The organism is Flavobacterium sp. J27 (assembly GCF_004303025.1).
In the GTDB taxonomy this organism is placed as follows: domain Bacteria; phylum Bacteroidota; class Bacteroidia; order Flavobacteriales; family Flavobacteriaceae; genus Flavobacterium.
The window spans coordinates 70,513-128,183 of sequence record NZ_PJQW01000011.1 but is presented as its reverse complement, the minus strand read 5'-3'; the positions used below and the strand labels follow the sequence as shown (position 1 = coordinate 128,183).

Genomic DNA, 57,671 nt, shown 5'->3' with positions numbered 1-57,671 from the left:
TCCAATTCTTGAACCAAAGGTGAAAGCAATAATAAACTTCCTAATCTATGATTCGGTCTACAAATTAAGATTCTTTTTACATCATCATTATTAATCAACGTGTTACCTATCTTATTTTTAAAACTACCTGTAAGAAATCTAACCACTTTCCTCTTTATATCATTGATACTTTTTTTGAGATTCATAATTATTATTTTTTTGTGAGTCTCTTAGAATTTTATCTGTTTCTCACACATTATCATATTATATCAGGTTGTTTTATACTATAAAAATTAAAGGTGGTTCTAGATATTTATGCAAAAATGTATTTATGCAAATAGCATTTATTTTATCTTAATAGTTACCAATACGCATTTTGACAACTTAAAACCACCTTTTTTAATAATTTTTAATTAATGGTATATGATGTAGTATCAAACTCTCCTAGTCTAAAATACCCTAATACTTCTTCGTTAGAATCATTAATATTCGTACAGTTCCCTTTTAACTGCACAGGAGTAGTTGGAAAAGGTCCGTTTTCATCACTTCCAGATTGTTGAATTAATATGTTTAAATAGTCATAATAACGTTTCGAAATACCATACACATTAATACCTACAGTTACTCCAGCAACATATTTGTCATTTTCGTTTTGAATAAAGTTTTCGTTGCCATCTGAAAATTCATCTTTGATAACAGCTAGAGCAGGTATTGGTAAATTAGATGGAGTAAATTCGCCTAAATAATAATTTTCAACAGCTACTGGATCGTCAAAAAATACTTGAAGTTGAATTTCGGTATCATCCCCTGAATTTTCAATAGCTTGCTCAACTCGATTAATTGTAGGCGCAGCAATTAACGTTTCGGTAGCAGTGTAAAATTTGTCGTTGTACAGAATTTCCAAAGTGTAGGATGCATTTAATTCTGGGACAAAATCAGTTGCAGTGTAACTACCATTATTCTGGTCAACAAACACAAATATTGACCCATCATTTTCTTTGGTAATTGTTACAGAAGCACCCGTTACCGGAACATTTGGATTGTTATCAAAAAAAGCAGTTGATTTTCTTAAATAAATAGTTTGTGTTTCTCCCAAAGTACCTTTTTCCCATTTAATAGATGCATCAACCACTAAGCGCGCACCTCCATTTGGGACATTAACATTTACAACATCGGTACAAGAGTTTAATAATCCAATTATGATTAGGAGTATCCCTAATTTCTTATATTTATTTATATTTTTCATTATTTTAAAATTTAAAGTTGTATGTTACAGAAGGAACTATACCAAATATGGATGTTCTAGTGGCTTCAGTTACGCCAGTTTCTTGATTTTGACCAAAAGAAATAGAAGCTGCATTTTTTCGGCCATAAACGTTGTATATACCGAATACCCATTCCCCTTGCCATTCTCTATTTTTATTTTTCCGAGGTGTTAAGGTTGCAGATAGGTCTAATCTATGATAGGCTGGTAATCGATCCGCATTCCTTTCAGAATAGGTGGCTACAGATAAACCATTGTATAAAAACTTCCCATTAGGATAAGTAACTGGTCGTCCAGTTTGGAATATCATATTAGCTCCAAATTGCCATTTTTCATTGAGTTTATAACTACCCGTAAATGAAAAATCATGAGTTCTATCCCAGTTAGAGTTATACCATTGCCCATTGTTGATCCCTAACCCACCGGCTCTACCTCCAGGAGTACGTTGTTGCGATTTAGATAATGTATATGATACCCAACCTGTAAAATCACCTTTATTTTTTCGTAATAAAAATTCTAATCCATAGGCTCTACCTTCACCAGTTAAAATTTCGGTTTCAATGGTGTTTTGAGCTATAAGTTCAGCTCCATTGATATAATCTACCCTATTGTCTATGGTTTTGAAATAAGTTTCTGCTTCAATAGAAAACATATTTTCCTTGAAATTTCTGAAATAACCTATAGCATATTGATTTGCCATTTGAGGCTTAATAAACTTACCACTAGGGGCCCAAACATCTAATGGTGTAGCTGAAGTAGTGTTAGAAATTAAATGTAAGTATTGAGCCATTCGATTATAACTGGCTTTAAAAGAAGATTTCTCGTTAAGCTGATAAGAAAGCGCAAATCGAGGTTCTAAATTATGGAATTTTGCTATGCTTTTTCCTTTACCATAATAAGTAGTAGAAATAGGTTCGGCACGCTCATAAATACCTAATTGTTCGTTATAAACTACTGGCAAATTATTAGCATAATTATTTAAGGTTTGCTCTCCTAGTCTATTAAAGTAACTGAAACGCAAGCCATATTGAGCAGTAATCTTATCAGAAATTTTGTGCTCTAAACTAGCGTACACACCAGTTTCTAAAGCAAATTTATCATCTAATTTTTTAGGATTAACACCTGAATTGGCATCTAAAGGTTTTAGACTTCCTGGATTAAAATTATAATATATAGCATTTACTCCAAAATCAAATTTTAATTTATCACTTGCATAATACCCTAAGTCATAGCGTATATTATAATTATTGATATCTGATTTCCAATCAATTCCTTCAACAGGAATTTCTAAATTATAATTATATCGACCATATATTAAAGATGCATTAGAGAATAATTTGTTATTAAAAATATGATTCCATCTCAAGTTTCCTGAGAGATTTCCATATGAATTAGAGAAAATTCCTCCAAGGTTAAAATTGTCATTACCAAAATAACCCGATAGATACAATTTGTTTTTCTCGTCAATTTCATAATTAGTTTTTAGATTTAAATCGTAAAATCCTGCTCTACTGCTTTCTTTGGCTAAGGCTAAAAATAGATTTGCATAAGAAGCTCTCCCAGCCATCAAAAAAGACCCTTTGTCTTTAAACATAGGCCCTTCTGCTGCAAAACGACTAGAAATAGCACCAATACCTCCAGTAAATTCAAAGTCTTTACTATTTCCGTCTTTTTGTCGTATATCTAATACCGATGAAGCTCGACCTCCAAATCGGGCTGGAATACCTCCCTTATATAATTTAATGTCCTTAATAGCATCGGCATTAAATACGGAGAAGAAACCAAACAAATGTGAGGCATTGTAAATAATTGCTTCATCTAAAAGAATTAGATTTTGGTCTTCAGCTCCACCACGTACATTGAAACCAGATGCTCCTTCTCCTGCGTTAGTAACACCTGGTAACAATTGAATGGATTTGATTAGATCGACCTCTCCTAAAACAACAGGTATCTTTTTGATTTCACTAGTTGTTAGTTTTGCAACACTCATTTGTGGTGTCTGAAGATTTACTTTTTTTGATTCTTCAATTGTGATGATTACTTCATCTAATTTGGCAGCATCCTCTTTGATCTCAATATTCAGTTTTTGATTAGAAGTAAGGGTTATAACTTTTTCTAAAGTTGTAAATCCTAAATAGGAAATGATTAAGGTATACTTTCCCTCCGGTGCTGTGATAGAATAAAAACCATATTCATTGGTCGTACTTCCTATGGAAGTACCTTTTAAAAGGACAGTTGCACCCAAGAGTGTTTCTCCATTAGCTGCATCTTTAACTACACCACTAATTGTATGTTTTGTTTGTGCGAAAAAGAATATGGGATACAACATCACCATTACAAATAAGGCCAATTTTTTCCTTGACCTAAAAGGTTTTAATTGCTTCGTTTTTGTCATAATTACAAGAAATTTTAATTAAGGTTTTTCATTTAACCAGGGTAAAATTAGACTTGTCTCCATAGCAATCAAAATGAAGTAGGTTTTGAATCCGCTTTCAGTACTTATACGTGTCTATTTAAAATTTAATTTATTGATTTTCAAAAACTTAAAGCACAAAAAACAACATAACATCAAAGGTTCTAAATGCGCTTATAGCACCTAGAAAACTGTTAATATCAGCATTTGTACACATTTTATTTTTAAAATTGTAAGAAGATATCTGTTTCAATTAAAAAAACTGTGCAACCCTAAAAAAAGCTGTTTTTAGATTAGGCTCTAGTAATTGAAGCTATTAATTTCAAATAGCCTTAACATGTTCCTACAATACTAGTATTTGATTATAGTAACTAAGAAAATAATACGATATCTCTCAAAAAATAGAAGTTTTTTAATTTCTAAGAGATTTTCTGGAAGTGGATTTGGAAGGTTATTCTTCTATAAAGAATTTAAATAAGTAAAGAGAAAAAGTAATGTTTAAATTACTGTAGATTGCGTTTTTTTAAAATCACTAGGAGTTACCCCATATATTTTTTTAAATGTTGTATTAAAAGAGGATTTAGATTTAAAACCAACTTCGTTAGCAATACCCATAATAGAATAATTCTTGAATTTATCATTTTTGAGACATGCTACAAATTCTTCGGCCCTATATTTGTTCATACAGTCCTGAAAATTGGACTTTAAGTACACATTCAACACTTCAGACAAATACTGCCTTGGAATACCCATTTTTTGAGCTACTTGGTTAACCGTTATGTTACTATTGGTAAAAAGTTTCTCTTTTTCCATGAGTCTTAAAAACTCTTTTTTATATAGTTCTGCTTTGGATTTACTAAGGCTTGACGTTTTATAAGCTTTAGTATCAGCCTTTGGCAGTATCGATTTTGGTGACACAACAAGCTTAAATAAAATCATATAGAGAAGTATTGCCGACAACCCAATAATTCCATAACTTTCTAAGAAAGAAAAATTATTATGACTTTTTGTTACAATAAATGAAGCTTCATCAATTAAGTTCAATAAGGCATAAGGCACTATAAAAAACAGCATCCATCTTTCCTTTTGGTTCTTGATGATATCATAAATGGTATACCCTAAATAAACTAATAATGTAACACCAGCAATAGTTTCTCCTATTATTAACCATATGTTCTCCACTAAGTCAATAATATCTTCAACGATTTGTAGTATAATAAAAAATAAATACGGAATAAAATAAAGAAAATCTCTAAGTTGAAATTTATCTTGTTTTGAATTGTGATACTTTATAAGTAAAAAAAACAATGTAATGATTAAAGGTGACTGGAAAAAATACCAATTAGCGTTAGAAAAAAACAAATTAAAATCATCATCACCTACAATATTTAAAAGTATAGCAATAATTGTTCCTAAAAGTAGTAAAAAATTTACCCGTTTATAACTTTCTTGTTTGACAAACAGAACGCTTAAAAGAAACAAGCCCTGGATAAGAGCGATTATTTGAATTATTTCTAACATAAATAAACAAACACTGTCATTGAGTTGGCTAAAATAATTTAAAAAAACGTAAATCGATTGAAAAAGCAATAAAAAACACCAAAATCTAACATTTCTTCACTAGACTAATCATCAATCAATTTTCTTGAATTAGTATTTATTTTTAGATAACGAAATTTTTGATAAATGATTATTCTTGCACACACCCTTTTTTATCATTTTAACTTTTCTTTGTCTTTTATTTATAACTATTTTGTTTTTCTAATGCACCTTATTGCTTGATTTTATTTCTGATTTTTGGGTAAAAGAGTATTTAATTGATAGTATATCTCACTAGAATTTACTAGTAAAAATTTCAATTTCACAAAAATTATAAATACTTCTCAATAATTCTGCCAGCAAAATTGGTAATTATTAAATACAAAGACTAAAAAAGTACCTAGCATAAATTTTATGTTATTGTTGCTTATAATCTACTCCCCGAATATGGTTAGGGTTGTTTCTCTTTCTATTTTTTACCTCTCAATATTCACTAGTACTAGTTGCTGTGGTATATAAATTAAAGCATCTTGCAATCCAAAAAGGAAAAAATTATATTTGATAGAAAATAATGCGAAACTAACTATCGTTTAGTCATCTTCATGTAATCGAAAATTTTAATTCTCTAAAATTATACTAATTTATTACATGCGATAAGCACAGACCTCAATTCTATTACTTTATTAATAAAATCCTTGAGGTCTATTTAACCCTAATTTTATTCAAGCTTATTTTTTTCGTTAGGTTTTATAATCATTCTAAACGATTGGTCTTTAAAAATGTAGTAGCCTATCCAATCGTAGAATGTTCGCACTCTGTTTTTAAAATTTACTAATCCCATAATGTGAACAAAAAGCCATATTAACCAAGCAATAAATCCGCTCCATGAAGACTTATGATTTGGAAAATCAAGTACGGCTTTATTTCTACCAATAATTGCCAACGACCCTTTATCGTTATATACAAACTTTTCCCATTTTTCATCCTGTCGAGCAAAGTTTTTAGCTAAGTTTTTGGCTTGTTGCAATGCAGGTTGTGCCAATTGTGGATGCCCATCAGGATATTGTCCATCTGTGGTTATGATAGCACTATCGCCCAACGCATATATATTGTTATACCCCATTACTAAGTTAAAACTATTTGTTTTTAAACGCCCTCCTTTACCATAACTTTCCAGATTGAATCCATCAAACGTTTTTGCTTTTACACCTGCTGCCCAAATGAGATTTTTGCTATAAATTTGGCTCCCATCGGATAAATAAACGGTATCGTCTTTAAAATCTTTTACTAGCGTATTTAACTTAATTTTTACCCCAAATTGAATTAGCTTTTTATATGTATATGATTGTGCTTTTTTAGTCATTACATTTAATACTGAATCTGTCCCATCAATTAAATAAATGTCTCCTAAATCGTTATTTACAAATTCGGGGTAATCTTTAAGAATTATTGATGCTTTCATTTCAGATAGTATTCCAGAAAGTTCAACTCCAGTAGGACCTGCTCCTGCAATTACAAAGCTTAAAAGTTTTTTTCGTTCTTCTGCTTCGCGTACTCTTGTTGCACGATCCAATCTTGTTAAAATTGTATTTCGCAGGGTCAGAGCGTCGCTTATGGTTTTCATTGGCAAGCTGTACTGTTCAATATTTTTATTGCCAAAAAAATTGCTTTCTGTTCCTGTTGCCATAATCAAAATATCGTAATGTAGCTCCCCATTTTTTAATATAATTTTATTTTGATTGGGCTCAACCCGTAACAATTCACCTAAACGGAAACGAGTATTTTTTTTATTCCGAAGAATTTTTCTGAACGGATAACTTATTGCTGAAGGCTCCATAAACCCAGTAGAAACTTGATATATTAGAGGCGGAAAAAAATTATAGTTGTTTACATCAACAAGAGTTATTTGAAATTTATCATTATTCCCTAAATAATTTATAAATTCTAACCCCGCAAAACCGCCACCCACTATAACAATATTAACTTTCATTAGTTTTTTATTTAATTAAAATATAGTAAAATTTACTTAAAGATAGGAAATTTTAAACTATATAACAACTCACAATTCTATTACTCAAGCTAGCCTTTTCACTATTTAATTTAAGTATATTAAAAGAAATTTATCGTTAAGACCGATGTTTTTTGTTTGAATTAGTTTTACTATTCTTTTTAAATACGCTTTATATAATTTCAATTGAAAAACTTGCTTTAGTAGTTCCCTTTCATAACTGTACACAATCTATTTTGAATTTGTTCTATATCTAGAACTTCTACTCTTACCCTAATGATTATACATTCTAGGTATCTTCCTATTTTCTTTCCATTAGAAGTTGCATTAATCAATCTAATGAATAATAGTAACTTCTCTATAGAAATTCTTCTTTTACGTAGATAACCATTGGAAGAAAAATTAGTTTTTTGCAGAAAGGAACAGTGAGTTAACGTTTTTTAAATGAATCATTGAGTATCTTACTAAAGATATTATAATGAATAAATTAAAACTTTAATGTTACTGTAGAAGCGGTAAAAAAGATATCTTTCCCATTACTAACACTTTTAATAAAATCTTCAGAATTAAACCATGTACCTTCAATTGTAAAATTTAAAAAATTACTAATATTATATTCAAACTGAACTCCTAGTTGACTACCTATCATCTTTGAATTTGAATCTGATTTCTGAAATAAGACGGAAGTATTTGGTTGATAAATACCGTCAAATATTGAGGCTCTCCAAAATACATCATAATCAACATTTATATTCATTTTATTATTAATTTGGGTCTCTAAATAAGGATGAATGTCAATTAAATTAGATGGTCCAATTAAGGCTGCTAAACCAAAATAAGCCCCTTTAGGAAAAAGTGGATTAAATGTTTCTATTACATTACTTGTGGCTCTATCGCCCGAGATATACTCTGTTTTAAACCCCAACTTTTGCTTCAAGTTAACAATGCTATAGCTCAAATTATTATCTAATGATATTGTCCAAGCCTTTATTTTATTATTATCTATTTTTCCAAACTGATATAAACTTTCAAAATTGTAATTCCACAAGGCATATTTACCATAAATTCTTGTACCAAGAGAACTTCTGTTTTCTTTTCCAATTACACCATTATATTCACTTTTGTTTTTTTCTAAATTAAAAAAATACAATTCAATATTGTCTAAAAATTTAACTTCTTTAAATATTATGTAATTCCCAAAAAGTTTAATTTCTGTACGCAACTTGTCATTAAAATTTCCAAATTTATTTTGCACTTGGCTTCCGTAAATTAAATCTACTGAAAAATTATTCTTTGTATAGTTTAATTTTAAAGCATCAAAACTTTGTCTACTATTAGGACCTTCTCTAACAGAAATTAATCTTTGTGAACCATATAACAATTCTTGACGGCCTATTCTTAAAAGGAATCTGTTGAAAGAAACATCTAAGAAAAGTTGATGCATTTCTAGAGGATTTTCTTCTAAAGGATTAGGATTTTTTCGACTAATTGAAGTACTACTTTGAATTTCATTGAACAATCTAAATGTTTTACCAAATTTTAAATTTGTATGAAATAAAGTACGATTTAGAAGAAATCCATTGTTATCTTTTAGAGTTTCATCCCAATTTTCATTATTGAAATATTGATATTGAATTCTATTTTCGCCTCCAAAAGAGAGATGAATTGAATTATTATTTGAAAGTTTAATCCATTTCAATTTATAATACAAACTATTATCTAAACTATCTAAAAATATTTTATCATTATATCTAAGAAAATTAAATTCAACTTTACTCTGAGCGAATAAAGCTGAATTTAAAAATATTAGTAGAAAAACTATACTCTTTTTCATGTTACTTATATCATTAATTTAAAATGAGTTTTCTATTTTAATCTAAAATCGATTGAATATTTTCCTGAACCTGCAAAAGCGATTAATAAAAAAGATACGGAATACATAAAAGGAACATCACTTTGCAATAATGAATCATGCCAATGCACAACAAAGTATCCTGAAAGAGTCACTATCAAAATAGGAATTGTAGAAATCCTTGTGTAAAACCCTGCAATAATAAAGAGTGGAAACACTAAATTAGAAGCAATTGCCAATATTTGATTTAAGTCTTCGGGAAAGAGAAAAGGATTTGGTACTTTTTCAGCCATATCTGTGCCTATTCCGATTTTTTTTAAACCATGAACAACAATTAATTGCACTGATACTACTATTCTAAAAAAAAGAATTATTACATCAAATGAAATTACTTGATCATTAAAATGATTTATTTTTTTTAAGATATTCATTATGTTTATTTTTGGTATCCACCATAAAAATTAACTGGAGACCAAGAAGGTATTGCTTTCTCAATCTGAGGATTTAAACTTGCATGCTCTTCAGCTGCATAAACAATAGTACCGCCTACAACCGTTAAAACGGAATACAAATCATTTATTTTCTTTTCTGGAATAGTAAAATAATCATTTGATAAAATTGAAAAATCTGCATACATTCCATTTTCTAAAGTTCCTTTTACATCTTCTTCTTTTGAAACCCATGCACTACCTTTGGTATACAAATACAAAGCTTCTTCACGTGTTAATAAATTATCATTTGCACTTAATTGAAAATCGCCAACCGTTTTTCCTGTTATCATCCAATAAAGCGCTGGCCAAGGATTATAACTCGCTACTCTAGTTCCATCCGTTCCTGCTCCAACAGGTAAACCCTTATCCATCATTTGTTTTATAGGTGGTGCATATTTTGCCTTTTCATCTCCATATCTTTCTACAAAATATTCACCAGCATATGCCATTCTAGCTTGAATTGCTATGCCTCCATTTAAAGCTTTAATTCTTTGTAATTCTTTTTCTTTTACTGTTTCAGCATGATCTATCAACCACCGATTTTCTACAAGTTTACCATTTGTTTCAGTATTAACTTCTTCAATTACATCAAGAATATTAGCTATTGTTTCTCCATAAGTTGCATGAATTCGGAATGGCCATCCATTATCTACGTGTAATCTTATTACCTTTTTTATATCACTTCTCCAAGTTGGTCTATCTTCTAACATAGGTTGGGGTGCTAAGAAGTTTTCAAAATCACCTGCACTCCATGCTAAAAATTCTCCTCCACCTTCTAATTCATAACCATGATCTAAATGTATTTCACCATTATGTCCAACATCATTTTTTTGCATCCACTCTTGAAATTCTTCATATTCTGCACCTTTATTTTGTGGAAATAAATAATACGAAAGTCGAATAGGCATTTTCCCTTTATTGGCAAGAACTTTTGTACCACTATAATCTTTTGGAAACTCATGACCCCCTCCGCCAGCATCAATACCGCTAGTAATACCAAATCTATTTAATTCTCGATAAAATTGTTTTGTTCCATTTACCATTTCCTCTTCCGTTAAAGGTGGTAAACTTCCAATTCTAGCATATAGAATAGTTGGATTGGGTTCTGCTAATAAAACACCTGTTAGTTTGCCATCTGGACCTTTTTCAAAAGAACTCCCTTCAGGTGCCTTCGTTTTTTCGTCGATTTTCAATTCTTTTAGACCAGCTTTATTTAACCAAGCACGACTGTATAGAAATAGTATATAAGTTGGAATATCACCAGTTGCCTCGTTAATTTCTTCAGGAGTAGGAAATCTTTTTTCTTCAAACTGAAAAGGGCTCCATCCGCCAATAACTCTAACCCATTGTCCTTTTGGTGTTCTTTGAGCTTGTTCCTTTAGCATTTGCAATGCTTGTTTTAAAGATTTTACCCCATCCCAACGCAATTCAGCATTATAAAAACGTCCACCTCTTGTTAAATGTAGGTGAGAATCGTTCAAACCAGGGATTACTGTTCTGCCTTTAGCATCTATGAGTTTTGTTTTTTGGCTTTTCAACTTCAAAATATCTTCATTAGATCCTGTAGCCAAAACTTTACCATTTTTTACAGCAATGGCTTCTGTAATTGTTCTATCATTATCCATAACTGCTACCTTAGCATTAGTAACAATTAGGTCTGCCGACTCAAAATCATTATTCTCTTCATTTTTGCAAGAAAATAATGTTATAGTAAAAACTAAGAATAGTATAAGCCTTTTCATTTATTAGATTATTTAAAAGTTCTCTGTCTTTATTGACAGAGAACTTAATTAAAAATTTTAGTGTTTTAACATGTCATGAGCATATTGAATACCAATACCATATGCACCTCCATACTTTTTAACTAAATTAGTTACTGCTACATAAGTTTCTCCTCTAGCCCAATCTCTTTGTAATTCTAAAAGATATTGAATAGAGGTTATAGGCTTAGCACCTGCTTGAACCATTCTTGTTACTGCTTGATCGTGTGCTTCCTTAGAAACATCTCCTGAAGCATCAGTAATTACATACACTTCATAACCTTCACTTATTGCTGATAAAACTGGACCTACTACACAAACACTTGTCCATAAACCACCTATAACAATTTTTTTATTTTTCCCTACTGCTTTTGTAATAGCCTTATGAGCATTTACATCTTCCCAAGTATTCATTGTTGTTCTATCTATATATGGACCAGGGTATACTTCAGAAATTTCTTGAAATACAGGCCCACTAAATTGTTTTTCTGCTACAGTAGTAACAACAGTCGGAACTTTAAAAATTTTAGAAGCTCCAGTAACAATAGCAACGTTATTTCTTAATTCATCGGTGGTTATACTTTTGGTGGCAAACGCCATCTGCCCTTCATGATCAATCAATACCAATGCATGATTAGTAGGGTTTAATAATTCTGGACTTGGTTTTTGTGCAAAGCTTGAAAATGAGCTAAATGCTACTACGAATGTTAAAATTACTTTTTTCATTTTTTTAAAATTTTAATATGATTATTGTTTAATTAATTGAACTTCAGAAACTAATTTAATTTCTTCACCCACAAGAACGCCTCCTGTTTCTAAAGCTGCATTCCATGTTAAATCAAATTCTTTTCTGTTTATTTTGCCTGATATAGAAAGTCCTGTTTTTGTATTGCCCCATGGATCTGTCATTAATCCACTGTAAGCAACTTCTAAAACAATATTTCTAGTAACATTTTTTATAGTTAGATCGCCATTTACATTGTATAAATTGTTATCTATTTTATTAATACTAGTTGATGTAAATGTCAATTTTGGATAATTTTCGACGTCAAAAAAATCATTGCTTTTTAAGTGATTATCTCTATCTTCATTATTTGTATCTATTGAATCAACATTGGCGCTGAAAACTATTTTAGAAGTTTCAAATAGATTGTCTTCATTTTCAATAGATGCTTGAAAATTGTTGAATTTTCCGGATACATTAGTAAACATCATGTGTTTTACTTTGAATCCAATTTCTGAATGTGTTGGATCTATTGCCCAAATTGATTTTGCCATTTTATATTTATATTTAAGATTTAATTTATTTTAATGTCATTGGTACTTCCATTAATAAAATTTCAGTATCATCTGTATTCGACAGAATATCTAATTGCTTTGTATTCCATATCCCTAGACCATCTCTTTTTTCTAATTTTTGGTTATTTATTGTTGCGCTTCCCTTAATTATAAAAGCATATACGCCATTTTCATCGCTATTCAATTTATATTTTACATTTTTATCTTTATCAAAGGTTCCTAGATTAAACCAAACATTTTGATGAATCCATACCCCTTCATCATTAGGGTTTGGAGATAAAATTTGCTGAAATTTATTTATCCTTTTTTTCTTGTCTAAGGTTATTTGATCATATCTTGGTTGTACGTTTCTTTTATTTGGATACACCCATATTTGCAGGAATTTCACAAGTTTATCTTCATTCTTATTGTATTCACTGTGCATAATTCCTGTACCAGCACTCATTACCTGTATATCTCCATTTTTTATTACTGTTGTATTACCCATGCTGTCTTTATGTTCCAAATCTCCTTCGAGAGGAATACTTATGATTTCCATATTATCATGTGGGTGAGTACCAAATCCCATTCCTGGATTAACTCTATCGTCATTTAAAACTCTTAGTACTCCAAAATGCATTCGTTCAGGATTATGATAATTTGCAAAACTAAATGTGTGTCTACTTTCTAACCATCCATGATTAGCTAATCCTCTACTCTCTGATTTGTGTAAAACTGTATTTTCCATAATATTTGAATTGGTGTTTGGTAAATGATTAAATCCAAGAATTTCTAATTCTCTAATCTCGTCAATATTATTTTTTATTAAATTTCCAAAAGCTGTAGTTGCGGCAAACATTCCTGTTCCAAGAAATCCTTTTTTTAAAAAATCTTTTCTATTCATCCTTTTTAGTTTTAATTGCATTTTCTTTTCGTTAACAAATTTCATCACATTTACAGACCTGTACATTGAACTAGTTCAAGAAAGAAAGAAAGAAAGAAAGAAAGAAATACAACATTTAGTATCTATTTGTTATACAAAGTTCTCTTTATAAACATTGACATGCATTGAACTAGTTCAAGAAAGAAGAAAGAAATTATTTTAAAATAGAACTGTAATAATTGAAAAGTTATTGATGAGAATCCGTTTTAATTATTTTAAAAAAATAACTAATAAAAAAACTCTCTGGATTAAATTACACAGAGAGTTTTTAAAAATAATTAAAAATAAACTAAACTTACTTTTTGGAAAGTCTGGTTCTAACCTTACTTAAGAACTCAGCTGAAATACCTAAATAGGAAGCAATGAGGTGTTGCGGTACTCTTTGCGGTATCGTGGGATAAATTTTTATAAATTCTAGATATTTTTCTTCTGCCGTTTTAGATACTGTATTAATCAATCTATTTTGGCCAGCGACCATACTTTTTTGCACTAATAACCTAAAAAATCTTTCCAGTTTAGGTACTTTCTTTAACAATTCTTCTTTTTTTGATGGGGTTAAAATAAATAATTGAGAATCGTCTAGAGTTTCAATAAATAACTTTGAAGCCTTTTGTTCATGGAATGAAGCTATATCACTAATCCACCAATCTTCTATAGCAAATTGTAAAATAAATTCATTTCCATGTTCATTGATATAATATTTTCTTACACATCCTTTGTTTATATATCCTTCGAAATTGCAAATATCGCCTTCCTTTAACAAATAGGATCTCTTTGAATATTCTTTAATTTCTAGATAGTCAATTAATATATTTTGTTCCTCCTTTGTTAAGTTTATCTTTTTACAAACATTTTCTAAAATTTGGGTATACATACTTTTAAAAATTACAAGTTAGGAAACTGAATTAACACCTCACTTTTAAGTAAACCACTGCCACCTCCGTAATGCTCTATTACTTTTATATTTGGATTATATGAATTGATAAACCTTTTAATTTCTTGTTCTTCTTTAATTTCAAGTCCACAACTTAGTAAAACTACGTTTACTTGTGTGCTTAAAACAGTTTTATAAAACTCATCCATATCATTTGCTGTTATAGCTTTACTGTTAAAGTTCGACTGAATAACTCGCTTTAAGACCTGAATTATTTCATCATTTTTACCTACAACCAAAAAACTTAATTTATTCATTTTTAACTATTTACACCTGCAAAAATAGTACAACTAAATAAAAAAAATCTTAACCTAGTTCAAGAAATTAAGTAGTTTATCTTTTTTAAGACTACAGAAATAATTATCCAATTAAATATAGTTAAAGCAAATAATACCTCCTAATTTAGGAATACAAAACACATACAATTTGTTTTTTAAAACCCAAAGCCAAGTCCAAAGGCAACACGAATACCATCTTTAGAGTTAAAAACACCTAAATTAAAAGATAACATATCCACAATGTTAATAAAAAAACCTCCTCCATAAGAATTGTGCCATTTATCTGACTCTTCATCATCTTGCCAAATTCTACCATAATCAAATCCTCCATAGATTCCAGTTTTAATTGGTAAGAATTGTGTTTTTATTCGATTAAAACTATACCTCAAATCTGTATTTTGGTAAAAGGAATTTCTACCTGTAAATCTTTGATTTCTAAAACCTCTCAATCCATCAATTCCTCCAATAGATGCCGCTTGATAAAATTCAAATCCATCACCGAAATTTAGATGTGATTTAAAATTTGTAGCGAATACTAAATTTCCAGAAGAATTTAACTTATAAGCAATCTTTAGATTAGGAATTAGGTATACAAAACTTTTATTACTGTCGTCTAAATTATTTTTATAGCCTAAATCTAAATCAAATTGTAAACCTATTGTGGGATAAGCTTTATTATCTGCATTTAAAAAAGAATAATTTAAATTGATTCCTCCAAATTTAACTTCATCAAAAACATAATTTGGTAATACATTAAATTCATCAATAAAGCGATTTTCAGTATTATGTATTTCAATAGATTCAAAGCTTATTCCTAATTTAATTTTACTTCCTCTTTTTGAATTCCAACCTAAAGATGGTTTTAAACTTAGTTCACGTACTTTCACCCTATTGTAGTCCAAACCGCTATCATCATCAGTATTTTTTGTTTCATTTCCATAACCAAAGAAATTCAAACTAAAATTAGGACTATGAAAATTGGCTTCGATATGTAAATTTAAATTTCCAATTGTGTTAGCAAATTCAGAATTGTATTTAAGTTCATATCCGTTTGTAGCAAAATAGTAAAATGCTCCAAACTGGTGTTTACTGGTAAATGGATTTCTTTCGAAACCATATGTTGTATAGGTATCAATGACTCCTAATTTAATACCATCATCAGGATTAAATCCTAACATTGGTAAAAACTGATTGATATTATTTTTTAATTTTCTGTAATCATATACATTAGTATCATAATCATCAGTCAGTTTTATTTTTGCGTTTTTGACCATATTCAAATTATTATCTTTTGATTTATAATCGAAAACAAAGACTTTTTTTCCGTTTTCAACATTGTATTCATCATTATTTTGACCACCGATAAGTCTAATTTTTATGTTTTTACTTTTTCCAACGACTTTAAAAGTATCATCATCATCTAAAGCATAAATCCATATTTCTTTTGTAGTTTTAGGATGGTATGTTCGATGATGAAATTCATCTTTTATCGTACCCTCTTTTTTTCTAAACATTTGCACTAATACTTCTCCATTTTCTTGACATTCAATTTTTATGAAATCATCTTTATTTGTAGCTGTTAAAACAGCATACTTGTTCACTAACTTTAAGTATCTATCAGCTATCTTTTTAAGATTACTCCTTCTTAATTTTAGAAGTTTTTTAATTTCTTCTATTGTGTTGTCATTTACTTCATTCGGTATATTCTTAAAAGCTTCATCAATAACCTCATCGGTAATGTTATTTTGAATAAATACAACTTGATCATCCCATACGGCTTGGTCTGAATCAGAAATAAATGCAACATCTAATGGAAATCCAGACATATTAAATCCTTTAACATCTTTAAGATCTGCTTCATACTTTCTAAACTTCCTTGCTGGAGGTATTAAACTCACAGCTGTACTAAAAACAAATCCATCAGACATTCTTGAAAAGGCTAAATCTCTATCTCGTGGTAATGGTTTATAAATGGTTTTCCCATTTTCTTTATATTCAATCCACCTCCATTGATCTTGATGTCTATCAGCATCTCCTATTAACATATCAAAGAGTCTGGCTTTTATGAATTCTTTTTCATCAATTATTTTAGATTCATCCTGATGTACTTCTTTCATCATATCGAAAGTACTAATTATTTTTCCTGTGAAATTTTTTGATGCCAATTCTGAATGACCATCTGATGGATGTTCTTCAAAAAGATATAGTTCGTCTCCAAACTCATCGTTAAAATTCACCAAAGCTTTTTGTTTTGGCACATAATATAATTTAGGATTCAAATGAGCTAAACTTATAGCGTTAGAAAGTACTGAAATAGTAAATGGCGCATAGGGATGTGAACCGGTAAAAACATCTTCTAAAAATTTTTCTGAGGTAGTTCCTTCAAATTGTCCTGCAACGTATTGATCTTTCAATATTGCAGATTGAATAAATTGAGAGGCTTGTTTTTTCATTGCTCTCAAAACATATCTTTTCCCAGTTTTATCTTCTAAATGTAGTGTTTTAGATTGTGTACCGCCACCTTTTCTTATAGGTTTTAGCCCTCCTTTAAGAGTGTCGAGGTCTACTATTTCTGTTTTTATTTCAGTACTATAATACTCTCTAAATCTATTTCCCCATAGAAACTTATAAAAATTAGTTTTTTTAGTTTCTTCTTGAGAATAAATTGACGTTACAATTGAATCTTCTGCTATTTTAAAATTTTCAATAATTTTAGAATCATCCGCTTTTTTAAATATTTCTTTTTTAAAGGAAACAATATTCTTTTCAGTATTAAAAAATTGAACTTCTACCTGTTTGTTTTTATGGACATTTAAAACGGCATATCCCTTAGCTCCTTCTCCATAATCCTCTTTATTTTTAACTTTTACAGCAGTAGCTTTAGTTGCTGAACCACTAATTATTTGTTTTAAATTATTTGACTCGATGTACTGCATATTATTTTCATGAGCAGAGATAAAAATTACTTTATCATTTTGCTGAGCAGCTGCAATTATGTTTTTTCTTAAATCATTATAAAACTCATTATATATATCATCATTAAAAATTCCAGTTGTGGTTCTTAAGATGTTTTTTATAGTTCCAATTATAGGAATGGGTTTGAAATGATCTTTAAAACTATAATTACCTCCGTGCGGTCCATTTGTAAACATAGGATGATGTAATGCTATTAAAGTAATTTTACCTTCAGCTTTTTTTATCTCGCTTCGAACTTCATCTAAAAAGTCGCTACGCGTTTTTATATCGCAATTATCGTTAATTGTAGGATGTTTATCCCAATTAGTAATGTACCAATAGGAATCAATAATAAGAAGAGTAATATCATCACTAATTTTTACTTTATCAATAGGACAACCATTTATTGGTTTAAAAGTATTTTTACCTATTTTTTTTTCAACTATTTTTTCTTGATTTTTTAATTCCTTTAACCCGCTATGCCAATCGTAATTACCTGGGATAAAAAGGACTTTCCCAGGAAAAGTATTGGCTATCTCTAATTGTTTGTTTAGTATCTCTTTTATATTCTCATCGTTTTCGTCTTGGTTTAAAGTATTTTTTTTAGGATAAATATTATCTCCTAAAAAAAGTAAAATATCATTTTTGTTAGCCTTTGAAAATTGCTCTTGCATTTTTAATAATGATTCAGGCACAGAGCCATTTCCTTCGAGTTTACAAGTATTTCCAATTAGAAAAAGATTAAATGCATCATCATTGATAGGTAAGGCTTTGGTATCTTCAAAATAGGATTGATTAGATTTAAATGTAGCACACCCATTGAAAAGGATTAAAAAAGTTAAAAATAATAGAAAGTATTTTTTTTCCATTCTGTTAAAAATTAGTTTTATAAATCTTCAATCGTAAATAATTTAACTTCCTTCTTTAGGTTTCGATTCATATCTATTCTTATAGCCTTTATTCCACTAACACCTTGTAATTCTTCTAATTCAAGAATTTCAACAGTATTACCAACATAGTTTTTAGACTGTAAAAACTCAAAATACTTTAAATATTCTTGTTCAATCGCACTACTTGAATAAACGACACATAGTTTGTTTGGCTGTGTTAATCTTTCATTTGTATTTTTAATATGAGCTTTATCTATTCTTTTTTTAATCATTTCATATCTAACATTGTAAGCTCCATCAACATCGAACCTTTTCTCATCCATTCTATAGCGAATAGTTATAGGTACATCATAAGCTAAGATTAAAGAGGCAACATCTAGTTTTATTAAAAAGTCTTTTTGCATTTTATAAAACATAGCCTCCATTTCGCAAGTAACCTGTAGTTGCCATAAGCGTAAATTGAATAAGGCCGATTCATGATATTTTAAATGCTTATTAATTGATGCCCCAATATAAATATTGTGTTCTACTCCATCTGTTTTAAATTTTTCAAAATAATGTGGAAATATTTCTTGAGCTAAATTTTGTTGTTTATCCAAAAATGTAGATAGTGCTTTATTTGTAGCATCTACTGTACAATCATATTCTTTTCGAGATTGATAAATGGTTTTTGACTCGATTTCTAGTTTATTTAGAAAATCACTTATATCTTTAGCATTAATTTCAATAGAGACTAAATGTTCCAAAAGAGGGAAAATTTGTTTTTCAAAGAACAAGTTAATTCTTTGTTCAGAATTAGTATGAAACTCTTCTTTTAATTCGTGGTGGTAGTTATCTATCTCAAAAATTAATTGCTCATAAAAAGGCAAATATGACTTATTTAATCTTGATTGAATTATTGCTCTACTGAGTAATAATTGTAAGGAAAGATCCTCGCGAATGGCTTCATTGCGAGCATTTGAAGAGCCTACAATATCTATTTGTCCATAAAGAGGTAAAACATCTTTAAAAACTATTTCTTCAAAAACGGGAACATCATTATGATTCCTTTCTTGTATGTATTTATTAGCTTCTTCCTCAAATCGCCATTGTACTGAAGGATGTATTGAGGTACACTCTTGTTGAATAACGGCACTTATTTCATTTCTATATTCAGCTATAGATCTTTCCGAATAACTAAGAATAAAAGGCATAATTACATCTAACTTAACCATATTAATTGCATTAAGTTGATTTGCTTTATTACTGGCTAGTTCTATGATAAACTCGAGTTTTTCATTTACTAAAATAGGAATTAAAGCAACACTTTTAATCTTTCTTTCAAGTAGTAAATCACTCAATCTGTTACCACCTGTTTGTTTATGATACAAATCAACATTTGAAATAATAACAACTTTATTTTCTTGAAAAAGTTCATTATTAATTTTATCACATCCATATTGAGAGATAGATAAACTTTCCTGAGGTAATAATGTTAACATCTCAAAATTAGAATCATATGGAGGAATTATTGTATCTTGATTTACATTATAAGTTCCTAATTGTAAATTTGGAAGATTAAAAATTTTTCTTATATCCTCTCTGATTAAATAAAGACTTTCTTTATTGGTTTCAATTAAATGAGATTTAAAATCATCAATTTGTTCATCTAATGTTGTATCTATTAAACTAATTAAACCAAATCCTTCTATAGTCCATGATTTTTCTGGGAAATATTTTCTCCAAATAGCAGTATCATTTGTATTTGACAATAGTTCAGTAAGAACTTCTTCTGTAATATCTAATGCATTTTCATTTGGATATATATCAAGAAAATCAGCATTAAATGTAACTCTATATCTTTTTTTAATCCCATTTTTATCAATAACAGATATCGTTTTAGGCCTGTCAAAGTCGACTTCATACTTGTAATAAACATTTAATATGATTGCATAAGCTAAAAGATCAATAACTCCTCCAATATCTTTATATAGATCATCAAAAATGTGATTATCAGAAACGGAGTTTTCAATAATTTTTTGCAATCGATTGCTACAATAAAAAATATCATTTGAATAAGGAAATACTGCTGCTTTAATTTCATTATCATTAAGAGCGGTAGGGAAAATAAAAGACATTAATTGATCAATTTCCTTTTTTTTCTTAAAAAACTCTTTAGAGTTAGTAAATCCATTGATAAGCTCGGGATTTTTTTCAAATAATTCTAAAGCTAGTTTTGCCTGAAAACGAACAACATGGTTGTCTGAATTCAATAGCACATCAAACTTTTCTTTAAGTAATCTTAAAGAAATAATTACTTGAAACAAATTAGAATCATAATATTTCATTTCTAAAATTATTTTGATATAATTAAATTATAACTAATAATGAATGCTAAAGCTGAAACAACAATACCAATCATAAAAACAGTATAAGTTATTCTTAATAATTTATATTTACGTTCTAAAACAAGACCTAAAAAATAGAAATCTTTTGTTAAAGAATTATACAATACATCTTCATTTTCTATAAGATAATTTATTCCCCATTCAAATTCATTCAAACTCATTTTACAAAAATTACCAAAAAACAAAATATTTGCTTGTTTGTTTGTTATCATTTCTTGAGTAACCCTTACATTTGAAACCTTTGGTCGAGTTGATAAAACTGATAATACAACTGAAGCAACACTAAATACCATTAAAATAAATGTTGGTAACACTAAAAAAGCATTTGATGGACTATCTAATTTAGGGATTAAATTAGATAAGGCAATTGAAATAATAATTGCATTTACAGAGAGAAGAATATTCGCCTTTGTATCAGCAATTGCACTAAGTTGAATATGATTTTTTAGTTGAACTCTAAACAATGTTTCAACACCTCTTCCCGTTTTTACCTGTTTCCTTTTGTTAGCTTTAGATTTTATTTCATCTATTTTTTGTTGAACTCTTTTTTTATTCTCTTCTTTTTTAAACTGCCAGTTTTTCTGTGCATAATCCGTAAAAAATAAATGATCTTCAAGAAATTTTTTATTTTGTTCTAACCAATCTAACGGATCAATTTCAACTCTTTTTTTAAAACTAATTTCTTTTCTTAATTTTTCAGAAACTTCAAAATATTCTTCAAACGAAACGTGCCCAGAGTCTGCATCTTTCATTATTTTTCCCAACAGATTATTAGGTGGACTACTTATTTTGGTAACACGAATTAACTCCTTTATTTTATCAAGCTGATATCTGCTTAATCCTTTTTCTTTTAAAAATTCTAATGCAATTCTAACACTTACATCTTCATGTCCTTCCGCTTTTTCTACATAACCAACATCATGAAACCAAGCTGCTATTAAAAGTAGTAAAAGTTCATCTTCAGTACATTCTTCTTCAATTGCCAAGATTTTAACTAATTCAACTACTGACTTAGTATGCACCAGATTATGGTAATAATTTTCTGCTGGTAGCTTTTTGTTAAAAAAATCTACTATGTATAATTCAACATCATTTAAAATCATGATTTGCATTTTTTATATAAAGATAATCGATTTGTTTTTTCTAAATAAAAACAAAAATGACATATTTAACTTATGAGTTTTCTTTAAATCATTTTTATAACCTAAATCAAATTATAAATTTATTAAGGGATTGGCTTTATTGTCAGTATTTATAAAATTGATGACTACAAATTGTAACTTTCGCAAAATAGATTTCTTGTAAAAGTAAAGATGACAAGATTTTCATTTGGATAGTTTTTTAATATTCAAGAATATAAATCTTTTTATTATGGTAATCCCAAACCGTTTTGTATTCCATAAGGAATCGATAGCCAATAGTCATTAGGTTTGGCTCAGTTATTCCTGCTTTATTTTTCTGGTTTTGAGTGTCTTCCAATGGAGAAGATTCTACTCCTTTCAATGTCATCTTAATTTTCCCGTCCATAATAATATCCTTTACAGTCAATAATGCTTCACCGTTACTTTCAACACCAGAACATCTCAAATAATCTTTGCTGACTAACTGATTAAAAGAAGTGTTGTCTAATTGTAAAAAACCATTCTGACCTGTATCAAACTCGCCTAACACTTCAATGTCATGTATTTTTAATTTAACAAGTGGGATATTTTCCAATGTCCTGATATCAAAATCAATAACGGCCAAAACCTCCTCATCTGCTAAAAAATCTTTAGAAACGTTGCGTTCAAGGGAATTTTTGTAAAAGGTAATTTTCCTTTTTAGATAGTCTATCTTAAAAAGATAATCCTTAAAAAATTTGTAACCTAAAAAACCAAGAAAATCGGGAGTTATGTGTTCCTGTATAAAATTGAAGTTACCGCTACTTATCTTCTCCAGATTTTTATACGTTAAGCCATTGGTAAACAAAATATTGCTAATTGAGTCATTTAGATAAATTTTAAAAGATTGCCCGCTTCCAGTGGTGCCATTACCTTTTAATTTTTTATCTGGAAGACTTAGTAAATTATCATTTAGAAAAATAGATGCTGCGAACCCTGTATCAAACATGAATTTACCTTTTTCACCATTAACTGTTGCGGAAATGAAAGGATAAGCATTGATGAGTGTGATAGGAAACTCTACAATATCACCCTTCATTTCTGCCGTTTTTTCAAAGACCTGAGCATTTCCAATTAATGTAGAATAATAGGATATTAATGTAATTGACAAGAAAAACAAATGGCAACGTGACATAATTGAAGTTTATTAAATTTATAGATATTACTGTTAAATGCTTTTTGAACCTAATTGATGCGAAACAGGCAATAACTCTTTGGTTGCTTTGGAAATAATTATTTATAAATTGAGAAAATGAACTTTAATTTTAGTATTAACTATAAATTTCACTAACGCTGAATTATATAATCATTATTTTACAAATCAAAAAGATAGTTTTTTTATGACAAATATGATTCTACCTCTATTTCACCTGTAATCATTCTTTCAATAGGACATTTAGAACCCATTTCCAAAAGCTTTTGTTTTTGTTCTTCATTTAGGTTACCAAAAAGTGTTATTTCTTTTTTAAAAGTGACTTGTTGCGTTGAAATATTTCTTTTAAAATTAATTTTAACTTCAACCTTATCTAAATTCCACTCTTTTTTATCTGCATACATTCTTATTGTCATTGAAGTACAAGCAGCCAGAGAGGATTCTAGAAGTTCTGTTGGCGTGAATCCAAAATTCCCTCCTCCCAACTCTTCTGGTTCATCAGATATAATAATATGGTTTTTAGCCTGTATTTCGGTTTTGTATTTTTGTTTTCCAATTGTAGCTATTGTTGTTTTCATCATTCTATTAATTTATCAATATTACTTTTTTAATCGAGGTTCTGGCAATGAAACTTTTACGGTTTCATTAGGTACGTTTGGAAATCTATTATTTTTCCAATCTTCTTTAGCTTTTTCAATTAGATTCTTATCTGTTGCAACAAAATTCCATTCAATAAACCGTTCTTCGGGAAATGCTTCTCCACCAAAAACATAAATTGTTGTGTTTTCTTCCATTTCAAAGGAACAAAGTGTACTTTCTTTAGCTACCAAAATTTGCTTTTGACCAAATCTATGTCCTTCAGATTGAACAGCACCCTCCAAAATATACAAAGCACTTTCACCATAAAGAAATTCTCCTATATTGATTGTTTTTGTTACAGGGGATTTAATTTCCATAAAATATAGAGGACTATAAACAGGTACTGGAGATTTTCTATTAAAGGCTTCACCGGCAATCAATTTAAAGTGTACATTATTATCTTCCCAAGTGGGTAAATCCTTTGCATCGATGTGTGTAAAAGAGGGTTCACATTCTTCAAATTCTTTAGGTAGTGCCACCCATATCTGCAATCCGTGAAGACTTTTTTCTTGATTTCTTAAATAATCGGGTGTCCTTTCTGTATGAACAACTCCTCTTCCAGCTGTCATCCAATTAACCTCTCCAGGCTTAATTTCTACAGAAGTACCCAAACTATCTCTGTGAAATATGTTACCTTCAAATAAAAAGGTAAGTGTCGACAAACCTATGTGAGGGTGCATATCTATGTCTACATTCTCATTTTTACCCATATTTACAGGTCCCATGTGATCTATGAAAATAAATGGTCCTACCATTCTTTTTTTGCGAAAAGGAAGCAACCTACCAACCATAAAATTTCCTATGTTAGTTGCTCTTTCTTCAATTATAATTGTTGTATTTGACATTATTTTTAAATTTTAATTTGTCTAACATTTCATTGGAAATATAATTAGAATAAATGCTAAATGAATTAATCAAAGTCTCTTTCAACCCATATTTTTCAGAAGTTATAGTATACCGAATTGTAGAACCATCAGCGCTGGAATTTTCATCTTCAATTCTAAAATAAGTATCAATTTCAAATTCATTATGAAAGATTCTATATGCTACATTTCTACATTCTAAACACTTTTGCTTAAGGTTAAAATCTTCAATATACCTTGTTTTTTAGGTTATTCAAAGCTTCCATTAGATTATCATATGATTCCTTTTTTAACTATTTTAAATTACTAAAGGTCGTCATAACCTTTAAATTTTTCGCTAACTATACGCTTCCATTCGGGATGTTTTTTTATATATGCAAAAACAAACGGACAAAACGGTAGTAAAACAGCATTGTTTTCATCTAAATAATGAAGTGTTTTTTCAATAATAGCATCAGCAGCTCCTTTTCCTTTTAATGCTGGTTCAACTTCAGTATGTACAAGTGCTATTTGATTGCCAAATTGCCCATAATTAATAATCGCATATTTTTCGTCAATTACAAGTTCAAATCGTTTTCTTTCTTCATTTTTAACCAAAGGGATATTTTCAAAAATTGGTTTCATCTATCTATTTTTTAGTTTATTTAATTTAAATAACCGTACCAGCAAATATAAGCTGATACAGTTACGTTTTAGTTTTATTTCAGGAACAAGGCTTCTTTTAATACTGCCGTAGCTTGAGTCAAAGCTTCCTGCACTCCGGGAATGTGTGATAGGGGATTCAACATACCGTAGTCGTGTATCATTCCGTTATAAACAGTAATTGTAACAGGTACTCCCGCTTCATCTAGTTTGCGTCCATAAGCAATTCCTTCATCATATAGAATATCATTTTCGGCAACCTGTATCAACGCTGGGGGCAATCCTTTTAATTCTTCCAGAGAGGCATTTACTGGAGAGACATATTTTTGCTTTCGGTCTTCAGGATTGGGAATATACATATCCCACATCCACTCCATGATCGGGGTTGTCAAAAATCTGTCTTGACCGTACTTTTTGTAAGAAGGTCGACTCGTATCTGAATCCACCAAAGGCCATAGCAAAAGCTGAAAAGCTAGTTTAGGGCCCTTATTCTCTTTGGCCATAAGTGCCACTACAGTAGACATGTTTCCTCCCACACTATTTCCAGCGACGGCTAATCTAGAACCGTCGACACCTATTTCATTTCCATTTTCAGCTACCCATTTGGTGGCTGCATATCCTTGGTTGATGGCCACGGGAAATTGAGCATCTGGTGTTGGCGTATAATCTGGAAAAACTGCGACAGCTCCACTACCAACAACCAAATCCCTAACCAATCGTTTGTGAGTTGGGTAATCACCTAGTACCCATCCTCCACCATGGAAGAACATAAACACAGGTAAATTACCCTTTGTTCCTTTAGGTTTCATTATATGAATAGTGATGGTTTGACCGTCTTGAGTTATCTCTCTTTCAGATTCTTCAATATCGCTATAGTCATAGGTTACTGATTTTTGTGCATCTACTAGAACTTGACGAGCCTCTTTTGGAGTTAATTTCTCTAATGGTGGTCCATCTCCACTATTTAATGCCTCCAAAAATAAACGAGTATTTTTTGAAATGTTCGGATCTTTTTCTCCCGGAATTGATTGTGCCATTATATTAGTATTTAAATTGATTAAAATAAATAGTATAACTACTATTGATTATTTATTTTTTTCATAGTTTTTGAATTAATAGTTTAAATTGAAAATTTTTTATATAGCTTTTTTTAAAAGACCTTTTAAGTATATCTGTATTTTTGTATCATAACTTAGGTAAAATTAATATGAAAAAGCAATGATAAGTGCTTCAAAAGAGTTTTTATTATCTGCTAATTTAAGAGCAAATTGAGACATAATACTTTACTGCAAACAAAATCCGTTCTTAATAACTTCTATTTATCAAACGACTATTTTACACTAAATTTTGTTAGTCTGTTTTTTGAGCAAGAAGACGAAATTTTGTATCAATCATGCTATCAAATTATTTGTTATTAAATGTTAATTTTTTTTCAAGAGTTCTATCAGGAATAATCCAAAAAAGAGAAACTAAAACATAAATACAAACTGCTATAATCGGGCTGATAAAACTCATTGAAATTCCAAGAATAAAAAAAATTATTGTAAAATATATTTTGGATTTAGTAGCATATCCTTTGTGGATAAGAGCTTCTGACGAGTGGTTTTTCCTTAAAGAATACACTAATAATTCCCAAGCAATACTCGACATTAGAAGAACAAAACCATACAAAGCAGTTGGTATTTCTTTAAAATGATTTTCTCCCATATATCCAGTAGAAAATGGCAAAAATGAAATCCAAAATAACAAGTGTAAATTACACCATAAAATCTTCCCATTTACAGCATTTGATGCCTGCATTAAATGATGATGGTTACTCCAATAGATACCTATATACACATAACTTAAAACATAAGTTGTAAAGGTGGGTAGAAGAGGTTTCAAACTTTCTATATTATTACCTTCAGGTATTTTAAGTTCAAGAACCATTATTGTAATAATTATTGCTAGTACGCCGTCACTAAATGCTTCTAATCTATTTGTTTTCATTGCTTTTTTCTTTATAACTCAGTGCGCCAGAAGGACAAGCATTAATTTGATTTTTCAGATCTTCTACTGTTGCATTTTCTGGTTTTATCCAAGGTTTGGCTTTGGGATCATATACAGATGGTAATGTTTTCACACAAATACCTGAATGTACACACTTTAGAGGTTGCCATAAGACTTTTAAATTGTCTTTGTTATATTCCTTTAAATTTTCCATGATTTTTTCTATTTAAGATTTTAATACATCTCTGATCTCTTCATTTTTTTTAAACATTGAAGACGCAAAAGGACATAGAGGAATAATCTTAATATTTTTCTCTCTTGCCATTTCTATAATTTTATAAAGCATACCTCTTCCTACTCCTTTACCATTATATTTTGGTTCAACTTCAGTATGATCGATGATTATTAATTCTTCTCCTGCAATCGAATAAGTCATCATACCAACTAACTTATTATTCTCTTTTGCTATCGAATATCCTTTAGATTCATCCTCTTTTAATTGAATTTCTATGTTATCCATTTTTAAAATTTTAATTTTCTCTATTTTACGAAACAAAACTTTATTTTGTTTATGTCATTATATATAAGGAAGTACTGAATTCCACTTACTCATTTTTAGTTTTACAATTCTTTGTTTAGCCTCAACTTTCCTATTGTTAAAAATGCATTTTTAGCAATACTGTTTTGTTTTACATTATTATTTTAATTTTGCTATTTCGGTTTTATAACTTTCTAAGGATATTGTTCCACTTGAAAATTTTAATTCTAATCGTTGTCTTTTTTCAGTGTTGGACAAAGGTTTGTTATAAATAATGTCTAATATTTCATTTTCAACATCAATAGGTTCCGAAACATCTTTTTTTTTATAAAAAGCCTGAAAATATCGAATACCAAAAATTCTTTGAGAAGATGCATCCATATGAATTCCATCAGGATTAGCGTTTAAACCCGAAGCCGTTACAAAATTGCAATTTGGAGTATTTTTAGCCATTTTTTCCAATTCTTCATTTACAATTGAATACGATTTAAAATACTCTCCATATATACCTTTTGTTAAATAATCTCCAAGTCCACCAACAATCAACGGGATGTTAGGAACCTCAAGTTCTTCTCTTAAAGTTTGAATAATGGTTGAAAATTTTTTACCATAATTTTTAGCGTTGGTAGGTTGACAATCATTTTCGCCTTGATGCCAAAGAATACCATGTAATTCACTTGTTTTTTGAGCGAGTTTTGACTGAAAAACAGCATTTTTGAAAAGAATTCCATCTACATTCCAGTCATCTAAACTTGTTCCTCCATCTGCACATGGAATCAAACCAATTTTATTTGTTCTGTTTTTTAGTCGCCAAGCGGCTGCGAAGGAAGAGGTTAGACCAACACCCGCATTTGGACGATCGTAATTTATTGGTTCAACCATCGTTTGCCATCTTCCATTTCGTAACATTTTTATATGTTCATCATAAATAAATGGTACCTCTTTCAAAAAACCACGTCCTGCCATATTTGATTGGCCTATCATTAAAAAAGAGTTTATCATTTTTACTTATTTTTTTAAAATTGGTTGCTTTAATTTTTCAGACTTATAAAAATTCCAATATCCAAATAGCGAAATACACTATACTGTGAAAAATTGCAGGTTAATTATCAACTTCACCGAATCGCTAACAACAATACTTCCAGTTTCAGTTACCGCATTCCAAGTAAGATTGAAATCTTTTCTATTAACACTTCCTGTTATCTCAAAACCAGCTTTTGTTTTCCCATAAGGATCTATTACTATACCGTTAAAATCCACATCTAATTCAATTTCTTTTGTGATATCCCTAATGGTCAAATCTCCTATTAATGTATTTCCATCAAATGTTTTAGATTTGAATTTCAACTCAGGATACTTTTCAACATTAAAAAAATCATCTGATTTTAAATGTCTGTCTCTGTCATTGTTTTTTGTATTAATAGAATCTGTCTTTGCTACAAAACTAAACTCTGCATTAATGAAACCTTCATTATTGGTTACAACCATTACATTAAAATCCTCGAAATAACCTGTTACATTGGAAATCATCATGTGTTTAACTTTAAAGCTTATTTCTGAATGTGTCATATCAATGTTCCACTTTGTCATTTTCGTTTTATTCATTTAAATGCTAATTTTAATTTTGTTTGACTATGTTTGTCATTTTACTATAGTTTAAACTTACTTTTTATATTATTTCTAAATTCATATCACATCTATAACAACATTAGTAAACAGTTCACTGAATTATAATCTAAAAAAAAGTAAGGTTCAAATGTATTTTCCTCAATGGATATAACTACTATTCGTTAGATATCCTTCATGTTTCCTATATTTACGAACTCTAATCCACATTAGACTATAACATATTGAGATAAAAGTTACCTAAAATCTACATTGGTTTCCTTATTGGCTTACAAATACTTTATTTTTTCATAACAACTTCCTAATAATTAGGAATATTTTTTAATAAAATGGTCTCCTTTATATTGCATTTGGTCGAAAGCAATAATCTCTGTACAAAAATTCACTGACAAATACCTAGAATAGAATAATTCGCTTTGTATTCCTCCATTTTTAATGTTCAGTTATAATGATTGTTTTATTAGAGGAATAACCTTTGTACCTATTAATTCAATAGCTCTCAATAATTGTTTGTGAGATAATCCAGCAATATCCATTTGAAAGTTAAAAAGATCAATCCCACCAAGTGCCTGGCTATGTTTTATTATTTTTTCAGCAACTCTTTCAGGTCCACCCACCACTATAGCTCCTTTTGGAGATGATAAAGTATCAAAATACTCACGAGTTACTGGTGGCCATCCTCTATCTTTACCTATTTTTGTCCATTGTTCTGCATAACCTGGATAATATTCAGAAACAGCTTGTACATCTGTATCTGCAACATAACCAGGAGAATGCAGTCCAACTTTTAATTCATTAGGCGAAAAACCAGCTTTTGCACCAGCTTCTCGATATAAGTCTACTAGAGGGCGAAAGCGTTCTGTTTGACCGCCAATTACCGCTATCATGAGTGGAAGTCCTAACCTTCCTGCACGTATAAAAGATTCTGGGGTGCCACCAACCCCAAGCCAAACTGGTATTTTTTTTTGAAGAGATCGTGGATAAACCGGCTGATTGTGCAATGCTGGTCTAAACTTACCTTCCCATGTAACAAATTCTTGTTCTCGAATTTGGAGAAATAGATTGAGTTTTTCAACAAATAGTTCATCATAGTCCTTTAAATCAAACCCGAAAAGAGGAAAGGCTTCAATTGATGATCCTCTTCCAACAATCAGTTCTGCCCTTCCCTTAGATATGAGATCAAGGGTTGCAAAATTTTGATAAACCCGCACAGGATCATCAGCACTTAATACTTTAACAGCGCTTCCTAAACGAATTTGTTTAGTCCTTGCTGCGGCTGCCGCAAGTATTACATCTGGGGCAGAATCTAAAAATCCTTCCTTATGGTGTTCACCTATACCAAAAAAATGAAGACCTGACTCGTCAGCCTTTACAATACGATTTAACAATTGCTCCATAGCATCAACACTTGTAATAACGTTATTTCCATACATTGCTGTCGCAAAACTGTCTATTCCAATTTTCATTTTTCTTAATTTGATTTATATTGACCAATTACTACTTTATTAATTAATAGTGATTTTTTTAAATTATCTAAATTATTGTAAAAAATTAGGCATTGCCTACCTTACTTTTTTTTTAACTTAGTAAAAAAATCATTTTCTACTTCTCGTCATCCTAAAGACATCTATCCAATATTTTTTTATCCTTTTAATTTTTTCATAGAAGACTAATAGTTCCCTTCATATTGTAAAAATTACCATCTGGCAATGTTGCATTACTAAAAATAATTCCGTTTTCGTGATCTTCCACGTGTGTTACAGTAGCTCCTGATGATTCTTTCCAAGCAATCATGTATACTTTTGGACGAATTTCAACAGATAGGATTTCAACTCTTTCTTTGTATCCTGTTTTTTGAAGCGAGCCACCTTCAATTACCGTAAAAATCATAGAAGTATCTGTTTCAAAGAAGAGTTCCGTTTTTAAAACCCCTACATCCATTATATATTTATTACCCGTTAGCATATTTTTCATTTTTATATTTTTTTCTGATTAAAAGACGTCATTAAATTACCTCCTACTGCTTTAGAAGGGGGTGTTTCTTCTTGCACAACATCCCAATGTTCGACGATTTTCCCTTCTTTAATTCTAAAAATATCAACGACAATAACAGGTACGGTTCCCCAGCCATTTACAAGACTATGGGTAATTACAATATCATTTTCCTCTACTATGATTCCAGGTTCCCATTTAAAGTTTACATCTAAAAGAGTCAACAACTTTTTAAGACCTTCATGACCATTAGCCATTGTTGGGTTATGCTGTATATAATCTTTTTGCCAATAGCGTTCTATGGCTGAACTATCTTTTTCGTGAAATAAGTCATTCATTGCTTTTAAAACAATTTCTTTATTTTTCATTTTTTTATTATTTAATAATTAATTTTTCCATATCTACCATTATAAAAATCACGGTAAGCTTCCACTATTTCTGCATGACTATTCATTACAAAAGGACCTTCTGCGACAATGGGCTCTGTATATCTTTCCCCTCCAAACAAAATGATGTTTATTGTCTCTTGAAGCTTATTTTTTATCATAATCTCTCCAGCAATTCTATCAAATTCGATAAATTCTCCAGCTTGATACTCAATATCATTGAGTAATGCACTCTTTGTAGGCATAAATGCAGCAACCTCTATGTCTTCATCTATAAAAATGGTAAACTCTTTTTCGGTTTCAAGCTCAATATGAAATAAAAACTGCTCTGAATAATTAGGGATTGCAGCATGCAGATTTTCATAGTTACCCAAGATTACCTTTATTCTTCCTGCATGGTTAGGCAAGTCCATTTTTGGCACTTCGCTACTTTGGACTGACATATAATTCGGTCTCTCGGCTTTGTTTTTAGAAGGAAGGTTTATCCAAAATTGAAAAGCATGTGTCTGTTGGGTTCTGGCCTGCGAGTCCACATTTAAAGTTTCATCATGTATAATTCCATTCCCAGCTTTCATCCATTGAATCCCACCTGAATGTACTTTGGCATAATTACCTATACTGTCAAAATGCTCGTTTTCACCTTCCAAGATGTAACTTAAGGTAGCTATTCCCCTATGTGGATGGGCACCAGTTCCACTGTTCATTACCTCTGGATGAAATTTTGGTACGATATGATCCAAAAAAACAAATGGACCGATGGCATCAGTATATCGATTTGGCAAGACGCGATAGATTGTCAAATCTCCAATATCGGCTCTTTGCCCTTTAGTTGAAAAGCTGGTTTTCTTTTTCATTTTTAAATGTTCATTTAATCCAGAAATACATATAGTGCTTTTATTTTGCTTTCCTCAAAAACAATAATGTCCATTCCTTTTTCTGTTGGAGGTTTCCCTGCTGGACCAACTCCCCAAATTAATCTCCCAATATCATTATTGATAATTGCCGGACTCAAAATACTAAAGACAAAATCTTCCGGCATTTGCTTTAATATTCCACTAATGCTATTATTAATAGCTTCGTGTCCTTTTATTTGATGGTTGACATGAAACAATCCGCTATTCTCCAGATAAAGACTTTCAATAACTTTTATTCTGGCTGTACTATCCCGCTCGCTCCATACCTGCTTCAAATTTTTTTCCATAATTGAAGCCAATGCTGTGTTTTTCATAATTATTTTAGTGATTAAAATAACCGTTCTTAACCTCATTAAGACCGGTTATTTAGATTGCTTATTGTTATTCGGAAACAGGAGTTGCTAAAAGTTGTAATTCCCAAGCCAAGGCAATACCACTTCCACCACCATGTTCCAGAATAACTTCGGATAATTTAGTAGCTGTTTCCATACGAGCCCAATCTCTCTGCCATTCCGCAGCTACAGCCATCCAATTGATTGGTACTATACCCGCTTGAACCATACGACGAATAGCCATGTCATGTGCTTCCTTGCTTACACTACCACAGGCATCGGTAACAACAAATACATCATAGTCTTCGCTAACTGCCTGAATTGCGGGCATGGCAACGCAAACTTCTGTCCACAGACCTGCTATAATTAATTGCTTACGACCACTTTCCTTTACGATGTCCGTAACATTTGGATCCTCCCATGTATTGATAAAGGTTCTATTGATTGGTTTTTGGTCTGGAAATACATCTTGGATACTTTTAAAAATATATCCACCGCGTTCCTCAATTACCGTGGTCAGGATAGTAGGTACGTTAAAAGCTTTAGCGGCTTTTGCAAGACCTACCGTATTATTGATAATCATTGTTGGTTCATGACTATTCAAATTAGTCATTTGATAAGGTTGGTGGTCAATAAGTACAACAATACTATTTTCAGGACGTAGCAGTCCTTCAAGTCCAATTTTTGGTGTTTTGTTCATGATTAAAAATTTAAATTAATATTTTTTGTTTCTAAAATGTTTAATAAATACGCCTTTTAAGTCATATTTCGGAAAATGGATATATAAACTTACCAGATACATACGCATCGGGTGATACAACAACTTGACACGAACTATCCATGAAAGTCTCGATGTTGTTATTTTTTATATTTTGGAACTGTACCTGCACAACTCTAGGTTGATTCCATTCACCATTTGTTCCGAAATGTATGTTTCCCATAACAGTTTCAAAATGATTATTTCTACAATAATTAGAAAGTTTTTCATCTTCTAAACTGCCAGTGTTATTAATAGCTTGTTCAAGAACCTGCATTTGTGCATAGGCTAGAGGAGCCACGTAGAAGCCAAGGGCATCGATATTCTCTTTAATAGCTTCATGTTGATATTTTTCAAGCATTTCGGAAATGCCATTAAAATTCATTTTTGGTACTGGAACCCAGTATTCATAATTGACAAAACCATTTAAAAGAGGTCCAAGTTGAGTCTTTACCAAAGCACTCTGCGGACCAATCATGGCTCCACCAACCATTTTGGGGCGATATGTACTTTTTTTGATGGTTTTTACAAGACCTATAGAATCATTCAAATAAGAACACAAGAATAATATATCGGCATTTACCTCTTGAATTCCACTAATAACAGTAGAAAAATCTGTGGTGGATAAAGGGTATGTTTGCTGATGGATTACACGGAGGTCATATTTCTTGCAGTTTTCAATTGCACCAATAATTGGATTTTTAGAAAACTCGGCTTCGGCTGAAAGCAAGGCAACGGTTTTTGGTTTAGGACTTTGCGAGACAGCAAGTTCAAAAAAACCTTCAGTAAGAGCCGTATTTGGGTTTGGGCCTGTTGGAATCATTGCAAAATAATGTGGGTAACGCAGATTACCATTAACTCCTAACCCCATGAGACCAATCAAGAATTTTTCCCGTTCAATTACCACAGGCAAAGCAGCTCCAATGGTATTTGTTCCATAACCACCAATAACCAAATCAACACGCTCGTCATCCAGTAAACTTCTGTATATAGCCTCAGTTTTTAAAGGATCTCCTTGGTCATCCTTACAAATCAACTCAACTTTACGACCAAGTAGTCCACCTTTCTTATTTACTTGATCTTCCCAAATTTTATGAGTTAATCTAGCAGATCTTGTATTATCTGCTACGGGTCCTGTAAGAGATAAGCTATATCCAATTCTAATTGGAGGTGTATTCATCATTTTTTATTTTATTAATTTTTGTTCAGGTTAAGATTTAAATTTTCATTAACAAACAGTAACAAATAGTCCATTTTAATGCCATTTTTTTAAAATACTGAAAAACAACACCTTAACACTTATTGCGATTTTTTTATTGTTCTTATATTTTATAAAATTCTATTATAATAGAATTTTACATTATCTTTATAACACTTTAAATTTATTAAAATGGATAAAAATATTACTGAATTACAGATAAAAGGCAAACTAATGGACATGTTGCCTTATGAAGTTGTCTGGATAAATAAGGATGCTAATTTTATATATGTAAATGATAAGTTTAGTAGTACAGTAGGCTACTCTAAAAAAGAATGCAGCAAATTGTCAGTCTTAGATATTAATATTACTGTAACACCTGAAAGTTGGAAAAAACATTGGCAAGAAGTAATGGAAAAAGGAAATATTAAGTTTAGAGCAGTTCACAAAACAAAAAAGGGAAAATTCTACGACGTAGAAGTATATGCTCAAAAATTCTCATATAATGGAAAAAATTATTTATGTGGTATAGTCAATGAATTGACAGAGTCTATTTTTCATAAAAATTTGATTGATAACACACATTCCATTGCTAATGTAGGAGGATGGGAACTGAACTTACAAGATGGCTCTATATTAGCAACCCCTTGTGCTTTAGCTATTCTAAACACTGAAGACGTTGAAGATTTGACTCCTCCTAAGGTTATCTATAAGTTTAAAAATAGTGATAGATTAAAATTTCTTCTTGGTCAAGTTATACGGAAAGGCATTTCATTTAATGAGCTACTAGAAAGCAATGATTCTCCTTCAAAATATATAAGAGTAGTTGGTAAACCGATTTTTAAAGGGGATAAAATTTATAAAATTCAAGGTGTATATCAAGATCTTACTGAAATAAAACAGAAAGAAAATGATGTAAATCTTTATAAAAACATTATTGATAATGCCCAAGATTTAATTTATGTATATAATGACAAAGGTGATTTACTTCATTATAGTAAATCATTAATTCAAAAACTAGGTTTTAGTAAAAAGGAGTTAGATCAAATGGGAATGTTTGATTTAGACAAATCTGTTACTCAAGAATTTTATCAATCTCATTTTGCAGAACTTAGAGAAAAGGGACTACATCGATTTGAATGGTTAGTTTCTAGAAAAGACGGTACTAAATTTCCTGTTGATATAACCGCTAGTCATTTAAGATATAACGATGAGGATTATAGTTGTGCTGTAGTAAGAGATATTACAACAAAAAAAATGCGTGATTTGGAATTATATGAAGCATTAGAAGAAATCAAGAACTTAAAGGATCGTTTGGAAAATGAAAATGAATATCTACAAGAAGAAATTAGCAATAAAATCAATTTAAACAATATTATTTGCAATAGCGAAGCTTATAAAAGTGTATTGATAAAGGTCGATCAAGTGGCTTCAACCGATACTACAGTATTGATTACAGGGGAATCTGGTACAGGGAAAGAATTATTAGCCAGTGCCATTCATAGTAATAGTAAAAGAAAAAACAGACCACTAATTAAAATTAATTGTGCCACTTTACCCAAAGAACTTATTGAAAGTGAACTATTTGGACATAAAAAAGGCGCTTTTACTGGAGCAATTGCACATAAGGTAGGCAAATTCACTCTTGCAGATGGCGGAACTATTTTCCTTGATGAAATAGGAGAACTACCTGTCGAACTTCAACCTAAACTTTTAAGAGTTTTACAAGAGGGTGAATATGATGAATTAGGAGGAACCAAAACAATCAAAGTTGACGTTAGAATTATTGCCGCAACAAATAGAAACTTAAAAGAAATGATTAATGAAGGTCTATTTAGAGAAGACTTATATTATCGATTAAATGTATTTCCAATTTACAATATTCCTTTACGAGTTAGAAAAGATGATATACCAATACTTGCCCAATTTTTTTTAGAAAAATATTCAGCAAAAGCCGGAAAATCATTTAAACGTTTATCAAGTAAAACCATTGATGCGCTTTTGAATTATAATTTTCCTGGTAATATTAGGGAATTGGAAAACTTGATAGAGAGAGCAGTTATTCTGGAAAACGGCCCTACTTTGAAGCCTGGAAACTGGATTCCAGAAAGTGAAATGCTCCCTTCAACAAGTGATTTTAAATCTTTCGACGCAAAACAAAGAGATTACATTATTGAAGTTTTAGATTTCACAAATTGGCGTGTGAGTGGTCCTAATGGGGCTGCAAAAATTCTACAAATGAAAGATAAAACATTGTTTGCTAAAATGAAACGTCTTAAAATTGAGAAACAAATTGGATTGAAATTATAAGAGATAATAACTCAAGCTAAAAATCAGTTATAGTGTTGCAACATCATTATCTTTACTTACTTTTAAAATAAAACACCTTGCAAACAAAAAAGGAAAGAAGTACATTTGAGAAAATAATAAAGCAAAACGAATTCTAAATATATCCATTTAAATTAGATTAACCAAAGCTTGTTAGGTATACATAATTTGCTTGCAATTTTGCACGATATAATCTCAAAATGACAAAACAAAAAGTAGAAAAATATTTAGGAGACAAAAAGAAATTTGCTATTCGATTTTTACCCATTAAAAATGATTCAGAATTTGCGTTTTGTCATTTAGTGCTTAATGGGGAAATCATTGGCGATCAAAATGAAAGCTGTTATCTGAACACTTGGAAAAACTCACTAAAGGAAATTAAAGAAAAAATTGTAAACAGTTCAAAAAAATTATTTCACAAAGAATTTGAGAACAGAAGTGATAGAGAAATATTTGAACTAATATGGAAAGCCAATCAATGTGAACAAGATTTCAATCCAAAATATAATTATTTACCTGTATTAGAAAATGAAATTTGGAGCAATTGTAATATAGGAATTGATGAAACTACGGATGCTTATTTAATTACAATGATAGAAAATAAAGGATTGATAAAATTTATTTGGGAAGGCTGGAGAGTACCATGTCCAGTAGATAAAATAGGAAAATTAAATTCCGTTTCAATTGAAAAAAAAATTGTTATCGAAACACTAGACCATTGCATTGTAGAAATAGAAAAGAAAAAACAATAAAAAATCAAATAATGTTTACAGTAGAACAAATCGAATCAGCTCACGAAAAAGTGAAATCTGGGCTTGATTTTCCAAAGTATATTCAAGAAATTAAGGCAATAGGAGTGTTAGCTTTTAAAACTTGGGTTTCTGATAGCCATACCGAATATTTTGGAAAGAATGGATTTCAAACTAAATCTAAACCAAAATATGATAACTTAAAAATAGCAGACTTATCTGACAAAAACAAATTTGAAGAATATTTAAAAATTCATCAAAAAGGAGAAACTGATTATTTTACATTTTGCAACCATTGTGCAGAAACTGGAATTGAAAAATGGAATGTGGATTTAGAGAAAATGACTTGCACTTACTATGATATTGCAGGAAATGAAATGGTAACAGAAATGGTACCAACCCCATAAAAATAGCAAACTACCTAATAAAGAGATTAAATAATTACTTCCTATTGTTAAATTTTCTAATTTTTATCAAATTAACAAGGACAAACAAAATCGTTTATTCTTGTTAATTGAAACTTAATTTACCAATTCAAATTTTATTTTCTGATTATTTACAATAATATAAAAATCTCCCGTCTCTAAATGCCTGTTCCCAAAACTATCTACATAACTTAAATCTCTAATTGGGTCAATATCAAAACGATAAATTACTTTTTTTCCTTTTTTAATTTCTTTCTTTTCAAAATATTTTAGTTCTTTCATAGGTCTTGAAATAGTTGCAAAGGGATCTTGAATAAACCATAAAACCGTTTCCTTTCCCTGTACTTCACCAGAATTTGTAACTTCAATTTCGGCAATTAATTTTTCGTTTTTTGTTATTTTATCTGCAGATAATTGTATCGGACTATAATCATAAGTAGTATAACTTAACCCATGACCAAACCAATATAAAGGATCTCGAGGAATATCTTGATAGTGTCCTAATTTTGGTCTAGCCGATTCTCTCATATTATAATAAATAGGAATTTGACCTGTGGCTTGCGGAAAAGTTATCGAAAGTTTTCCAGACGGATTATGCCTTCCTGACAAAATTCCTGCAACAGATGAACCTGCCTTTGTTCCGGGTTGCCAAATTTCAACAATCGCATCTGCCATTTCGTTTAATCGAATTAATTCTAATGGACGCCCACTAGATAACATTAGAATGATGGGTTTTCCTGCTTTTCGAAGTTCAGATACTAATTCCTCTTGAATTTTTGGCAACGCTATGGTTGAACGCGAACCATTTTCTCCGCTCCAATTTCTTTTTTCCCCTAAGAAAACTAAAACTGCATCTGACTTTTTTACAGCTTCAAGTGCAGCTTCGAAGCCACTTTTATCATTTCCATCAAAGTCACAACCTAAAGCATAATGCAACTTTACTTTATTTTTAAATTCTTTTTCTAAACCTTCATAAATAGTTTCTACGTCTTCTGGTTGTCCCATTCCTTCCCAAAACCCCATAATATGAACCGAATCTTTAACCATTGGCCCAATGATTGCTAAATCTTTATATTTTGATGTTATAGGCAAAGTTGCTGATTCATTTTTTAACAACACCATCGACTCTGCGGCTAATTCTTCCGCTACTTTTAAATAATTGGGTAATAAATAACGCTTTTTTTCAGTCACAACATCTACATAAGGATTCTCAAACAATCCCAACTTCATTTTAACACGTAAAATACGTCGAACTGCTTCGTCAATGGTTGCTATTGGTACTTTACCTTCAGCTACTAATTGCGGTAAATAATCCATATAGGCGTTATCCACCATATCCATTTCAACACCAGCAAGAAAAGCTTTCATACTAGCTTCTTTTAAATCTTTGGCTACACTTTGTTCTACTAAATTGCGCACAGAACCCCAATCTGAAATAACAAAACCATCGTGTTTCCATTTGTTTTTTAAGACTTCGGTTAAAGTATAATGATTCGCAGAAGCAGGCACACCAGAAATATCGTTAAAACCGCTCATAACTGTGGCTGCTCCAGCGTGTATTCCAGCTTCAAATGGAGGCATAAAAGTTTCCCATAAAGTTTGATTTGAAATATCACTATAATGATAATCTCTACCTCCTTCAGACAAACTGTAACCAATATAATGCTTTAAGCAAGCAGCAATCGTATACTTATCTGCCAAATTATTGCCTTGGTAACCTTGTACCGCAGCAACTGCAAAAGAAGCATTGGCAAAAGTATCTTCGCCATAACCTTCAGAAACACGCCCCCAACGCGCATCTCTAGCAACGTCTAGCATGGGAGAAAATGTCCAATCTAATCCAGACAACCAACTTTCTTTTGCCGTAATAGTACACGATTGTTTAACTAAATCGGTATTCCAAGAACAAGCTTGAGCTAATGGGATAGGAAAGACGGTTCTGTAACCATGAATTGCATCAAAACCAAAGATGATAGGAATTCCTAATCGAGACTCGGTCATTGCTTTTTTCTGAATTTGATTTCTAAATTCAGGGTTTGTACTTCTGTATAATAACGATCCTATTTCTGGTCGTACAGCTTTCATTTTTTCGCCAATATTATTTGGATTGGCATTTTTTCCATACGTCCATTGATTCAGCTGCATAATTTTTTCATCTAATGTCATCAAACTAATCAGATTATCTATGCGTTCTTCAATGGGTTTGTTTTTATCTTTATATAGCGGTTTTTTATTTTGAGATTGTAAAGTCAAAAGATGTAAAAAAACTAATGTGGTGGAAAAAAATATTTTTTTCATTTTTTGTAATTATAAAAAGAGAATTAAAAATTTAAATATCAACTTTGGGCATTTTTGGAACCAATAAATGGAATAAAAACCATGCTATTATATAGGACAACGCACAGAAAGAGAATAAAAAATAATAACCCGTTTCAATTTGCCCGATAGTGTTGTAATGATCTAATATGATTCCAGCTGATTTGGCTACAATTACAGCACCTATTGACCCCATCATTCCACCAATTCCAACAACGGAACCAATGGCTTTTTTAGGAAACATATCAGATACTGTTGTAAAAATATTAGCAGACCAAGCTTGATGCGCTGCCGTCACCAAACCTATTATGAAAATAGCAAACCAATAGTTAATTTTACCTAATTCTTGTGCGCCTAACATAGGTAATGCGAGTAAGGCAAAAAGTAATAAAGATTTTTTACGAGCTTTATAAATGGGCATTCCCGTTTTAATGAAATAGCCTGAAAGCCAACCTCCAAAAATACTTCCGAACATAGCCATCGTGTAAACAACAGCAATTGGTAATACCAAATCTAATTTAGTCATACCATATTCTTTATTTAAGAAAGAAGGCAACCAAAATAATAAGAACCACCAAACTGGATCAGAAAAGAATTTTAGTATTGAAAAAGCCCATGTTTGTTTGTATTGTAGTAGACTAAACCATTTTACTTTTTCATGCTCTTTAGCATTCGTTTCTGCATCATCATCACTGTGAATAAAGTCGTATTCTTCTTGAGAAAGTTTTTTGTGTTTACTGGGAATTTCATAAAAAGTAAACCAAAAAAACAACCAAATTAAACCAATGGCTCCAGTAATAATGAAAGCCCATTGCCAGCCTAAGGTAACTGCAATAAGCGGAACTGTTAAAGGTGCTATAATTGCCCCAATATTACTTCCTGAATTAAAAATTCCAGTAGCCAAAGCACGTTCTTTTTTGGGAAACCATTCTGCTACTGTTTTTATAGCTGATGGAAAATTTCCTGCTTCACTAATACCTAAAAAACCTCTGGCTAAACTAAAACCAAAGGTATTTTTGGCAAAAGCATGACCAATGGCTGCTAAACTCCAAATTAATAATGAGGCAGCATAACCGAGTTTGGTTCCAATGCGATCAATTAAAAAACCAGCACCTATTAGTCCAAAAGCATAGGCAACTTGAAAAGTAACTACAATATTAGCATAGTCTGATTCGGTCCATCCAAAAATAGGCTCTAAATAATCGTCTTTTAACAAGCTAATAACTTGTCGGTCTAAATAATTTATTGTGGTCGCAAAAAATACTAAGGAAAGAATGGTCCATCTGTATTTTGTATTGGTTTGTACAGTTTGGTTTTCCAATTTTTTATGTTTTTAGTTTTTAGAATCTAAATATTGAATAAGCTCATACACATGACTATTCATCATTTTCATATTTTCCATCAAAGGCCTATAATAATTAAACTCGCTATCAATAATTCCTTTGTTAGAATCTCTATTTGAATAATCCGTTTTTAAATTACTTGGGTCGTTGTCTTGATATTTGAACCAATGCCAACCTACACAACCTTTGCTTTTTAAAAGTTCAATAACAAAGTTTTGGTAGAAATAACCACGGTCTTTTTGAGTTGGAACATTCCAACCAGCTCCCGTTTTATTAGGCAATCCAGAATCTTCTCCTTTAGTGTACCATTCAGTAATTATAAATGGTTTAGTAGACCAATTCATCCAATTTTCCAAAATAGATGGAACAGGTTCCCATTTTCTATAATGATTTACAGAAACAATGTCCATGTATTTTCCAGCTACTTCAAAAATTTTAGGATTATCTAATTCGTCTAATTCTTGATTGAATCGGCAACCTAAATACATATGATTTTTATCGTATTTTTTAATTACTTCAGTAACTTTTTTCATGTAAGTTTCAAAATAAAAACCGGTAAATTCTAGTCTGTCTTCATCTGTTACATCAGCTATTGTAGCTTCTTTTCCTTTTCTTTGGTTAAGCCAATGTTTAGCAGCTAAATACCCAGCTTCATCTTTTCCTAATTTGGTTAAATGTCTATCTAAAGCATCATCAACCCAAGGCAATTCGTTATCGGTAAAATAACCTAAAAGATAGTTGTCATTTTTATATTTTTCTATTTTTGAAATTTCTTTTTCTAAGTATACATCAAATTCTGAATCAAATACCATAACCAAATCAAATCGATACCCTTGCCATCCTGCTTCTTCGTATTCTCCATTGAATTTTTTTAAATGTTGTGCTTTGTAAGCGCCCATTGGACTTACAATAACAGTATAAACTAAAGGTTTGTTAATATCTCGAATTGATTCAACATCTGACCAAGCACCAGCACCGTTAAAACCATTTTCTTTAAAAAAAGTAGTTTCTTTTGTAATCCAATTCTTTCTGTTTTGGTATTTTGAAGCAAATACTTTTTGTTGATTTTCAGATGTACCAGGACTTAATACAGCAACACCTTTATGAATAAACGGATTTCCTTCTGGATCAATAATCCACCAACGATTATCTATTTTTTCAGTTCTAAAAAAACCTGTTGGTTTTGATTTAAAGGTTTTCCATGAACCATATTTGTTCGTTTTTGGATCTTTCGAATAATTGAAATCGGGAAGTTTATCAATAGTTTTTGCTATATATGTTTTCCAAATGGTATCTTCTGCATTTTTTCTAGCCATTACTTGATGATAATCGGTATCATTTAAAGCGGGAGAATAATTTTCATCAATATTATTTTGAGCGTTTAAAAGAGTACTACTAAAAAATCCGAATAAAAAAATAGTAGTAATGCCCTTTTTAATTGAAAAAATGAATTTCTTTTTCATGATTTTCGTTATTTATTTTGAATACAATTTCAATTTCAAAGGTTGAGATTTTACCTTAATAGAAAGGTTTTAAATATGCTTATTAAAGGGCAAATTTGTCTTTCTTTTTGAACTATTAGTTAAATTAGACTAAAAAAGCCATCTAAAAATTAGACAGCTTTTTTTAAAAACTAACCCAAACAAAAAAAACAGTAATTCTTTTATTGCAATTCAAATTCTTTTTCTAAAACGTCATTAGAATTAGTACCAACAAATACTTTAAACGTTCCAGATTCTAACAAGTAGTCACCATTATTATCATAAAAGCCTAATTCTTTATCGGTTAAAGTAAAATGAATAATCTTTGTTTCTCCTTTTTTTAATTCAATCAATTCAAATCCTTTTAATTCTTTTACGGGTCTAGTCAAACTACCACTAACATCTCTAATATATAGTTGTACTACTTCTTTACCTGTATATTTTCCAGTATTGGTAATTGAAACACTTACTTTTATGGGTTCATTTTTAAAAAAAGAAGTCTTATTTATTTGAAGATTGCTGTATTCAAAATGAGTATAACTTAGCCCATAACCAAAAACATACAATGGTGTTTTTTTAACATCTGAATAGTGTGACCAAAAAACATTATTATCAGAATCTACAGGTCTTCCTGTGTTATAATTATTGTAATAAATAGGCACTTGACCTACGTTTCTTGGGAATGAAATTGGTAATTTACCACTCGGATTATAATCGCCATATAAGACTTGAGCAATAGCATTCCCTGATTGTGATCCCAATTGCCAAGCTTCCACAATAGCTGGAATATTTTCACTTGCCCATGGAAGAGCCAATGGTCGTCCGTTGTTCAAAACCAAAACTATATTTTTATTGACTTTATAAATTTCTTCTAATAACTCTTGTTGATTTCCTGGTAAATCAAGACTAGTTCGACTTCTTCCTTCACCACTTTGAAACCCATGTTCGCCTAAAACCATTATAACCACATCGGCATTTGAAGCTATTTTTTTTGCAGATTCAAAACCACTACTATCAGTTGTATTGAAAGTTAATTCTTTGGTAAAAGTTGTTGCACCAATTGTGAGATCAGTTCCTTTTTCGAAAACTAATTGGTTTCCTTTATATTGTTCCATACCTTCTAAAACAGAAATAGCAGTATTATCATCAGATGCAATTCTCCAACTTCCTAACGGGCTGTTTTTATCATTTGCTAAAGGACCAATTAATGCAATTTTTTGCCCCGATTTTTTTAGAGGAAGTAAGTTGTTTTCATTCTTTAGTAAAACAATCGATTTTTTAGCCATTTCTAGAACACCATCATGATTAGCTTTACTATTAATTACTTTTTTTTCACGGTTTTCATCACAATATTGATAAGGATTATCAAATAATCCCAATTCAAATTTTACGCGAAGAATTCTTTTTACAGCATCATCAATTAATGCCATATCAACTTTATTTTCGTTTACTAATTTTACTAGTTCATTTACATATATGTAAGACTCCATATCCATATCTGAACCTGCTAAAACAGCTTTTTCTGCTGCTTCGTTAGCATCTTTTGCAAAGCCATGAGCAATCATTTCTCGAATAGAAGCCCAATCTGAAACTACAAATCCGTTAAATTTCCAATTGTTTTTAAGGATATCTCTTTGTAAAAATGAATTTCCAGTTGCAGGAATTCCATTTAGTAAATTAAAAGCGTTCATGAATGTTTTTACACCTACTTCTTTCGCTGCTTTAAATGGCGGTAAAACTGTATTGTAAAGTGTAGCATTACTAATATCTGCTGTATTGTACTCTCTTCCAGATTCAACAAAACCATACGCAGCAAAATGCTTTGCACAAGCGACAATAGTATTATTTGCAGATAAATTGTTTCCTTGAAACCCCCTTATTCTGGCGATAGCAATTTTACTTCCTAAAAAAGGGTCTTCACCTGCTCCTTCCATGACTCTTCCCCAACGAGCATCTCTTGTAATATCAACATTAGGGGCAAAAGTCCAATTAATTCCAGATGCTGAGGCTTCATCAGCGGCAATTGCGGCAGATTTTTGAATCGCTTCTAAATCCCAACTAGCTGCTTCAGCTAATGGAATAGGACTGATGGTTTTATAACCATGAATAACATCAAAACCTATAATTAAAGGAATACCAAGTCTAGTTTCTTCTACGGCTATTTTTTGAACCGCTTTGACTTGTTTTACACCGCGTACATTTAATAATGATCCAACCCAACCTTTACGAAGATGTTCGTATTTTAATTTTGAAGAACCTCCTTTTGGTGCAGGACCAGTAACATCCCAAAAACCATTGTATTGATTCATTTGACCAATTTTTTCTTCTAATGTCATTTCTTTCATTAATAAGTCAATACGCTCTTCAATAGGTCGTTTACTATCTAAATGAAGTTTTTTTTGTGCTTTTAAAGTTGAAAATTGAACAAGAAATAGCAATGCAATGAATGTGTTTTTGTTTTTCATTTTAATAAATGCTTTGGGGTAATTTTTATTTAAAAAAACCGTGAAGCTATTGTTCACGGTTTCTGATTATAAAGAGATTTAGTTTGTTGTTAAATAAATGTCATCTATATAATAGTCAAATGAGTTAGGATTGGTTGTATAATCGCTATCATCTGTTCTTATAGTAAATTGCCTTAAAGTAGAGATTGCTCCTGCAACAGTAGAAAGTCCAGCACCATTTCCGTTTGCTAACATATCTGATAAAGGAATAACTAATTCATGCCAAGCTCCATCCCAAAGCATTCCATAAGTAGGAGCTGAAGGCTTAAGTGTTATCCAATAATTTCCAGAACTCGTATTAAAACGAATTCTAACATTTTTTGCAGTATTTGATCTAACAGCAATATGTAAATAATTATAAGCACTTGCATTATATGGAGCTACTGTTAAATCCATATGTGATAGTCCAAAGCCACTTTGAGGGTTTCCATTTCCTGTAGGATCATAATGATAAAACAATGAACTATTACCATGATTTGGATTATTAGTTACTGTAGTAATCGACATATTACCATTATTAACTGGTGGTACAATTCCAGGATTACTGTTAGTAATATCACGTTCAGTATAAATACCTAAACCGTCAATTGGAGCTGGAGGAAGACTTGCAATTACATTTACTTTATCTAGATTAGTATTAGCCCCAGTAAAATATAATCTTAAAGTATTGATTCCTTCATTTAAAGAAATACCAGTAACCATTTTACTCACATAAACAGATGAACCTCCTGTATTTGGAAAATCGCCCGTTTGACCTAAATCTGTAGGAACACCAGTATCTGGATTTAACAGTTGAAGTTTAATCGATTTCCCTCCTGAAGGATCCCCAGAAGCAACAATGAATTCAAAATCATAGGTTCCTGAATTAGTTACATTAACAGTGTAGTTTGCCCATTCACCATCATTGGTATAGCTAATGTTCGTTACAGTACTACCTACTTCAATATCCATTCCATCATCACTTCTGTAAGTAGGGCTTCCATTAGTTACAGCAAGGTTTTCCATTTCAGTATCATGATAACCTATTCCTTCACCGCCCAAATCATAATTTTCAGCTTCAAAAGTACCTTCTACATCTACTGGAATTCCGCTAAAAGGTAATGGTGGATCAATTCCATTTACAACTATAGTAAACTGTTTGGTTTCAATGGTATTATCTATATATTTTACTACAAGTTTAGCTTCAAATGTTCCTGGAGTATTGTAAGTTACAGCAATATTCGGATTTATAGAAGTAGTGGGTGAACCGCCCTCAAAAGTCCAATTAATGGTTAATGCTTTAAAAGAAGTACTGGTAAAATTAATCGTTTCACCAAAATCTATATTTGTACTTGACACTTGTGCTTCTGTGTTTCCTTTAGCATATAATGTTACTGTCCTATCTTCTTCTTTTTCACATGAAAAAATAAAAAGTATAAAAAATAGAATAATGTACTCTTTTTTTAAAAGGTGAATATGTTTTAAATTCATACTTAATCGTTTTAGTTTTAAATTCAAAATTTCATTTTAGCAAAATTTGAAATAATTAATAATATAATGGGGTTTAATTATTTTTGTTTAGGGGAAAAAATGTACACTTCTTCTAAATACCACAAAAAAACACTTGTTCAATTACCAGATTAATAAAAATACCAATATCATTTTATCTTATTCATAAAAGAGAGAAAAAAATAAATCAATTTTTAAAATTTTAAAACTTGATGATAACAATCATTTAATCTATAGAAGTTAGATTTAAGCTTAATACTATTTATAAATTAATATTTATTTTAAAGGTAACAATGTACATCTTTACCCCTAAAAAAACATTTTTAATACAATGCTTTCCAAGAGCTAAAGCTATTTTTGTAATAATTTAAGAAAATAAAAATACAGAATGAGTAAGGTAGTTGTAATTACAGGTGCAGGAGGTGTATTGTGCAGTACACTTGCAAAAGCTTTAGCAAAACAAGGGTTTAAAATTGCATTACTTGATTTAAAATTAGATGTTATTACAAAGATAGCTGCAGAAATTAATTCTGAAGGTGGAAGTGCAATTGGAGTTGTGGCAAATGTTTTACAAAAAGAATCATTGGAAAAGGCAAAAGAAATAATACATCAAAAAATAGGAAGTTGCGATATTTTAATTAATGGAGCAGGTGGAAATCATCCTTTAGGAACAACATCTAATCCTTTTTTCTTAGAAGATGACTTAAAAAATGAAACCGATGGATTTAAAACTTTTTTTGATTTAGACACAGAAGGCATCAAATTTGTTTTTGATTTAAATTTTATAGGCACTTTACTTCCTACTCAAGTTTTTTCAAAAGATATGATAGGTAAAAAAGGATGTAGTGTTTTAAACATTTCTTCTATGAATGCTTTCACTCCATTAACTAAAATTCCAGCTTATAGTGGAGCTAAAGCTGCTGTTTCAAATTTCACCCAATGGCTCGCTGTTTATTTTTCTAAAGTTGGAATTAGAGTGAATGCCATTGCTCCAGGTTTTTTCTTAACAGATCAAAATCGCTCCTTATTGACTATTGAAAACGGTAATTTAACCGAAAGAGGAAAAACAATTATAGGACAAACACCTCTGGGAAGATTTGGAGAACCTGAAGATTTAATCAGTACAACCCTTTATCTATGTGATGAAACATCTTCTTTTGTAACGGGTATTGTTATTCCTATTGATGGTGGATTTAGTGCTTTTAGTGGTGTATAATTAAAAAGAATAAAAATGGAACAAACTTGGCGTTGGTACGGACCAAAAGATTCTGTAACATTATCAGATATTAAGCAAGCTGGTGCAACAGGAATAGTTTCTGCTTTACATCATATTCCCAACGGAACAATTTGGACCGTTGAAGAAATTACAGAAAGAAAAAAAATCATTGAAAAAGCAGGTTTAACTTGGAGTGTCGTAGAAAGTATACCTGTACATGAAAATATAAAAACCCGTTCAGGAGATTTTCAAGTTTATATCGAAAATTATAAAAAGAGTATCGAAAATTTAGCAAAATGTGGTGTTCATATTGTTTGTTACAACTTTATGCCTGTCTTAGATTGGACTAGAACTGATTTAAATTATGTTGTAGAAGACGGTTCTGAAGCCCTTCGATTTGATGTTACCGCTTTTGCCGCATTTGAATTGTATTTATTGAAAAGATCTAGTGCAGTAAATGAGTATTCGACAGCACAAAAAGAAGAGGCAAAAGTTTATTTTGACCAACTTACCGAAGCGGAAAAAAAGCAATTAATTAAAAATATTATTGCTGGTTTACCTGGTGCAGAAGAAGGCTATACTTTAGAACAATTTCAATCTATTCTAGATACCTATGCCACTATTGATGCTTCAAAATTAAGAGATAATTTAGTAGAATTCTTAAAAGAAATTATACCTACTGCTGCCGAACATAACGTTTTAATGTGCATTCATCCAGACGACCCTCCTTATCCTATCTTAGGCTTACCAAGAGTGGTTAGTACAGAAGAAGATTATGCTTATTTGTTTTCACAAGTACCTCATATTTCTAATGGGATTACCTTTTGTACTGGTTCATTAGGTGTAAGAGAAGACAATAATTTGGTACAAATTTTTAAAAGATTTGCAAATCGTGTGCATTTCTTACATTTAAGAAGTACAAAACGAGATGAGAAAGGAAATTTCTTCGAAGCTAACCATTTGGAAGGAGATGTTGATATGTTCAATGTTGTGAAAGAAGTTATTTTGGAAGAAAGAAGAAGAAAACTGGAAGGAAGAAAAGATGCTTTAATTCCAATGCGACCAGATCACGGCCATCAAATGCTTGACGATTTAAACAAGAAAACAAATCCTGGATATTCGGCTATTGGAAGACTAAGAGGACTAGCCGAAATAAGAGGGCTAGAATTAGGAGTTTCTAAAAGCTTAGTTTAATTTAAAAACCTGAAGAGAAATGCGTAAAGTAATCACTTTTGGAGAAATTTTAATGCGTCTTTCAACTGAAAATAAATTGCGTTTTTCTCAAACGAATACTTTTAACCTATCTTTTGGAGGAAGCGAATTTAATGTAGCGGTTTCGTTAGCTAATTTTGGAATTGAAACGGAAATGGTTACTATTTTATCCAATAACGATTTGGGTAAAAGTGCTTTAAAGGAACTAAAGAAGCATTCAATTGAAACAAAACATATTACTTTTTCTGATGATAGATTAGGTATTTATTTTTTGGAAGAAGGTTCTAGTTTAAGATCCAGTAATGTAATTTATGATCGTTCAAATAGTGCGATGACTAACATCAAAACTAACGAAATCAATTGGGAAGAAATTTTTAAAAACGTTAGTATTTTTCATTGGAGCGGAATTACACCTGCGCTTTCTAAAAGTACTGCTGATGTTTGTTTAGAAGCCTTACAATTTGCTCAAAAAGCAGGTGTAAAAATTAGTTGTGATTTAAATTATAGAGCAAAACTATGGAAATATGGTCGAGAACCTTTTGAAATAATGCCTAAATTACTAAGTTATTGTCATGTTATTTTAGGAGATATTGATACAGCACTTTTTATGTTGGGACAAGAAAAAATAAACCCTAATTATCAAGAAATAGATGGTTTAAACAAACAATATGATACTATTTTTAAGCTATGTCCTACTTTAGAATATATGAGCACTACCCTTCGCTATTCTATAAATCATGATTACCAACAAATTGGTGGTGTTTTATACGACGGAAATCAAGTTTATGTTACACCATTAAAAGATGTAACTCCTGTTTTAGATAGAATAGGAACTGGCGATGCTTTTATGGCAGGTTTATTATTTGGTTTGTTGAACGAATCATTTATCAAACAACAAATTATTGATTTTGCTACAATTTCTTGCATTTTAAAACATACCATAAAAGGAGATACAAATTGGATTAGTTTAGAAGAAGTACAAAATGCACTAAATGGCAATCTTTCTGGAAAAGTTAATCGCTAAATAGTTAAATTAGATAGAAAATGGGGCAATTTACAAGAATTCAAGTAGTTACCAAGATGAATGAAACGGGACTTGTCCCTTTGTTTTATCATCATGATATTGAGGTAAGTAAAAATATAATTCGAGCTTGCTATGAAGGTGGAGCCAAAGTAATTGAGTTTACGTCTCGTGGTGATTTTGCTCATGAAGTGTTTGCTTCTTTAGTTAAATATGCAAGAGTTGAATTACCAGAGTTAATTTTAGGAGTAGGTTCTATTACTGATGCAGCTTCAGCTTCTGTATACATGCAATTAGGTGCTAATTTTATTGTAACACCCGTTTTTCGAGAAGATATTGCCATTGTTTGTAATCGTAGAAAAGTTCTATGGCTTCCTGGTTGTGCCACGCTTACAGAGATTGCTCAAGCGGAAGAAATGGGTTGCGAAATCATTAAATTATTTCCTGGAGAATCCTATGGTTCTGCTTTCGTTAAAAGCATAAAAGGACCACAACCTTGGACATCTATTATGCCAACAGGAGGTGTGCTTCCTATCAAAAAAAACATACAAGAATGGTTTGATGCTGGAGTTACTTGTGTAGGAATGGGTTCCAAATTAATCTCCAAAGAAATTATTGATAATCGGAATTTTAACTCATTAACAGATGAAGTAAAAAATGTTATTCAAATTATAGAATCTATTAAAACTAAGTAAATATCATTCAATCAAAATGGTAAATTACATTTTACTTTATTACTTTTAATATATTTCTCAATTCAAATAATAGTTCATTATGATTCATTTCAAGAAAAATATAATTATTCTTTTTATCTTTTTTATGAACTTTCTAAATAGTTCAGCTCAAGAATCTACATTATATTTTGACCAAATTAATTATGACGAAGACTTTTCACCTAGCATGATTTCAAGCATGATTCAGAGTAAGAAAGGTTTTATTTGGATTGGAACCGAAAATGGATTATTTCGATATGACGGGTATAGTTTTAATCGATATATCAGAGATAAAGAAGTTATAGGAAGCATCAGTAACAATCACATCAATGTTATTTTTGAAGACAGTGAGGAGAATCTTTGGATTGGAACCAATCATGGAGTGAATTGCTTCAATAAAAATTCAAATAACTTTTTAGCCATTGATATTACGAATGATAAAGGAGGTAAAAATTATATTACTTCATTTGTTGAAGATGAAAAGAAAAACGTTTGGGTAGGAACTTTTGGAGGTGTAAAAAAATTAAATAAAGAAACAACCAAATTAGAAAGTATCAATGGTGATGTTAATTTTGAATTAAATAAAAGTAGAGTTCTTTCGTTATTTTATGATAAAGATTTAGGTATTTTAGTAGGCACATCAAAAGGGATAAAATGCTTTGACCCAATAACACTAGAAAGTAACAATTTACCAAAAGCTTTTACAGATAATCCAGAATTTTTAAAGGCTAAAATCTGGAAAACATTAAAAACAGATGCTGGTGATTTCTGGTTTGCATCTGAAACAATGGGCGCTTTCTTATATTCTAAAAAAAAGGATTCATTAACACAGTATAAAAATCATTCCGATGATTCTAATTCTATTTCTTCTAATTGGATTAACGATATTGTTGAGTTGAATGATCACTCAATTTGGTTTGCCACAAAAGATGGATTAAGTGTTTTTGATACTACCCAAAAAATATTTACCAGACATAAACACAATCCGTTAAACAATTTAAGTTTAAGCGATAATGATTTAAATTGTTTTCTAAAAGATAGAAATGGTTGCATTTGGACAGGAACTACTGCAGGTGGCATTAATTTTTATAATAAAGCAAATACTAATTTTACTAAAATAGGTGAAACGTTAAGTCCTAATTTTGGTTTAAATAATTCTATTGTAAATGCAATTGTACAAGAAAACAATGATGTTTTATGGATTGGAACCTATGGTGGTGGAATAAACTATCTCGATTTTAAAAACAAAGTTTCTTTATTTTACAGAATCGATGATAATGATGACAAAAAGACTAAAAATTTAATTACCGCTTTAGTTAACGAAGATAACAACAATCTCTTATGTGGTACATTTAATGGTTTATTTCGATTTAATAAACAAACGAAACGTTTTACACAAATTTCTCTAAGTCCAGATAATACTATTCAAGATGAAAGACCAATTACTTCCTTAATTGTAGATAATGGCGACATTTGGGTAGGCACAAATGGAAATGGATTAAAAAAAATAACCAAAAACAGTATTGTAGAAAATTATACAAATGACGATTCCGAGCATTCAATTTCTGATAATTTTATTATGGATTTGGAAAATCGTAACGATGGTATCTGGATTACCACACAAAACGGGTTAAACTATTTCGATAAAAAGCAAAAAAAGATTACCAAATTATTCAGATCAAATACTAAAAAATCAATAGATAATAATAGTCTAACAGTTATGTTTACCGATTCTAAAAATAGATTATGGATTGGTGCCGATTATGATGGTTTATATTATTTAAATGAAGCAACTGAAACCTTTTTTACATTAAATAAAGCAAAAGGGTTAACCGATGCCACTATTAAAAGCATCACAGAAGATGCTGATGGAAACCTTTGGGTAAGTGCTGAAGATTTTTTATTTAAAATAAAAGTAAAAAGTAATTCTAGCGAGTTAAAAAAGTCAGATTTTGAAATCACTCGCTATTCTTCAAACGACGGGGTTTCGGTAAAGCAATTTTCATACAATTCGAGTATAAAAATTAATGATAAAAAGTTAGCTTTTGGTTCCTCAAAAGGGTTGTTGTTTTTTAATCCTAAAACGTTGTTTAAAGCATTGAATAATTCTGAAATAGTATTTACAAAACTTATTGTTAATAATGAAATCATAGAATCAGGACAAAAAAGTTCCATTTTAAGCAAACCTATTTCAGAAACATCTCAAATTACAATTAATTATGATCAAGGTTATATCGGGTTAGAATTTAGTAGTTTAAATTTTGTAAATCCTAAAAAAAGTAAATACGCTTATAAATTAGATGGATCATTAAATAAAGACCAATGGCATTTAACAGGAACACAAAATAGAATTAATTTATCAAACCTAAATCCTGGAACATATTTGTTATCTATAAAAGCTACGAATGAAGATGGTGGATGGAATTCTAAAATTAAAACTTTAAAAATTACCATACTGCCTCCTTGGTGGAAAACTTGGTGGGCTTATACTATATACGCTCTTTTATTCTTATTAGGAAATTATTTAGTATATCGTTTTGTCCGATATCGAATTAAATTAAGAAGAGAAATGTTTTTAGAGCATGTTGAAAATGAAAGAAAGCAAGAAATTTTAAATATGCAACTTAATTTCTTTACCAATATTTCTCATGAAATAAGAACTCCTTTAACTTTAATAAAAGGACCTGTTGAAGAATTACTAACACTCATTCAAAATGACGCCAAAACAGAAAGTAAACTAAAAACAATTCAATCCAACTCAGAACGTTTATTAAAATTAGTAAATGAATTATTAGATTTTAGAAAAGCAGAAAAAGGTCACATGAAAATTTATTGTGAAAAACAAGACATTGTTTCTTTCTGTTTTGAAATTTATGAATCCTTCAAAGAACTTGCTATTGAAAAAAACATTGAATATAAATTTGTTCTAAACTCTAACACTATTCCTGTTTATTTCGACAAAAATCAAATGGAAAAAGTGATTTTTAATCTCCTTTCTAATGCTTTTAAATTCACTAAAAAAAACGGCAAAATAGTATTCGCGGTTGAACAAGGTAACACACTAGAAAACAAAGTATTTATAAAAATTAAAGATAACGGCATAGGAATTCCTGAAAATAGTAAAGGAAATATTTTCAATCGTTTTTTTCAGGTAGATGATCGAGGTGTTCACAATATGGGAAGTGGCGTAGGATTAGCACTATCAAAAAGTATTGTAGAACTTCATAAAGGAGAAATTACAATTCCAGAAGAAAAAGAAAGTTGGGCAAACACCGTCTTTCAAATAGCGTTACAATTAGGAGACAAACATTTAACCAATGATGAGATTTTTGACAATGACACAACAGAGAGAAAAACAGTAATTGATGCTGAAAACATTCCTTCAATTAATTCTGAAACAACAATTGAAGAAGATTTAAATAAAGAATTTGATGCCAACAAGAAGTCTGTTTTAATTGTTGAAGACAATGATGAAGTAAGACATTTTATAATCAATATACTAAATGAAGAGTATAATGTTTTAGATTTTTCAAATGGCAAAGAAGCACTACTTTACATGGAAAAAGAAATTCCAGACATTATTATTAGCGATATTATGATGCCAGAAATGGACGGTTTAGAATTATGTAAACACATTAAAACTAATGAAACTACAAATCATATACCTGTAATTTTATTAACTGCAAAAGCTTCAACAGACAACAAAATTGAAGGATTATCTATCGGTGCCGATGCTTACATTTCAAAACCTTTTAGTACCAAAGTTTTAAAACTAACCATTCTTAATTTATTATCTGCAAAAGAAATATTAAAACTAAAATACAGTGGGAATTTTATTGTAGATTCTAACTTAGACAAGTTAACTACTCCAGAAGAAATTTTTATTAAAAAATTAATGAAAATCATTGAGGAAAATCTTGAAAATCCAGACTTTGATGTTAATATGTTAGTAACTGAAATAGGAATGAGTAGAACAATTTTATATAAAAAAGTAAGTACTCTTACCAATCATTCTGTAGCTAGTTTAATTAAACATTTACGTTTGAAAAAAGCTTCAGATATCATTTTAAATACAACATATCCAATTTCTGAAGTAGCCTTCTTAGTAGGCTTTAACGATCGAAAACACTTTAGTAAAGAATTTAAGAAAATGTATAAAGTATCTCCTACTGTTTATAAAAATTCTCAAAATATAACAGAACAAGAATAGTGATTTTACGTTTTAAAAATACCTTTTTTATGTTTTTTTGTATACATTAAGACTTCAATTAGTTTTATAAATTACTAAATTTCAAACGTTTGCGAAGACTAACACATTCTTACCCCTATAAACGAATATATTCATCCCTCGTTTTGTTATATTAAAATCATATTTGTATTATCAAAATGATATTAAATTAACTAATTTATTTTACGAATATGAAAATAGATATGAAAAAAAATACTTTTCAATGGTTTAATACTAAAATAAGACTAGTCTGTATTTTCGCATTAAGCATTTTTTTTACAAATGTATATGCACAGCAGAAAAAAATAACAGGAACTGTTTTTGATGACACAGGAATACCTTTACTCGGAGCTAATGTTTTCGTAGAAGGCACCACTGTAGGAACAACAACAGATTTTGATGGTAACTATTCCATCGAAGCTACTTCTGAACAATTTCTTATCTTCTCTTATGTAGGAATGAAGAATACTAGAATATTAGTTGGAAATCAAATTACAATTAATGCTACATTAGCTTCTGATGTTGAATTAGATGAAGTAATTGTAGTAGGTTATGGTGTAAAAAAGAAAAGCGACATTATAAGTTCTGTAGTTAGAGTAAAATCAGAAGATTTAACAAAAGTAGCCACTTCTGATGTAGGAGAAATGCTAAGAGGTAAAGCGGCTGGAGTTCAAGTCACTTTAGCAAGTGGTGCACCAGGTGGTTCTTCAACCATTCGTATTAGAGGACAACGCTCTATTAATGGAGGAAACGATCCTATTGTTATAGCCGATGGTGTAAGAATAGGGAGTATTAACGATATTAATGCAAACGATATCGAATCTTTAGAAGTATTAAAAGATGCTGCTGCTCAATCTATTTATGGTGCAAGAGCGTCAAATGGTGTTATCTTAATTACAACAAAAAGAGGTAAAGAAGGCAAGACCAATGTATCCTATAACGGTTTTTCTGGAATTCAATTTATTAATCGAAATTTTGACATCTATAGCGGAGAAGAATTTGCTCAATTAAAAAGAGAAGCTTTTAGAACTAATAATGGAGGAATTTACAGACCAGATAGCGAAATATTCTCAGCATTAGAATTAGAAAGTATTCAAACAGGTAATTATATAGATTGGGAAGATTTAATTTTAAGAACGGGAGAGACGCAAAATCATGCTTTAAATATTAGTTCTGGTAATGATAAATTTAGCATCTTTAGTAGTATCAATTATATTAACACAAAAGGTGTTATCAAAAATTCAGATTATGACAAAGTCGGTTTGAGACTAAATGCCGATCAAAAAATAAACGATTGGTTGAAAATTGGTTTTAATACTTCTTTTCAATTTTCACAAAATAATAACCCAAATAATAGTGGTATTATTCTTAATTCCATTACTACAGCGCCTCTCGGAAAAGTCTATAATGATGACGGGTCGCTCCGTTGGTTACCTGGAGGATTTGAAGAAAACAAAAACCCTTTAATAGATATCAATGAAACAACA

At 30.4% G+C, this 57,671-nt stretch carries 47 protein-coding genes (1 of these 47 running past the window's edge); 9 read left to right on the top strand and 38 right to left on the bottom strand.

All coding sequences use genetic code 11. The annotated features are described in order from the left end of the window. The 33 genes from CX675_RS15090 to CX675_RS14930 all read right to left on the bottom strand — a co-directional run. A protein-coding gene (locus tag CX675_RS15090; protein ID WP_130736081.1) for a glycosyltransferase family 9 protein crosses the window boundary here: on the bottom strand, positions 1 to 185 show its beginning. 859 nt of this gene lie to the left of the window's left edge; the window shows 185 of its 1,044 coding nt (coding positions 1-185); its start codon is at positions 183 to 185; its stop codon lies beyond the left edge, outside the window. A gap of 203 nt (positions 186 to 388) precedes the next feature. Continuing rightward, complete coding sequence (locus CX675_RS15085; RefSeq protein WP_130736080.1) at positions 389 to 1,225, bottom strand: DUF4249 domain-containing protein; 837 nt, start codon at positions 1,223 to 1,225, stop codon at positions 389 to 391. 4 nt (positions 1,226 to 1,229) lie between these two features. Continuing rightward, the gene (locus tag CX675_RS15080; RefSeq protein WP_370277806.1) at positions 1,230 to 3,638 is read right to left on the bottom strand and encodes a carboxypeptidase-like regulatory domain-containing protein; all 2,409 of its coding nucleotides are present in this window, start codon (positions 3,636 to 3,638) and stop codon (positions 1,230 to 1,232) included. Positions 3,639 to 4,154: 516 nt separating this feature from the next. Continuing rightward, positions 4,155 to 5,177, bottom strand: coding sequence for an AraC family transcriptional regulator (locus CX675_RS15075; RefSeq protein WP_130736079.1), 1,023 nt, complete (start codon positions 5,175 to 5,177; stop codon positions 4,155 to 4,157). A gap of 736 nt (positions 5,178 to 5,913) precedes the next feature. Then, a complete protein-coding gene (locus tag CX675_RS15070; protein WP_130736078.1) occupies positions 5,914 to 7,185 on the bottom strand; it encodes an NAD(P)/FAD-dependent oxidoreductase in 1,272 nt (423 codons plus the stop codon). 505 nt (positions 7,186 to 7,690) lie between these two features. After that, a complete protein-coding gene (locus CX675_RS15065) occupies positions 7,691 to 9,037 on the bottom strand; it encodes an alginate export family protein (RefSeq protein ID WP_130736077.1) in 1,347 nt (448 codons plus the stop codon). A 32-nt stretch (positions 9,038 to 9,069) separates the two neighbouring features. Beyond that, positions 9,070 to 9,486 (bottom strand): DoxX family protein, encoded by a 417-nt coding sequence (locus tag CX675_RS15060; RefSeq protein ID WP_130736076.1) that lies wholly within the window; start codon positions 9,484 to 9,486, stop codon positions 9,070 to 9,072. 5 nt (positions 9,487 to 9,491) lie between these two features. Continuing rightward, on the bottom strand, positions 9,492 to 11,288 hold the full coding sequence (locus CX675_RS15055; protein ID WP_130736075.1) for an amidohydrolase: 1,797 nt from the start codon (positions 11,286 to 11,288) through the stop codon (positions 9,492 to 9,494). 57 nt (positions 11,289 to 11,345) lie between these two features. Then, positions 11,346 to 12,032: a hydrolase gene (locus tag CX675_RS15050; RefSeq protein ID WP_130736074.1), complete on the bottom strand. Its 687-nt coding sequence runs from the start codon at positions 12,030 to 12,032 to the stop codon at positions 11,346 to 11,348. Positions 12,033 to 12,053: 21 nt separating this feature from the next. Then, on the bottom strand, positions 12,054 to 12,584 hold the full coding sequence (locus CX675_RS15045) for a YceI family protein (RefSeq protein ID WP_130736073.1): 531 nt from the start codon (positions 12,582 to 12,584) through the stop codon (positions 12,054 to 12,056). A 25-nt stretch (positions 12,585 to 12,609) separates the two neighbouring features. Continuing rightward, positions 12,610 to 13,488 carry a pirin family protein gene (locus CX675_RS15040; protein ID WP_130736072.1) on the bottom strand — a complete coding sequence of 293 codons (879 nt, stop codon included), beginning with the start codon at positions 13,486 to 13,488 and terminating at the stop codon, positions 12,610 to 12,612. Positions 13,489 to 13,822: 334 nt separating this feature from the next. Continuing rightward, complete coding sequence (locus CX675_RS15035; RefSeq protein WP_130736071.1) at positions 13,823 to 14,401, bottom strand: Crp/Fnr family transcriptional regulator; 579 nt, start codon at positions 14,399 to 14,401, stop codon at positions 13,823 to 13,825. 11 nt (positions 14,402 to 14,412) lie between these two features. Then, positions 14,413 to 14,718, bottom strand: a complete 306-nt coding sequence (locus CX675_RS15030; RefSeq protein ID WP_130736070.1) for a hypothetical protein — start codon at positions 14,716 to 14,718, stop codon at positions 14,413 to 14,415. Between the two features lie 176 nt (positions 14,719 to 14,894). Next, positions 14,895 to 18,563 carry a metallophosphoesterase gene (locus CX675_RS15025; protein ID WP_130736069.1) on the bottom strand — a complete coding sequence of 1,223 codons (3,669 nt, stop codon included), beginning with the start codon at positions 18,561 to 18,563 and terminating at the stop codon, positions 14,895 to 14,897. A gap of 17 nt (positions 18,564 to 18,580) precedes the next feature. Then, positions 18,581 to 20,911 carry a hypothetical protein gene (locus CX675_RS15020; protein WP_240723659.1) on the bottom strand — a complete coding sequence of 777 codons (2,331 nt, stop codon included), beginning with the start codon at positions 20,909 to 20,911 and terminating at the stop codon, positions 18,581 to 18,583. 8 nt (positions 20,912 to 20,919) lie between these two features. Further along, positions 20,920 to 22,074 (bottom strand): Pycsar system effector family protein, encoded by a 1,155-nt coding sequence (locus tag CX675_RS15015; RefSeq protein WP_240723658.1) that lies wholly within the window; start codon positions 22,072 to 22,074, stop codon positions 20,920 to 20,922. Positions 22,075 to 22,312: 238 nt separating this feature from the next. Further along, positions 22,313 to 23,266: a hypothetical protein gene (locus tag CX675_RS15010; RefSeq protein WP_130736067.1), complete on the bottom strand. Its 954-nt coding sequence runs from the start codon at positions 23,264 to 23,266 to the stop codon at positions 22,313 to 22,315. Positions 23,267 to 23,469: 203 nt separating this feature from the next. Beyond that, the gene (locus CX675_RS15005) at positions 23,470 to 23,862 is read right to left on the bottom strand and encodes an OsmC family protein (RefSeq protein WP_165396061.1); all 393 of its coding nucleotides are present in this window, start codon (positions 23,860 to 23,862) and stop codon (positions 23,470 to 23,472) included. A gap of 21 nt (positions 23,863 to 23,883) precedes the next feature. Then, the gene (locus tag CX675_RS15000; RefSeq protein ID WP_130736065.1) at positions 23,884 to 24,768 is read right to left on the bottom strand and encodes a pirin family protein; all 885 of its coding nucleotides are present in this window, start codon (positions 24,766 to 24,768) and stop codon (positions 23,884 to 23,886) included. A 324-nt stretch (positions 24,769 to 25,092) separates the two neighbouring features. Then, positions 25,093 to 25,410, bottom strand: coding sequence for a GNAT family N-acetyltransferase (locus tag CX675_RS14995; RefSeq protein WP_130736064.1), 318 nt, complete (start codon positions 25,408 to 25,410; stop codon positions 25,093 to 25,095). A gap of 74 nt (positions 25,411 to 25,484) precedes the next feature. Further along, positions 25,485 to 26,465 carry an alpha/beta hydrolase gene (locus CX675_RS14990; protein ID WP_130736063.1) on the bottom strand — a complete coding sequence of 327 codons (981 nt, stop codon included), beginning with the start codon at positions 26,463 to 26,465 and terminating at the stop codon, positions 25,485 to 25,487. Positions 26,466 to 26,832: 367 nt separating this feature from the next. Then, on the bottom strand, positions 26,833 to 27,417 hold the full coding sequence (locus tag CX675_RS14985) for a TMEM175 family protein (protein WP_130736062.1): 585 nt from the start codon (positions 27,415 to 27,417) through the stop codon (positions 26,833 to 26,835). Next, complete coding sequence (locus CX675_RS14980) at positions 27,404 to 27,631, bottom strand: (4Fe-4S)-binding protein (protein ID WP_130736061.1); 228 nt, start codon at positions 27,629 to 27,631, stop codon at positions 27,404 to 27,406. Before CX675_RS14980 ends, CX675_RS14985 begins: the two co-directional genes overlap by 14 nt. Before the next feature lie 12 nt (positions 27,632 to 27,643). Continuing rightward, positions 27,644 to 27,937 carry a GNAT family N-acetyltransferase gene (locus CX675_RS14975; RefSeq protein ID WP_130736060.1) on the bottom strand — a complete coding sequence of 98 codons (294 nt, stop codon included), beginning with the start codon at positions 27,935 to 27,937 and terminating at the stop codon, positions 27,644 to 27,646. A 177-nt stretch (positions 27,938 to 28,114) separates the two neighbouring features. Then, a complete protein-coding gene (locus CX675_RS14970) occupies positions 28,115 to 28,939 on the bottom strand; it encodes a sialate O-acetylesterase (protein WP_205728641.1) in 825 nt (274 codons plus the stop codon). Between the two features lie 96 nt (positions 28,940 to 29,035). Then, a complete protein-coding gene (locus CX675_RS14965) occupies positions 29,036 to 29,560 on the bottom strand; it encodes a YceI family protein (protein WP_130736058.1) in 525 nt (174 codons plus the stop codon). Between the two features lie 464 nt (positions 29,561 to 30,024). Further along, on the bottom strand, positions 30,025 to 31,047 hold the full coding sequence (locus tag CX675_RS14960; protein WP_130736057.1) for an LLM class flavin-dependent oxidoreductase: 1,023 nt from the start codon (positions 31,045 to 31,047) through the stop codon (positions 30,025 to 30,027). A gap of 193 nt (positions 31,048 to 31,240) precedes the next feature. Then, entirely contained in the window at positions 31,241 to 31,555 is a 315-nt protein-coding gene (locus CX675_RS14955; protein WP_130736056.1) for a hypothetical protein, read from the bottom strand. Between the two features lie 2 nt (positions 31,556 to 31,557). Beyond that, complete coding sequence (locus CX675_RS14950) at positions 31,558 to 31,941, bottom strand: nuclear transport factor 2 family protein (RefSeq protein WP_130736055.1); 384 nt, start codon at positions 31,939 to 31,941, stop codon at positions 31,558 to 31,560. Between the two features lie 11 nt (positions 31,942 to 31,952). Beyond that, positions 31,953 to 32,813 carry a pirin family protein gene (locus CX675_RS14945; protein WP_130736054.1) on the bottom strand — a complete coding sequence of 287 codons (861 nt, stop codon included), beginning with the start codon at positions 32,811 to 32,813 and terminating at the stop codon, positions 31,953 to 31,955. 14 nt (positions 32,814 to 32,827) lie between these two features. Then, complete coding sequence (locus tag CX675_RS14940) at positions 32,828 to 33,226, bottom strand: hypothetical protein (protein WP_130736053.1); 399 nt, start codon at positions 33,224 to 33,226, stop codon at positions 32,828 to 32,830. Between the two features lie 28 nt (positions 33,227 to 33,254). Further along, a complete protein-coding gene (locus tag CX675_RS14935) occupies positions 33,255 to 33,905 on the bottom strand; it encodes a hydrolase (RefSeq protein WP_130736052.1) in 651 nt (216 codons plus the stop codon). Positions 33,906 to 33,966: 61 nt separating this feature from the next. After that, positions 33,967 to 35,145 carry an amino acid ABC transporter substrate-binding protein gene (locus CX675_RS14930; RefSeq protein ID WP_130736051.1) on the bottom strand — a complete coding sequence of 393 codons (1,179 nt, stop codon included), beginning with the start codon at positions 35,143 to 35,145 and terminating at the stop codon, positions 33,967 to 33,969. 207 nt (positions 35,146 to 35,352) lie between these two features. Between CX675_RS14930 and CX675_RS14925 the strand changes: the two genes are divergently transcribed. The 3 genes from CX675_RS14925 (at position 35,353) to CX675_RS14915 (ending at position 38,644) form a co-directional block, all read left to right on the top strand. Next, on the top strand, positions 35,353 to 37,470 hold the full coding sequence (locus CX675_RS14925) for a sigma 54-interacting transcriptional regulator (protein WP_130736050.1): 2,118 nt from the start codon (positions 35,353 to 35,355) through the stop codon (positions 37,468 to 37,470). A 218-nt stretch (positions 37,471 to 37,688) separates the two neighbouring features. After that, positions 37,689 to 38,240: an Imm42 family immunity protein gene (locus CX675_RS14920; protein WP_130736049.1), complete on the top strand. Its 552-nt coding sequence runs from the start codon at positions 37,689 to 37,691 to the stop codon at positions 38,238 to 38,240. Between the two features lie 11 nt (positions 38,241 to 38,251). Continuing rightward, positions 38,252 to 38,644 carry a DUF1398 domain-containing protein gene (locus CX675_RS14915; RefSeq protein ID WP_130736048.1) on the top strand — a complete coding sequence of 131 codons (393 nt, stop codon included), beginning with the start codon at positions 38,252 to 38,254 and terminating at the stop codon, positions 38,642 to 38,644. A gap of 114 nt (positions 38,645 to 38,758) precedes the next feature. Here the strand turns inward: CX675_RS14915 and CX675_RS14910 are convergent, their stop codons facing one another. The 5 genes from CX675_RS14910 to CX675_RS14890 all read right to left on the bottom strand — a co-directional run bounded on the left by CX675_RS14910 (position 38,759) and on the right by CX675_RS14890 (position 47,776). Continuing rightward, a complete protein-coding gene (locus CX675_RS14910) occupies positions 38,759 to 40,960 on the bottom strand; it encodes a glycoside hydrolase family 3 N-terminal domain-containing protein (protein WP_130736047.1) in 2,202 nt (733 codons plus the stop codon). Between the two features lie 31 nt (positions 40,961 to 40,991). Further along, complete coding sequence (locus CX675_RS14905; protein ID WP_130736046.1) at positions 40,992 to 42,299, bottom strand: MFS transporter; 1,308 nt, start codon at positions 42,297 to 42,299, stop codon at positions 40,992 to 40,994. 12 nt (positions 42,300 to 42,311) lie between these two features. Continuing rightward, complete coding sequence (locus tag CX675_RS14900) at positions 42,312 to 43,784, bottom strand: hypothetical protein (RefSeq protein ID WP_130736045.1); 1,473 nt, start codon at positions 43,782 to 43,784, stop codon at positions 42,312 to 42,314. 200 nt (positions 43,785 to 43,984) lie between these two features. Beyond that, positions 43,985 to 46,267 carry a beta-glucosidase BglX gene (gene bglX / locus CX675_RS14895; RefSeq protein WP_130736044.1) on the bottom strand — a complete coding sequence of 761 codons (2,283 nt, stop codon included), beginning with the start codon at positions 46,265 to 46,267 and terminating at the stop codon, positions 43,985 to 43,987. Positions 46,268 to 46,345: 78 nt separating this feature from the next. Further along, on the bottom strand, positions 46,346 to 47,776 hold the full coding sequence (locus CX675_RS14890; RefSeq protein WP_130736043.1) for a carbohydrate-binding protein: 1,431 nt from the start codon (positions 47,774 to 47,776) through the stop codon (positions 46,346 to 46,348). Between the two features lie 406 nt (positions 47,777 to 48,182). On the opposite strand from CX675_RS14890, the gene CX675_RS14885 reads away from it, so the two are divergent. From CX675_RS14885 to CX675_RS20185, 6 genes are all read left to right on the top strand, one after another. Further along, a complete protein-coding gene (locus CX675_RS14885) occupies positions 48,183 to 49,010 on the top strand; it encodes an SDR family oxidoreductase (protein ID WP_130736042.1) in 828 nt (275 codons plus the stop codon). Positions 49,011 to 49,025: 15 nt separating this feature from the next. After that, positions 49,026 to 50,204 (top strand): mannonate dehydratase, encoded by a 1,179-nt coding sequence (gene uxuA, locus CX675_RS14880; RefSeq protein WP_205728640.1) that lies wholly within the window; start codon positions 49,026 to 49,028, stop codon positions 50,202 to 50,204. 19 nt (positions 50,205 to 50,223) lie between these two features. Further along, positions 50,224 to 51,246, top strand: coding sequence for a sugar kinase (locus tag CX675_RS14875; protein ID WP_130736040.1), 1,023 nt, complete (start codon positions 50,224 to 50,226; stop codon positions 51,244 to 51,246). A gap of 20 nt (positions 51,247 to 51,266) precedes the next feature. After that, positions 51,267 to 51,938, top strand: coding sequence for a bifunctional 4-hydroxy-2-oxoglutarate aldolase/2-dehydro-3-deoxy-phosphogluconate aldolase (locus CX675_RS14870; protein ID WP_130736039.1), 672 nt, complete (start codon positions 51,267 to 51,269; stop codon positions 51,936 to 51,938). A gap of 79 nt (positions 51,939 to 52,017) precedes the next feature. Then, positions 52,018 to 56,166 carry a two-component regulator propeller domain-containing protein gene (locus tag CX675_RS14865; RefSeq protein WP_130736038.1) on the top strand — a complete coding sequence of 1,383 codons (4,149 nt, stop codon included), beginning with the start codon at positions 52,018 to 52,020 and terminating at the stop codon, positions 56,164 to 56,166. A gap of 221 nt (positions 56,167 to 56,387) precedes the next feature. Next, the coding region (locus tag CX675_RS20185; protein ID WP_240723657.1) for a SusC/RagA family TonB-linked outer membrane protein at positions 56,388 to 57,671 on the top strand (1,284 nt) is incomplete at its 3' end.

Coding starts and splice junctions, on each gene's coding strand:
- CX675_RS15085 (WP_130736080.1), bottom strand. CDS start 1,225: ATGAAAAATATAAATAAATATAAGAAATTAGGGATACTCCTAATCATA.
- CX675_RS15080 (WP_370277806.1), bottom strand. CDS start 3,638: ATGACAAAAACGAAGCAATTAAAACCTTTTAGGTCAAGGAAAAAATTG.
- CX675_RS15075 (WP_130736079.1), bottom strand. CDS start 5,177: ATGTTAGAAATAATTCAAATAATCGCTCTTATCCAGGGCTTGTTTCTT.
- CX675_RS15070 (WP_130736078.1), bottom strand. CDS start 7,185: ATGAAAGTTAATATTGTTATAGTGGGTGGCGGTTTTGCGGGGTTAGAA.
- CX675_RS15065 (WP_130736077.1), bottom strand. CDS start 9,037: ATGAAAAAGAGTATAGTTTTTCTACTAATATTTTTAAATTCAGCTTTA.
- CX675_RS15060 (WP_130736076.1), bottom strand. CDS start 9,486: ATGAATATCTTAAAAAAAATAAATCATTTTAATGATCAAGTAATTTCA.
- CX675_RS15055 (WP_130736075.1), bottom strand. CDS start 11,288: ATGAAAAGGCTTATACTATTCTTAGTTTTTACTATAACATTATTTTCT.
- CX675_RS15050 (WP_130736074.1), bottom strand. CDS start 12,032: ATGAAAAAAGTAATTTTAACATTCGTAGTAGCATTTAGCTCATTTTCA.
- CX675_RS15045 (WP_130736073.1), bottom strand. CDS start 12,584: ATGGCAAAATCAATTTGGGCAATAGATCCAACACATTCAGAAATTGGA.
- CX675_RS15040 (WP_130736072.1), bottom strand. CDS start 13,488: ATGAATAGAAAAGATTTTTTAAAAAAAGGATTTCTTGGAACAGGAATG.
- CX675_RS15035 (WP_130736071.1), bottom strand. CDS start 14,401: ATGTATACCCAAATTTTAGAAAATGTTTGTAAAAAGATAAACTTAACA.
- CX675_RS15030 (WP_130736070.1), bottom strand. CDS start 14,718: ATGAATAAATTAAGTTTTTTGGTTGTAGGTAAAAATGATGAAATAATT.
- CX675_RS15025 (WP_130736069.1), bottom strand. CDS start 18,563: ATGGAAAAAAAATACTTTCTATTATTTTTAACTTTTTTAATCCTTTTC.
- CX675_RS15020 (WP_240723659.1), bottom strand. CDS start 20,911: ATGAAATATTATGATTCTAATTTGTTTCAAGTAATTATTTCTTTAAGA.
- CX675_RS15015 (WP_240723658.1), bottom strand. CDS start 22,074: ATGATTTTAAATGATGTTGAATTATACATAGTAGATTTTTTTAACAAA.
- CX675_RS15010 (WP_130736067.1), bottom strand. CDS start 23,266: ATGTCACGTTGCCATTTGTTTTTCTTGTCAATTACATTAATATCCTAT.
- CX675_RS15005 (WP_165396061.1), bottom strand. CDS start 23,862: ATGAAAACAACAATAGCTACAATTGGAAAACAAAAATACAAAACCGAA.
- CX675_RS15000 (WP_130736065.1), bottom strand. CDS start 24,768: ATGTCAAATACAACAATTATAATTGAAGAAAGAGCAACTAACATAGGA.
- CX675_RS14995 (WP_130736064.1), bottom strand. CDS start 25,410: ATGAAACCAATTTTTGAAAATATCCCTTTGGTTAAAAATGAAGAAAGA.
- CX675_RS14990 (WP_130736063.1), bottom strand. CDS start 26,465: ATGGCACAATCAATTCCGGGAGAAAAAGATCCGAACATTTCAAAAAAT.
- CX675_RS14985 (WP_130736062.1), bottom strand. CDS start 27,417: ATGAAAACAAATAGATTAGAAGCATTTAGTGACGGCGTACTAGCAATA.
- CX675_RS14980 (WP_130736061.1), bottom strand. CDS start 27,631: ATGGAAAATTTAAAGGAATATAACAAAGACAATTTAAAAGTCTTATGG.
- CX675_RS14975 (WP_130736060.1), bottom strand. CDS start 27,937: ATGGATAACATAGAAATTCAATTAAAAGAGGATGAATCTAAAGGATAT.
- CX675_RS14970 (WP_205728641.1), bottom strand. CDS start 28,939: ATGATAGGCCAATCAAATATGGCAGGACGTGGTTTTTTGAAAGAGGTA.
- CX675_RS14965 (WP_130736058.1), bottom strand. CDS start 29,560: ATGAATAAAACGAAAATGACAAAGTGGAACATTGATATGACACATTCA.
- CX675_RS14960 (WP_130736057.1), bottom strand. CDS start 31,047: ATGAAAATTGGAATAGACAGTTTTGCGACAGCAATGTATGGAAATAAC.
- CX675_RS14955 (WP_130736056.1), bottom strand. CDS start 31,555: ATGAAAAATATGCTAACGGGTAATAAATATATAATGGATGTAGGGGTT.
- CX675_RS14950 (WP_130736055.1), bottom strand. CDS start 31,941: ATGAAAAATAAAGAAATTGTTTTAAAAGCAATGAATGACTTATTTCAC.
- CX675_RS14945 (WP_130736054.1), bottom strand. CDS start 32,813: ATGAAAAAGAAAACCAGCTTTTCAACTAAAGGGCAAAGAGCCGATATT.
- CX675_RS14940 (WP_130736053.1), bottom strand. CDS start 33,226: ATGAGGTTAAGAACGGTTATTTTAATCACTAAAATAATTATGAAAAAC.
- CX675_RS14935 (WP_130736052.1), bottom strand. CDS start 33,905: ATGAACAAAACACCAAAAATTGGACTTGAAGGACTGCTACGTCCTGAA.
- CX675_RS14930 (WP_130736051.1), bottom strand. CDS start 35,145: ATGATGAATACACCTCCAATTAGAATTGGATATAGCTTATCTCTTACA.
- CX675_RS14925 (WP_130736050.1), top strand. CDS start 35,353: ATGGATAAAAATATTACTGAATTACAGATAAAAGGCAAACTAATGGAC.
- CX675_RS14920 (WP_130736049.1), top strand. CDS start 37,689: ATGACAAAACAAAAAGTAGAAAAATATTTAGGAGACAAAAAGAAATTT.
- CX675_RS14915 (WP_130736048.1), top strand. CDS start 38,252: ATGTTTACAGTAGAACAAATCGAATCAGCTCACGAAAAAGTGAAATCT.
- CX675_RS14910 (WP_130736047.1), bottom strand. CDS start 40,960: ATGAAAAAAATATTTTTTTCCACCACATTAGTTTTTTTACATCTTTTG.
- CX675_RS14900 (WP_130736045.1), bottom strand. CDS start 43,784: ATGAAAAAGAAATTCATTTTTTCAATTAAAAAGGGCATTACTACTATT.
- bglX (WP_130736044.1), bottom strand. CDS start 46,267: ATGAAAAACAAAAACACATTCATTGCATTGCTATTTCTTGTTCAATTT.
- CX675_RS14890 (WP_130736043.1), bottom strand. CDS start 47,776: ATGAATTTAAAACATATTCACCTTTTAAAAAAAGAGTACATTATTCTA.
- CX675_RS14885 (WP_130736042.1), top strand. CDS start 48,183: ATGAGTAAGGTAGTTGTAATTACAGGTGCAGGAGGTGTATTGTGCAGT.
- uxuA (WP_205728640.1), top strand. CDS start 49,026: ATGGAACAAACTTGGCGTTGGTACGGACCAAAAGATTCTGTAACATTA.
- CX675_RS14875 (WP_130736040.1), top strand. CDS start 50,224: ATGCGTAAAGTAATCACTTTTGGAGAAATTTTAATGCGTCTTTCAACT.
- CX675_RS14870 (WP_130736039.1), top strand. CDS start 51,267: ATGGGGCAATTTACAAGAATTCAAGTAGTTACCAAGATGAATGAAACG.
- CX675_RS14865 (WP_130736038.1), top strand. CDS start 52,018: ATGATTCATTTCAAGAAAAATATAATTATTCTTTTTATCTTTTTTATG.